Origin of the sequence: Streptomyces sp. NPDC006487, assembly GCF_042870555.1 — a bacterium.
Classification (GTDB): domain Bacteria; phylum Actinomycetota; class Actinomycetes; order Streptomycetales; family Streptomycetaceae; genus Streptomyces.
The window spans coordinates 226654-284324 of the sequence record NZ_JBIAHN010000010.1 but is presented as its reverse complement, the minus strand read 5'-3'; the positions used below and the strand labels follow the sequence as shown (position 1 = coordinate 284324).

General features: G+C 73.1%; 41 protein-coding genes and 1 pseudogene (1 of these 42 running past the window's edge). 21 read left to right on the top strand and 21 right to left on the bottom strand.

Annotated features, from left to right (window positions below):
- Nucleotides 1–164 precede the first annotated feature (164 nt).
- A complete protein-coding gene (locus tag ACFYM0_RS19545) occupies nt 165–521 on the bottom strand; it encodes a hypothetical protein (RefSeq protein ID WP_388502879.1) in 357 nt (118 codons plus the stop codon).
- Between the two features lie 169 nt (nt 522–690).
- Complete coding sequence (locus ACFYM0_RS19540; RefSeq protein WP_388502877.1) at nt 691–2856, bottom strand: ATP-dependent DNA helicase UvrD2; 2166 nt, start codon at nt 2854–2856, stop codon at nt 691–693.
- 209 nt (nt 2857–3065) lie between these two features.
- On the opposite strand from ACFYM0_RS19540, the gene ACFYM0_RS19535 reads away from it, so the two are divergent.
- Entirely contained in the window at nt 3066–3326 is a 261-nt protein-coding gene (locus ACFYM0_RS19535) for a mycoredoxin (RefSeq protein ID WP_327254846.1), read from the top strand.
- A 50-nt stretch (nt 3327–3376) separates the two neighbouring features.
- Nucleotides 3377–3463, top strand: a pseudogene (locus ACFYM0_RS19530) (aldo/keto reductase); the annotation flags it as partial.
- 192 nt (nt 3464–3655) lie between these two features.
- Here ACFYM0_RS19530 and nudC read toward each other — a convergent pair.
- The 5 genes from nudC to ACFYM0_RS19505 all read right to left on the bottom strand — a co-directional run bounded on the left by nudC (nt 3656) and on the right by ACFYM0_RS19505 (nt 14871).
- Nucleotides 3656–4609, bottom strand: coding sequence for an NAD(+) diphosphatase (gene nudC / locus ACFYM0_RS19525; RefSeq protein ID WP_388502874.1), 954 nt, complete (start codon nt 4607–4609; stop codon nt 3656–3658).
- Nucleotides 4610–4714: 105 nt separating this feature from the next.
- Nucleotides 4715–6124 carry a dipeptidase gene (locus ACFYM0_RS19520; RefSeq protein ID WP_388502872.1) on the bottom strand — a complete coding sequence of 470 codons (1410 nt, stop codon included), beginning with the start codon at nt 6122–6124 and terminating at the stop codon, nt 4715–4717.
- Between the two features lie 10 nt (nt 6125–6134).
- Complete coding sequence (locus ACFYM0_RS19515; RefSeq protein WP_388503050.1) at nt 6135–10217, bottom strand: UvrD-helicase domain-containing protein; 4083 nt, start codon at nt 10215–10217, stop codon at nt 6135–6137.
- 178 nt (nt 10218–10395) lie between these two features.
- Nucleotides 10396–14199: an ATP-dependent helicase gene (locus tag ACFYM0_RS19510; RefSeq protein ID WP_388502870.1), complete on the bottom strand. Its 3804-nt coding sequence runs from the start codon at nt 14197–14199 to the stop codon at nt 10396–10398.
- Between the two features lie 312 nt (nt 14200–14511).
- Nucleotides 14512–14871, bottom strand: a complete 360-nt coding sequence (locus tag ACFYM0_RS19505; protein ID WP_388502866.1) for an MGMT family protein — start codon at nt 14869–14871, stop codon at nt 14512–14514.
- Between the two features lie 178 nt (nt 14872–15049).
- Between ACFYM0_RS19505 and ACFYM0_RS19500 the strand changes: the two genes are divergently transcribed.
- Entirely contained in the window at nt 15050–17899 is a 2850-nt protein-coding gene (locus ACFYM0_RS19500) for a lysylphosphatidylglycerol synthase domain-containing protein (RefSeq protein ID WP_388502863.1), read from the top strand.
- Between the two features lie 42 nt (nt 17900–17941).
- The gene (locus ACFYM0_RS19495) at nt 17942–18868 is read left to right on the top strand and encodes a GNAT family N-acetyltransferase (protein ID WP_388502861.1); all 927 of its coding nucleotides are present in this window, start codon (nt 17942–17944) and stop codon (nt 18866–18868) included.
- A 27-nt stretch (nt 18869–18895) separates the two neighbouring features.
- Here the strand turns inward: ACFYM0_RS19495 and ACFYM0_RS19490 are convergent, their stop codons facing one another.
- Nucleotides 18896–19636 carry a YwiC-like family protein gene (locus tag ACFYM0_RS19490; protein ID WP_388502859.1) on the bottom strand — a complete coding sequence of 247 codons (741 nt, stop codon included), beginning with the start codon at nt 19634–19636 and terminating at the stop codon, nt 18896–18898.
- Between the two features lie 229 nt (nt 19637–19865).
- Here ACFYM0_RS19490 and ACFYM0_RS19485 point away from each other — a divergent pair, with 229 nt between their 5' ends.
- The 11 genes from ACFYM0_RS19485 to ACFYM0_RS19435 all read left to right on the top strand — a co-directional run bounded on the left by ACFYM0_RS19485 (nt 19866) and on the right by ACFYM0_RS19435 (nt 36713).
- Entirely contained in the window at nt 19866–23588 is a 3723-nt protein-coding gene (locus tag ACFYM0_RS19485) for a nitrate reductase subunit alpha (RefSeq protein ID WP_388502856.1), read from the top strand.
- A gap of 35 nt (nt 23589–23623) precedes the next feature.
- Nucleotides 23624–25144, top strand: coding sequence for a nitrate reductase subunit beta (gene narH / locus ACFYM0_RS19480; RefSeq protein WP_388502853.1), 1521 nt, complete (start codon nt 23624–23626; stop codon nt 25142–25144).
- A gap of 11 nt (nt 25145–25155) precedes the next feature.
- Nucleotides 25156–25863, top strand: a complete 708-nt coding sequence (gene narJ, locus ACFYM0_RS19475; RefSeq protein WP_388503048.1) for a nitrate reductase molybdenum cofactor assembly chaperone — start codon at nt 25156–25158, stop codon at nt 25861–25863.
- On the top strand, nt 25863–26588 hold the full coding sequence (gene narI, locus ACFYM0_RS19470) for a respiratory nitrate reductase subunit gamma (RefSeq protein WP_388502850.1): 726 nt from the start codon (nt 25863–25865) through the stop codon (nt 26586–26588). The genes narJ and narI overlap by 1 nt, the downstream gene beginning before the upstream one ends.
- A complete protein-coding gene (locus tag ACFYM0_RS19465) occupies nt 26585–27802 on the top strand; it encodes a TIGR04053 family radical SAM/SPASM domain-containing protein (RefSeq protein ID WP_388502847.1) in 1218 nt (405 codons plus the stop codon). Before narI ends, ACFYM0_RS19465 begins: the two co-directional genes overlap by 4 nt.
- A 69-nt stretch (nt 27803–27871) precedes the next feature.
- Nucleotides 27872–29251 carry a protoporphyrinogen oxidase gene (gene hemG / locus ACFYM0_RS19460; protein WP_388502844.1) on the top strand — a complete coding sequence of 460 codons (1380 nt, stop codon included), beginning with the start codon at nt 27872–27874 and terminating at the stop codon, nt 29249–29251.
- Nucleotides 29252–29435: 184 nt separating this feature from the next.
- A complete protein-coding gene (cseB, locus tag ACFYM0_RS19455) occupies nt 29436–30173 on the top strand; it encodes a two-component system response regulator CseB (RefSeq protein WP_388502840.1) in 738 nt (245 codons plus the stop codon).
- Nucleotides 30174–30178: 5 nt separating this feature from the next.
- Nucleotides 30179–31447: a sensor histidine kinase gene (locus ACFYM0_RS19450; RefSeq protein WP_388503047.1), complete on the top strand. Its 1269-nt coding sequence runs from the start codon at nt 30179–30181 to the stop codon at nt 31445–31447.
- A gap of 197 nt (nt 31448–31644) precedes the next feature.
- A complete protein-coding gene (locus tag ACFYM0_RS19445; RefSeq protein WP_388502837.1) occupies nt 31645–32427 on the top strand; it encodes an ABC transporter ATP-binding protein in 783 nt (260 codons plus the stop codon).
- Nucleotides 32428–32525: 98 nt separating this feature from the next.
- Nucleotides 32526–35054, top strand: a complete 2529-nt coding sequence (locus ACFYM0_RS19440) for an ABC transporter permease (RefSeq protein WP_388502834.1) — start codon at nt 32526–32528, stop codon at nt 35052–35054.
- A gap of 81 nt (nt 35055–35135) precedes the next feature.
- Nucleotides 35136–36713 carry an alpha/beta hydrolase gene (locus ACFYM0_RS19435; RefSeq protein WP_388502831.1) on the top strand — a complete coding sequence of 526 codons (1578 nt, stop codon included), beginning with the start codon at nt 35136–35138 and terminating at the stop codon, nt 36711–36713.
- Between the two features lie 103 nt (nt 36714–36816).
- On the opposite strand, the gene moeZ is transcribed toward ACFYM0_RS19435, so the two are convergent.
- From moeZ to ACFYM0_RS19375, 12 genes are all read right to left on the bottom strand, one after another.
- Complete coding sequence (gene moeZ / locus ACFYM0_RS19430) at nt 36817–37995, bottom strand: adenylyltransferase/sulfurtransferase MoeZ (protein ID WP_327254829.1); 1179 nt, start codon at nt 37993–37995, stop codon at nt 36817–36819.
- Nucleotides 37996–38058: 63 nt separating this feature from the next.
- Complete coding sequence (locus tag ACFYM0_RS19425; RefSeq protein ID WP_388502828.1) at nt 38059–38811, bottom strand: spherulation-specific family 4 protein; 753 nt, start codon at nt 38809–38811, stop codon at nt 38059–38061.
- Nucleotides 38799–39824: an NAD-dependent epimerase/dehydratase gene (locus tag ACFYM0_RS19420; protein WP_243335987.1), complete on the bottom strand. Its 1026-nt coding sequence runs from the start codon at nt 39822–39824 to the stop codon at nt 38799–38801. The genes ACFYM0_RS19425 and ACFYM0_RS19420 overlap by 13 nt, the downstream gene beginning before the upstream one ends.
- A gap of 108 nt (nt 39825–39932) precedes the next feature.
- The gene (locus ACFYM0_RS19415) at nt 39933–40850 is read right to left on the bottom strand and encodes a hypothetical protein (protein ID WP_388502826.1); all 918 of its coding nucleotides are present in this window, start codon (nt 40848–40850) and stop codon (nt 39933–39935) included.
- On the bottom strand, nt 40847–42721 hold the full coding sequence (locus ACFYM0_RS19410) for a DUF3492 domain-containing protein (protein WP_388503045.1): 1875 nt from the start codon (nt 42719–42721) through the stop codon (nt 40847–40849). The genes ACFYM0_RS19415 and ACFYM0_RS19410 overlap by 4 nt, the downstream gene beginning before the upstream one ends.
- 195 nt (nt 42722–42916) lie before the next feature.
- The gene (locus ACFYM0_RS19405; RefSeq protein WP_388502823.1) at nt 42917–44674 is read right to left on the bottom strand and encodes a dipeptide ABC transporter ATP-binding protein; all 1758 of its coding nucleotides are present in this window, start codon (nt 44672–44674) and stop codon (nt 42917–42919) included.
- Nucleotides 44671–45663 carry an ABC transporter permease gene (locus ACFYM0_RS19400; protein ID WP_388502821.1) on the bottom strand — a complete coding sequence of 331 codons (993 nt, stop codon included), beginning with the start codon at nt 45661–45663 and terminating at the stop codon, nt 44671–44673. Before ACFYM0_RS19400 ends, ACFYM0_RS19405 begins: the two co-directional genes overlap by 4 nt.
- Complete coding sequence (locus tag ACFYM0_RS19395) at nt 45660–46643, bottom strand: ABC transporter permease (RefSeq protein WP_388502818.1); 984 nt, start codon at nt 46641–46643, stop codon at nt 45660–45662. Before ACFYM0_RS19395 ends, ACFYM0_RS19400 begins: the two co-directional genes overlap by 4 nt.
- The gene (locus ACFYM0_RS19390) at nt 46640–48379 is read right to left on the bottom strand and encodes an ABC transporter substrate-binding protein (protein ID WP_388502815.1); all 1740 of its coding nucleotides are present in this window, start codon (nt 48377–48379) and stop codon (nt 46640–46642) included. The genes ACFYM0_RS19395 and ACFYM0_RS19390 overlap by 4 nt, the downstream gene beginning before the upstream one ends.
- 192 nt (nt 48380–48571) lie before the next feature.
- The gene (locus tag ACFYM0_RS19385; RefSeq protein ID WP_388502812.1) at nt 48572–48667 is read right to left on the bottom strand and encodes an Ms4533A family Cys-rich leader peptide; all 96 of its coding nucleotides are present in this window, start codon (nt 48665–48667) and stop codon (nt 48572–48574) included.
- A 46-nt stretch (nt 48668–48713) separates the two neighbouring features.
- Nucleotides 48714–50270, bottom strand: coding sequence for a DUF3152 domain-containing protein (locus ACFYM0_RS19380; RefSeq protein ID WP_388502809.1), 1557 nt, complete (start codon nt 50268–50270; stop codon nt 48714–48716).
- Nucleotides 50271–50273: 3 nt separating this feature from the next.
- Nucleotides 50274–51299: an alpha/beta fold hydrolase gene (locus tag ACFYM0_RS19375; RefSeq protein ID WP_388502806.1), complete on the bottom strand. Its 1026-nt coding sequence runs from the start codon at nt 51297–51299 to the stop codon at nt 50274–50276.
- A gap of 122 nt (nt 51300–51421) precedes the next feature.
- Between ACFYM0_RS19375 and ACFYM0_RS19370 the strand changes: the two genes are divergently transcribed.
- The 4 genes from ACFYM0_RS19370 (at nt 51422) to ACFYM0_RS19355 (ending at nt 53308) form a co-directional block, all read left to right on the top strand.
- Nucleotides 51422–51637 (top strand): hypothetical protein, encoded by a 216-nt coding sequence (locus ACFYM0_RS19370; RefSeq protein ID WP_388502804.1) that lies wholly within the window; start codon nt 51422–51424, stop codon nt 51635–51637.
- Between the two features lie 146 nt (nt 51638–51783).
- On the top strand, nt 51784–52422 hold the full coding sequence (locus ACFYM0_RS19365; RefSeq protein WP_214949215.1) for a TetR/AcrR family transcriptional regulator: 639 nt from the start codon (nt 51784–51786) through the stop codon (nt 52420–52422).
- Between the two features lie 184 nt (nt 52423–52606).
- The gene (locus ACFYM0_RS19360; RefSeq protein WP_243335978.1) at nt 52607–52834 is read left to right on the top strand and encodes a DUF3107 domain-containing protein; all 228 of its coding nucleotides are present in this window, start codon (nt 52607–52609) and stop codon (nt 52832–52834) included.
- A gap of 171 nt (nt 52835–53005) precedes the next feature.
- Nucleotides 53006–53308, top strand: coding sequence for a hypothetical protein (locus ACFYM0_RS19355; protein WP_388502801.1), 303 nt, complete (start codon nt 53006–53008; stop codon nt 53306–53308).
- An 85-nt stretch (nt 53309–53393) separates the two neighbouring features.
- Here ACFYM0_RS19355 and ACFYM0_RS19350 read toward each other — a convergent pair whose 3' ends face one another.
- Nucleotides 53394–54152 (bottom strand): ferritin-like fold-containing protein, encoded by a 759-nt coding sequence (locus tag ACFYM0_RS19350; protein ID WP_243335974.1) that lies wholly within the window; start codon nt 54150–54152, stop codon nt 53394–53396.
- A gap of 465 nt (nt 54153–54617) precedes the next feature.
- On the opposite strand from ACFYM0_RS19350, the gene ACFYM0_RS19345 reads away from it, so the two are divergent.
- Together ACFYM0_RS19345 and ACFYM0_RS19340 are read left to right on the top strand one after the other, a co-directional pair.
- On the top strand, nt 54618–56675 hold the full coding sequence (locus ACFYM0_RS19345) for a DEAD/DEAH box helicase (protein WP_388502800.1): 2058 nt from the start codon (nt 54618–54620) through the stop codon (nt 56673–56675).
- 106 nt (nt 56676–56781) lie between these two features.
- A protein-coding gene (locus tag ACFYM0_RS19340) for an alpha/beta fold hydrolase (RefSeq protein ID WP_388502798.1) crosses the window boundary here: on the top strand, nt 56782–57671 show its 5' portion. Its footprint extends 22 nt past the window's final position; 890 of the gene's 912 nt are visible here — the first part of the coding sequence; the start codon lies at nt 56782–56784; its stop codon lies off the right edge, out of view.

The following is a 57671-nucleotide window of genomic DNA, read 5'->3' as shown; positions in this document are numbered from 1 at the left end:
GTTTTTTCCTCGTCTTGTTCGTCTAGTCGTTCCGGCCGGTCGGCCGGGGGCGGCTGGGGTACCTCGCCCCTTCGGTCCGTCGTCCCCTGTTCGGGGACAAACAGAAGGGCCGCGGATCCCGGGTGGGGTTCCGCGGCCCTGAAGGCGCCGGTCTGATCGTCAGATCAGACTGGATCACTCCAGGGTTCGAGCCCGCGGTAGGCCCACATCAGGTGGTGCTGCTTCTTCGTCTGCTGCGTCTTGGATCCGGCACCGGCTGCGGCCGCAAAGGCATAGGCGCCATGCGCCTGGGCTTCTGCTGCCATTACTGCCACCGGTGCCTGGATCGGTCGCTCATTGCGCTCACGAATCGGCAGCGCGCTCGACGCGGCGGGCCGGACGGAGCTGTCAGCGCAGACGGCGGACAGACCGGTGACCGGCAGACCGGTACCCGTGAGGGCAAGGAGCGTGGAGGAACCGAGAGTGCAGGAAGCGGCGACCGAGCGATCGGTCATTTTGGTGGTGGTGATGAAGCTGGTCACTGGTCTCGCCTCCTCTCGGCGTCTCGGGGACTTCGGCCCGGAGGCCTGGTCCCATGCGTATTCGGATAAGTACAGCACGAATCGGGGGCTTCGGAGAAGCCACCGTTTCCGTTGCTAAGAACCTATGGGGCTTCGCTGGGCATGTGCAAACTATTTTTCCGACGAGTTTCTACGCGTCGCCAGGATCTTCCGTCCCGGGCTCCCCACCTGCACAGATGGCCAGCACGTCCGCTCCGTACCGCTCCAGCTTCCGGGCACCCACGCCGGAGATCATCGAGAGCTCTCCCTCCTGCGAGGGTGCGGCCTCCGCGATGGCCATCAGCGTCTTGTCCGTGAACACGCAGTAGCCGGGCATGCCCTGCTCCTTCGCCTGGACGGCGCGCCAGTCGCGCAGCCGCTCGTAGAGCCCTTCGTCCATGTCCGAGGGGCAGTCCTCGCAGCGCATCAGTTTCAGCTCGCCGGCGTCGGTCAGGGTCTTGCGGCAGACCCGGCACACGGCCGGTCCGCGGCGGCCCCGTTTGCGGGCACCGGGCTCGACCGGACCGCCCGGCCCGCTTCCCGGCGCCAGGGAGCCCGGCCTCAGGCCGTTCAGGAAGCGGCTGGGGCGTCGGGACCCCCGGCCGCCAGGAGTCCGGGAGAGGGCCCAGGAGAGCGTCAGGTGGTGCCGGGCGCGGGTGACGCCGACGTAGAGCAGCCGGCGCTCCTCCTCGACCTGCTCGTCCGTCTTCGCATAGGTGATCGGGATCATGCCGTCGGTCAGGCCCACGAGGAACACGGCGTCCCACTCCAGGCCCTTCGCCGCGTGCAGCGAAGCGAGGGTGACGCCCTGGACGGTCGGGGCGTGCTGGGCGGCCTTGCGTTCGTCCAGCTCGACCGTCAGGTCGGCCAGGGTCGCGGACGGCCGGCTGCGCGCGAAGTCCTCGGCGAGCCGGACCAGCGCGGCCAGCGATTCCCACTGGTCGCGGACGGCGCCGGAACCAGCGGGCGGTGCGCTGGTCCAGCCGGTGGAGCTGAGCACGGCCCGGACCTGGGATCCGAGCTCCACGACGTCGTCGAGCAGCCGGTCGTTGCCGCCGGAGCGGGCGGCTCCGCGCAGGGCGAGGATCGCCTTCTGCACCTCGGCGCGCTCGAAGAAGCGCTCGGCTCCGCGCAGCTGGTAGGGGACTCCGGCGTCGGCGAGGGCCTGCTCGTAGACCTCGGACTGGGCGTTGATGCGGTAGAGCACGGCGATCTCGCCCGCCGGGACGCCGGCCGCGACGAGGTCCCGGATCCGGTGGGCGATGCCCTCGGCCTCGGCGGGCTCGTCGGGGTACTCGGCGTAGACCGGGTCGGGGCCGGTCTCGCGCTGGGAGACCAGTTCCAGGCGGTGCTCGGCGGCGCGGCCCTTGGCCTGGGCGAGGAGCCCGTTGGCGAGGTGGACCACCTGGGGCGTGGAGCGGTAGTCGCGGACCAGCTTGACCAGGGTGGCCTGCGGGTACTTGGTGCGGAAGTTCAGCAGGTGGTCGGGGGTGGCGCCGGTGAAGGAGTAGATCGTCTGGCTGGCGTCGCCGACCACGCAGAGGGTGTCGCGCTCTCCGAGCCAGAGGTCCAGCAGCCGCTGCTGGAGCGGGCTGACGTCCTGGTACTCGTCGACGACGAAGTGCTGGTACTGGGTGCGGATCTGCTCGGCGATGTCGTGGCGGTCCTGCAGGATGCCGACCGTGAGGAGCAGCACGTCCTCGAAGTCGATCATGCCTCGGTCGCGCTTGAGCTGCTCGTACGTCCCGTAGATCTGGGCGATCTCGGCCAGGTCCCGGGGGGCCTCGCGGCCGGACTTGCGGGCGGCCGCCGGATAGTCGGCGGGCACCGTCTGGGTGACCTTCGCCCACTCGATCTCTCCGGTGACATCGCGCAGCTCGCCCCGGTCGAGGCGGATGCGGCAGCGCGCGCCCGCCTCGGCGACGAACTGGATCTTGCGCTCCAGCAGTCGCGGCACGTCGCCGCCGACCGCCTTGGGCCAGAAGTACTGGAGCTGGCGCAGGGCGGCGGAGTGGAAGGTCCGCGCCTGCACCCCGCCCGCGCCCAGCTCGCGCAGGCGGCCGCGCATCTCGCCGGCGGCCCGGTTGGTGAAGGTGACGGCCAGCACGCTCGCCGGCATCAGCTGGCCGGAACGGACCCCGTAGGCGATGCGGTGGGTGATCGCCCGGGTCTTGCCCGTGCCGGCGCCCGCGAGCACGCACACCGGCCCGCGCAGGGTCGTCGCGACCTCGCGCTGCTCCGGGTCCAGGCCCAGGAGCACCGCGTCGGCCGAATCGGCGCCGGGCGTGAAGGATGAGGAGTGCGTTGCTGATGTCACCCCGCCATGCTGCCAGGTCTCGTGGGGAGGCCGGGAAATCCGTCCACAGGCCGCCCCCGCTCGTCCGACGGGCACATGGTCGTACCGGAGCGGGGTACGGGCGCCCTCCCGCGGGCGGGCGGGAGCGGGCGGGAATGGGCGCGCGGTCCCGTACGTTCAACCACTCGGGCCAACCGGGCCGACGAGCACCCACGAATGGAGAGCGCAGCATGCAGGACGCGGGAACGGTCACGATGTACAGCACGACCTGGTGCGGCTACTGCCGTCGGCTGAAGAGCCAGATGGACCGTGAAGGCATCGCCTACACCGAGATCAACATCGAGCTCGACCCCGAGTCCGCGGCGTTCGTGGAGAAGGCGAACGGCGGCAACCAGACGGTTCCCACCGTGCTCGTCACCTCCTCCGCGGGCAGCGAGTCCGTCATGACGAACCCGAGCCTGGCCCAGGTCAAGCAGGCCCTCGCCGTCTGATGTGCTGAACACCACGCACGGAAAGCCCCCGCCCAGGCGGGGGCTTCTGCGTTGAGCTGGGCGTCACGCTGATCGGCACCGCCTGCATGTACGGCTGGGGCGCCAACGAGGAGCTGCCGGCCGAGGCCCTGCACCCGCGGAGGGCCTCCGGCTGACCGGAGCCCAGCGCGTCCGCCTCGGCCGGCTGTCCGAGCGGCCCGGCCAGGGCGAGCAGCCCTGCCAGGGTGAGCGGCCCGGCCAGGGCGAGCAGGCAGGCCAGGCCGAGCAGGCGTGAGCCACCAAGGCCCCCGCCGGAGCGGGGGCCTTCGCCGGTATGCGGATGGGCCGGGTCAGGCGGTCGTGACCGGCTTGGGGAGCGGCTTGCCGTACCAGAGCTCGACCAGGCGGGCCGCGATGGAGATGCCCGCCGGCGGGAGGACCTCGCCGGACTCGATCGCCGTGCGCAGGTCGTCGCGGGAGAACCAGCGGGCCTCCTGGATCTCGTCGCCGTCGACCTCGATGTCGAAGGTCACGGCGCGCGCCGTGAAGCCCAGCATCAGGCTGTACGGGAACGGCCAGGGCTGGCTGGCGACGTAGTCGACCTCGCCGACCTTGACGCCCGCCTCCTCCCACACCTCGCGGATCACCGACTGCTCGATCGACTCGCCCGGCTCCACGAACCCCGCGAGGGTGGAGAAGCGGCCCTCGGGCCAGTGCACCTGGCGGCCCAGCAGCGCGCGGTCCTGGTCGTCGGTGACCAGCATGATCACGGCCGGGTCGGTCCGCGGGTAGTGCTCGGCCCCGCAGCCCGGGCAGCGGCGGATGTGCCCGGCCGCGGCGACCACCGTGCGCTCGCCGCAGCGGGAGCAGAAACGGTGCATGCGCTGCCAGTTCTCCAGCGCCACCGCGTGCACCATCAGCCCGGCGTCCCGCGCGGAGAGCAGCATTCCGGCCTCGCGCAGACCGGCCGGGCGGGCCGACTGGTCCATGCGGCCGGGCAGCGAGTCCTTCTGCAGCGCGAAGTACCGTACGCCGTCCTCGTCGGTCCCCAGGAAGTACCGGTGGGTCTCGGTGACCGGGGCCTCGAAGGCCGGGGTCATGACGATCGCGGTGCCGCCGTCGGGGGCGTCGTCGATCAGGACCTGGCCGCCCGAGACGACGAAGACACGGGTGCTGGGGTGGCTCCACGCCGCGGCGAGCCACGCCTCGTCGAGGCGGTGGTGCGCGGCGCGGTCGATTCCGCTGGGCGCGGCCAGCGAGATCGGGCGCTCGGACTCGGTATGGGTGCTCACAGGTACTTCCAACTCCCCCGGTGGCGGGACACAGGCAGGCTCAGCAGGACGGACGGGTGTGCGGTGGCGTGTGCGGCGTGTAAGGCGCCTGCGGCGCCGGTGGTGTCTGTGGTGTCGTCAAGCGGACGCCGGCTTCCAGTGGGCGGCCAGGTCGCCCCAGAGGTAGGCGGCCGTCTCGACCCCCTTGGCGAGCAGGTCGAGCTCGACCTTCTCGTTCGGCGAGTGCCAGCCGTCGGAGGGCACCGAGATCCCGAGGAAGAGGACGGGGGCGTTCAGCACGTCCTGGAGGTCGGCCGCCGGCCCCGAGCCGCCTTCGCGGGTGAAGCGGACCTTCTCGCCGAATGCCCTGCTCATGGCGCGTACGACCGACTGCAGCGCCGGGTGGTCCAGCGGGGTCAGGCACGGCCTGGTCGGAGCGCCGAAGGTGACGGCGTGCCGGATCCCGGCCGGGACGCGCTCCGCGACCCAGGCCGTCACGGCCGTCTCGACCTCGTACGGGTCCTGCCCGGAGACCAGGCGGAACGACAGCTTCAGGTGCGCCGAGGCGGGCACGATGGTCTTGCCGCCGGGCCCCTGGTAGCCGCCGCCGATGCCGTTGACCTCTGCGGTCGGGCGGGCCCAGACGCGCTCCAGCGTGGAGTAGCCGGCCTCGCCCGAGGCCGCGTACGACTTGGCCGTACGGAGCCACTCGCTCTCGTCGAAGGGGAGCTCGGCGATCAGCGCCCGCTCCGCGTCGGTGAGCTCGGCGATGTTGTCGTAGAAGCCGGGGATCGTGACCCGTTCGTCCGCGTCGTGCAGGGCCGCGACGAGGCGGGCGGCGACGGTGGCCGGGTTCGGCACGGCGCCGCCGAAGGCACCCGAGTGGATGTCCTGGTCGGGGCCGAAGAAGTCGATCTCGCAGTCGGCGACGCCGCGCATGCCGGTACAGACGGTGGGCGTGGTCTCGGACCACATGCCGGTGTCGGAGACGATCACGACGTCGGCGGCGAGGCGGGCCGCCTCGCGCTCCACGAGGGCGCGGAAGTGCGGGGAACCGGACTCTTCCTCGCCCTCGATGATCAGCTTGAGGTGCACGGCGGGGGCGGACGCGCCGGTCGCGGCGAGGTGGGCCCGGACGCCGAGGGTGTGGAAGAAGACCTGTCCCTTGTCGTCGGCGGCGCCGCGCCCGTACATCCGGCCGTCCTTGACGACCGGCTCGAACGGGTCGGTGTGCCAGCCGTCGGCGAGGGCCGCGGGCTGCACGTCGTGGTGCCCGTACACGAGGACGGTGGGGGCGGCGGGGTCCTGGCTCGGCCATTCCGCGAAGACGGCGGGGGCGCCGGCCGTCTGCCAGACCTCGGCGACCGGGAAACCGGTCTCCTTGAGCTTCGCGGCCAGCCAGTCGGCGCTGCGCCGTACGTCGTCCGCGTGCTCGGGCTGGGCCGAGACGGAGGGGATGCGGAGCCAGTCGGCGAGGTCGTCGAGGAAGGCCGCGCGGTGGGTTTCGATGTACGTGCGGACGACGCTGTCCGCCGGGGTGTCGCTCATGGCCACGAGCCTAGCCGTCCGTTCGATGGTCGCTTTCCGTGTCCGTTTTGCCTTGGAGGATCTGCTCAAGACGAGCGCGGTCGGGAAGGTTCCGGGGGCGGATCACGCGGCCGCTGCGGACGTGCAGGAACACTGCCGTGACCTGGGAGAGGGGGGTGTTCGTGGCCTCCGCCCAGGCCAGGCGGTAGACGGCCAGCTGGAGGGGGTCGGCCTCGGTGGTGCGGCCGGTCTTCCAGTCGACGATCTCGTAGCCGTCTTCCGCGGTGCGGTAGACGGCGTCGATCCGGCCGCGGATCACCCGGCCGGCGAGGGTCAGCTGGACCGGGACCTCCATGCGGTACGGGGTCCGGTCGGCGTACGGGCTCCGCTCGAAGGCCGCCTTGAGGGAGTCGAGGTCGGCCTCGTCGGCGATGTCCTGGTCGGAGGCGTCCCCGGCTGCCGCCCCGGGCAGGTCGGTGAGCGGGTCGAGGACGTCGAGGTGCGGCAGCGGGAGCTCCTCGAAGCGGGACTCCACCCAGGCGTGGAACCGGGTGCCCTGGCGGGCGGCCGGCTGCGGGGGCTTGGGCATGGGACGGGCGAGGTCGCGTACGAAGCCCTGCTCGTCGGAGGCGAGGCGGAGCAGCTGGCTCGCGGAGAGCGCGGGTGGGAGCTCCACGTCGCGGACGACCTCGCGGGCTCGGCGGAGTTCGCCCTCCAGGGCGTCGAGGTCGCGGTCCCAGGAGGCGATGGCTCTTGCGTCCTCGGGCGTGAGGGGGCCGGGGTTGGGGCCGGCCTCCGACCACGGGTCGTCGGTGCGGCCTGGCTCCGCCGGGCGGCGTCGGGGCTGGGCCGCGGCCCAGTCGCCGTCCCCGGCCTCTGCCTCCGGCCACAGGTCGTCGGCGGGCGCGGCCGGGCGCGGCCGGGCTTCGGCCTCCGGCCACAGGTCCTCGGGGGCGGGCGCGGGCGCGGCGGAGCGCGGGCGGGGCTTGGGCTCGGCCCAGTTGCCGTCCTCCGGCCACAGGTCGTCCGGGGTCGGGGGGGCTTCTTCTTCCCCCACCCCGCCCCTTCCCGAAACCGGGGCTGCGCCCCGGACCCCCTGCGGGGTCCCGCCTGCGGCGGCGGGCACGGCCCTGCCCCGGCCCGCCCCGGCCTGCGGCCGGGCGGCCTCCGCGGCGGTCGGTTCGTCAGCCGGGTCAGGCCACGGGGCGTCCGCCATTGCGGCCCCGTCGGCCGGGTCCGGCCACGGGCGCGTCGTACCCGCAGGCCCGTCGGCCGGGTCCGGCCAAGGGCGGGTCGTGGGCTCCGGTCCGTCGGCCGGGTCCGGCCAGGGGGCCGGGGGCTCCGGTTCGTCGGCCGGGTCCGGCCAGGGGGCCGGGGGCTCCTCGTCGTAGGCGGGGTCTTCGCAATGCGGGGGCCAGAGGTAGGGGTCCTCCGGGGAGGCCTGGTGGTTCTGGGAAGCCCGGTACTCAGGGTCATCCGGGGTCCCCTGGTAGCCCGCTGCGCCCCGGTGGCCCGGAGTTCCCGGGTAGCCCGCGGCGCTCGGGGCGTGCCGGCGCGTGGGGTGGAGGTAGGACTCGACCAGGGTGGCTGCCCGGCGGCGGAGGGTGAGGGAGGTGGGGTCCAGGGGGAGGGGCCAGGAGTGGTCTGGGGTGGAGTCCGTGGCGAGGGCCGGGTTTTCCGCGTCCGGGGCGGGGGTGTCGGCCCAGGCTTCGATCTCGCCGTGGCCTGCGGCGCAGTGTGCGTACAGGGCGGAGAGGAAGGAGGACGGGCCGCGCGGCTTCTTCTGGGTCGGGCCCCACCAGTGGCCCGAGGCCAGCAGGAGAGAGCGCGGGCGGGTGAAGGTGACGTAGCCGAGGCGGAGCTCCTCGACGGCCTTGTGGGACTTGAGGGCCGACTTGAAGGCGCGCAGGCCCGGCGAGGTCCATTCCGGTGTGGGCGGGAGGGTCGGCGCGTCCCCGCGCAGGGCGTACGGGAGGACCTTCGCGTACGAGGTCCAGGCCTCGGGGGCCTTCTCCTTCGGGAAGGAGCCGGCGGAGAGGTCGGGGACCACCACCACGTCCCATTCCAGGCCCTTGGACTTGTGGGCCGTGAGGACCTTGACGGTGTTCTCTCCGCCGGGGAGGGCGTGGTCCAGGCCCTTTTCGTACTGGGCAGCCGTGCGCAGGAAGCCGAGGAAGGCGAGGAGGGAGGCCTCGCCGTCGAGGGAGGCGAAGCCGGCCGCCACGTCCATGAAGCTCGACAGGGTCTCCCGGCGGCGGGCCGCCAGCGCGTGCGGGGACGAGGCCAGCTCCACGTCGAGGCCGGTCGTCGACAGGACGCGGTGCAGGACGTCCATCAGGGGGTCCGAGAGGGAACGGCGCAGGTCTCGCAGTTCCTGGGCCAGGTGCGCGAAGCGGACCCGGGCGGCGGCGGAGAAGGGCAGCTGGTCGGGGGCGGACTGGCCCGCTCCGTCCAGGAAGGTTTCCAGGGCGTCGGCCAGCGAGACGATCTCCGCCGGGTCCACGCCCTCCACCGCCGCCGCGAGGCGGTCGTCGTCGGAGGAGGAGGGGGCGGAGCGGGCGATCAGGGCGCGGGCGCGCCGGCCCAGGAGCGCCAGGTCGCGGGCGCCGATCCGCCAGCGCGGCCCGATGAGCAGCCGGACGAGCGCGGCGTTGGCTCCCGGGTCCTGGAGGACCTCGCAGACGGCGACGAGGTCCGCGACCTCCGGGAGGTGGAGCAGGCCGGACAGGCCGACCACTTCGACCGGGACGTCCCGCTCGACGAGGACCGCCTGGATCCGTGCGAAGTCCCCGCCCGAGCGGCACAGTACGGCGATCTCGCGCGGCTCGGTTCCCGTACGGACCAGGTGGGCGATGGAGTCGCCGATCCAGTCGAGCTCCTGGGCGTGGGTCTCCAGCAGCGCGCACCGGACGGAGCCGTCGCGCTCCGCACCCGGTGCGGGGCGCAGGGCCTCGACTCCCTCGTGCATGGCGCGCAGCGGGGCGGCGAGCTCGTTGGCCAGGTCCAGGAGGCGGCCGCCGCTGCGCCGGTTCTCGCTGAGGGAGAAGCGGGTGGCGGGACTGCCGTCGGCGTACGGGAAGTGCTCGGGGAAGTCGTCCAGGTTGGCCACGGAGGCCCCGCGCCAGCCGTAGATGGCCTGGCAGGGGTCGCCGACGGCCGTCACCGCGTGCCCTGTCCCTTCCCCTGGGACTCCGTCCCGGGGAGACCCCTTGCCGAACAGCCCGGACAGCAGGAGTCGCTGGGCGACCGAGGTGTCCTGGTACTCGTCGAGGAGGACGACGCGGAACTCCTCGCGCAGCAGGGCGCCGACCTCGGGCCGGGTGGTGGCGAGCTGCGCGGAGAGGGCTATCTGGTCGCCGAAATCGAGGAGGTCGCGGGAGCGTTTGGCGGCGCGGTAGCGGGACACGAGCTCGAGGAGTTCGAGGCGGCCGCGGACCGCCTCGGGCACCTTGCGCAGGTCCTCGTTGCTCAGCTTCACATCCGCGAGGGCGGAGAGCAGCTCCGTGTCGTACGCGCGCAGTCGCTCCGGCGGTACGAGGTGCTCGGAGAGCTCCCCGTCGAGCGCGAGCAGGTCGCTGACCAGGTCGGGAACGGATTTGGTGAGGGACGGGTAGGGCCCGGGGGCCTCGCGCAGGACGCGGGCGGCGAGCTGGAAGCGGGTGGCGTCGGCGAGCAGCCGGGCGCTGGGCTCCAGGCCGATGCGCAGGCCGTGGTCCTTGAGGAGCTGTCCGGCGAAGGCGTGGTACGTGGAGATGCGCGGCTCGCCGCCCGCGGAGTCGGCCTCGGCCGGGGAGGGGTCCGGATCGGTGATTCCGGCTCGCGCGAGGGCGGTCCGTACCCGCTCGGCCAGCTCGCCGGCGGCCTTGTTGGTGAAGGTCAGGCCGAGGACCTGCTCGGGTGCGACCGCGCCGGTGCCGACCAGCCAGACCACGCGGGCGGCCATGACGGTGGTCTTGCCGGAGCCGGCGCCGGCCACGATGACCTGCGGGGCGGGCGGGGCGGTGACGCATGCCATCTGTTCGGGCGTGAAGGGGATCCCCAGGAGCTCCTTGAGCTGCTCGGGATCGGTCAGGGCCGGTGCCTGCGGCGCTCTCGCGGGCGGGGAGAGCGGCAGGGACGGCGGGACGGACGGACGCGCGGACACGTGAAAAGGCTAGCCGCCCCCTCTGACAGTCCCGCCCGCCCGACCCGGCGACGGGCCGGTGCCGGGCTGCGGTGCCGGGCTGTGGTGCCGGGCTGCTCCGGCCGGGGTGCCGGCTGCCTCCGGGCCGGCGCCCGCCCCGCCGCGCGGCCTACTCCACCGTCTGGCGGCCCTCCGGGCGGGCGCTGCACGAGGCGCGGAAGGAACAGTGGTCGCAGTGCTTGCCGAGGGCGGGCGCGAAGCGCTCGTCGAGGACCCGGCCGGCCGCGGTGGCGAGCAGGTCGCCGACCCATTCGCCGGGGGCGCCGCCCTCGAGGGCCTGCTGCGCCTGGATCTTGGGCACGGTGTCGCCTCCGTCGCGCTGGGCGGCGCCCTGGCGCAGCTGTACGAGTTCGGCGCCGCCCGGTGCGGGGCGCAGTCCGTCGAAGACCTCGTCGACGGCGCCCTCGCGCACGGCGAGCTGGTACACGGCGAGCTGCGGGTGGCGTTCGACCTCCCTGGCGGTCGGCGCGGACTTGCCGGTCTTGAAGTCGACGACGTACGCCCGGCCCTGCGCGTCCGCCTCGACCCGGTCCATGGAGCCGCGCACCCGGACGGCGTACTCCCCCGCTTCGAGGGTGACGTCGAAGTCGTGCTCGGTGGCCACGGCCGCCCGGCCGCCGCGGTCGGTGGTGTGCCAGCGCAGGAAGCGTTCCAGGGCGGCGCGGGCGTTGTCCTTCTCCTGGCGGGACTTCCAGGGGGCGTCGAAGGCGAGAGAGTCCCAGACGGAGTCGAGCCGTTCCATGAGGACGGCGAGGTCGGCGGGGGTGCGGCCGGAGGCGACCTCGTCGGCGAGGACGTGGACGACGTTGCCGAAGCCCTGGGCGGCGGTGGAGGGGGCGTCGGCCTTGACCTCGCGGCCCAGGAACCACTGGAGGGAGCAGGTGTTGGCGAGCTGCTCCAGGGCGGAGCCGGACAGGGCGACGGGGTGGTCCCGGTCGCGGAGCGGGACGCTGCTGCGGGTGGGCTCGTACAGCCCCCACCAGCGCTGCGGGTGCGCGGCGGGGACGAGCGGGCGGTCCTCGTCGTCGGTGAGGACGGCGAGCCGGGCGAGGCGCCGGGCGGCGGCGTCGCGCAGGGCGGGCGAGGCGTCGGGGTCGACGGTGGTGGCGCGGAGTTCCGCGACGAGCGCGGGGACGGCGAGGGGGCGGCGGGGGCGGCCGGTGACGTCCTTGACGGGGACGCCGAGCTCGGTGAGGAGGCGGGAGGGCTGGTCGCCGTCCTCGGCGGGGGCCTTGACCGCGGTGACGACGAGGCGGTCGCGGGCGCGGGTGGCGGCGACGTAGAAGAGGCGGCGCTCCTCGGCGAGGAGCGCGCCGGGGGTGAGGGGTTCGGCGAGGCCGTCGCGGCCGATGCGGTCGGCTTCGAGGAGGGAGCCGCGGCGGCGCAGGTCGGGCCAGAGCCCTTCCTGGACGCCCGCGACGACGACGAGGCCCCACTCCAGGCCCTTGGAGCGGTGTGCCGTCATCAGACGGACGGCTTCGCGGCGGGTGGCGCGGGGGGTGAGGGTGTCTCCGGCGATGTCCTCGGCCTCGAGCTGCTCGAGGAAGTTGAGGGCGCCGCGGCCGCCGGTACGTTCCTCCGCGCGGGCGGCGGTGTCGAAGAGCGCGCAGACGGCGTCGAGGTCGCGGTCGGCGTTGCGGCCGGCGGGGCCGCCGCGACGGGCGCTGCGTTCCAGGCGCTGCGGCCAGGGGGTGCCGTCCCAGAGGGTCCACAGGACCTCCTCGGCGGTCCCGCCGCCGGCGAGGAGCTCGCGGGCCTTGCGCAGCAGCAGGCCGAGGCGCTGCGCTCCGCGGGCGTAGGCGGGGTCGTGGGCGACGAGCCGCTCCGGCTCCGCGAGGGCGCGGGCGAGGAGGACGTCGGAGGGCGCGGGGGTGCGGACGCCGGCGGCCCGCTCCTCGTCGCGCAGGGCGCGGCCGAGGCGGCGGAGGTCGGCGGCGTCCATCCCGCCGAGCGGCGAGGACAGCAGCACGAGCGCGGCCTCGACCCCGATCCACGCTTCGCCTGCGGCGGGCTCGCCGGATCCGGATCCGGGCCCGGCCTCGGTGCCGGGCAGGCCGGTGCCGCCTTCGGCGGCGGGTGAGGTGTCCCGCCCACCCGCCCCGGCCGCACGGGCAAGCCCGCCCTCGCCCCCGGAAGCGGCCCCGACTCCGTCGGGAAGCTCACCCTCCGGCACGGCCGGGACGTCGGCGGAGCCGGACGGAACGGTGCCGACCGTGGCGGCGGAGACGGACCCAACAGTGCCGCCCACCGCGGCGAGGGAAGGGCCCCGCCCATCCGCCCCAGAGCTGCCGGCCGGCTCGCCCGCACCGCCCACCACCTCGGGAAGCTCACCCTCCGGCACGGCCGGGACGTCGGCGGAGCCGGACGGAACGGTGCCGCTCGCGGCAGCGGACGGAACGGTGGCGCCCGCGGCAGCGGACGGGGCGGTGGCGGGTGTCGGGGTGAGGGGGGGCTCTTGTTCCGGCTCGCTCGTGGCGGCGGCAGCGGATCCGGCTTCGTCGGGGAGCTCGGCCGGGGATGCCGGGGCCTCGGCGGCGTCAGGGGTGGGCGGGGTCGGCGCGGTGTGCGATTCGGCGAGGGTGCGGAGGGCCGTGAGGAGGGGGGCTATGGCCGGCTCGTGGCGGAGGGGGGCGTCCGTGCCGTCGGTTTCGGCAGGGACTCCCGCCGCGATCAGGGCGCGGCGCATCTGCGGCAGGGTGCGGCCGCCCGCGCGGACCAGGACGGCCATGTCCTGCCACGGGACGCCCTCCTCCAGGTGGGCCCGGCGCAGGATGTCGGCGATGTTGTCCAGTTCCGCGCCGGCCGTCGGGTAGGTGAACACCTCGACCCGGCCGCCCTCCCGGGTCGACGCGAGCGCGCGGTGGGCCCGTACCGCCGCCGAGGGCAGGCGCGGCACCTGCATGCGGGTGGTCAGCTGGCGGGTGGCCGTCAGCAGGACCGAAGACGAGCGGCGGGAGGTCGTCAGGGCGCGGACCTGTGCTCCGGGGAAGGAGCTCTCGAAGTCCAGGATGTTGTTGATGTCCGCGCCGCGGAAGGCGTAGATCGACTGGTCGGGGTCGCCGAAGGCGGTCAGCCGCCCGGCGGGTCCGGCCAGTGCGCGCAGCAGGCGCAGCTGCGAGGCGTCCGTGTCCTGGTACTCGTCCACGTAGATCACGTCGTAGGCGGACGAGAGGGACGGGGTCCGCTCCGCCAGGAGTACCGCGCGGTGGAGGAGTTCCGCGTAGTCCAGGGTGCCCTGGAGGTCCAGGACGTCCAGGTACTCGGCGAGGAAGGCCGCCGCCGCCTTCCAGTCGGGGCGGCCGATGCGGGACGCGAAGTCGGACAGGGCCGTCGGGCCCAGGCCCAGCTCGCGGGCGCGGGCGAGCACCGCGCGGACCTCGTCCGCGAAGCCCCGCGTGGTCAGCGCGGCCCGCAGGTCGTCGGGCCAGCGGATCGAGCGGATCCGGCGCTGGCCTTCGAGGAGGGTACGGACCATGACGTCCTGCTCCGGGCCGGAGAGGAGGCGCAGCGGGTCCGCGAAGAGTTCGGCGTCCTGGTGGGCGCGGACCAGTCCGTAACAGAAGGAGTGGAAGGTGGTGGCCTGCGGGGCGCGCGCCCCGCCGAGCCGCAGGGCGGTCCGGTCGCGCAGTTCCACCGCGGCCTTGCGGCTGAAGGTGAGGATCAGGACGCGGGCGGGGTCGGTCCCGGACTCCACGCGGGCCGCGACCGTCTCGACCAGGGTGGTCGTCTTTCCGGTGCCCGGTCCGGCCAGCACGAGCAGCGGGCCGCCGGTGTGCTCAACCACCGCCCGCTGCGCTGCGTCCAGCACAGGGGGATCCACCCGCTCCGCACCGGTACGCACCAGGCGGTACGCGTCCGGGGTCCGCGTACGCCGCCGCTCGGTGCGGTGGCCGTCGGAGGAAGAGGTGTTCACGTGGGGTGCCGGTCCTGGTGGGTCTGCCGTTGCGGCGGTCGCTGCCGCAGCGGTTGCTGCTGCTGTGGTGACGGCCCGGGCGGTGGCCGTGACCGAAGCCCTGGCCGAAGCGGTGGCCGAAGCCGAAGCCGAAGAGGCAACGCTACGGCAAGGCGCGCGGCGGGCGCAGTTTCCCCGGGAGTCCCGTCCTCAGGTCCGGCCCCGAGCCCGGCCCCGTGCCCGGCCTCACTGCCATCCGGTCCCCCGCGTCCCCCGTACGGGGCTTCGCACGTCCCTTCGACCACCCCTCCGGACCGCACATGGCCGAAGCTGTCACATGTGACCTTCGTCCCGCGCCGTGTCCCCGTCGTGGTCCCCGTCGTGCCCGTCCCAGCGTGCCCGCCGCATGTCGAGCCGCGGTTCGCCGTCGCCGGTGAGCCGCAGCGGGGTGGCCTCGGCCCGGTAGTTCTCCAGCGCCCGCCGCTCGCTGCCGGGCAGCGGACGGCCGTCCGCCCGCACCACGCGCCACCAGGGCACGGCTCCGCCGTACAGGGCCATGACCCGGCCCACTTGGCGGGGCCCGCCCTCGCCGAGCCACTCCGCGATGTCGCCGTACGTCATCACCCGGCCGGGCGGAATCCGCTCGGCCGCCTCCAGCACCCGCTCCGCGTACGCGGGCAGCTCTTCGCTCATTCGGCCCATGGTGCCGCACCGGGCCCACAGGGGAGCGGCAAGCGCGTGGAAGCCGGTGTTCCGGACCGGCTCGCACCCTGCTGCCCCCCGCGGCCGTCGGTCCATGCCACCATCTTCCGGGCGGTGACGCGTGATACGTGATCAAGAAGAGACGGAAGTGACGGGAAAGGAGCAGGGTGTGAGTCCTCCGGACGGCGCGGCGGCGAACGACGGCGCGCGCCCAGACGAAGGCCCGCCACAGGGCCGCGAGGACCCGCAGGCGGACCTGCCGGCGACTCCCTCTCAGGCCCAGCCCCAGGCCCAGACCCGGGCCCCGGCCAAGGCCTCCAAGGCCCAGGCGGCGGTTCCGCCTCCGGCCCCGGCTCCGGGCCCGGCCCCCGAGGACGCCGAGACCCCGCACGGCCACACCCCGACGGCCGCCGACCAGGTCGAGGTCGACGAGCCGCTGCTCGCCGCCCGGGTGCACCGCCCCTCCGACCTCGTACGCCTCCTCGTCGGGATCCTCGGCATCGCCGTCGTCCTCGCCATCGCCGCCTTCGCCCACGGCACCACCGCGGGGCTGGAAGCCGACATCAGCAACGGCACGGGCCAGGCGCCCGACGTGCTGATCAAGGTCGCCGGGCTGGTGTCCAGCATCGCCGTGCTCCTCGTCCCGGTGGCCTTCGCCATCGAGAGGCTGATCAAACGCGACGGACTGCGCATCGCCGACGGCGTGCTCGCCGCCGTCCTCGCGCACGGGGTCACCCTCGCCACCGACCTCTGGGTCTCCCAGGCCGCGCCCACGACCATCCAAGAAGCCCTCACCCGTCCCACCATGGCCGACGGGGCCCTCACCGATCCGGTGCACGGCTACCTCGCGCCCGTGATCGCGTACATGACGGCCGTCGGGATGACCCGGCGTCCGCGCTGGCGCGTCGCCCTGTGGGTGGTCCTGCTGCTGGACGCCTTCGCGATGCTGGTCGGCGGCTACACCACCCCCTTCTCGATCATCCTGACCGTGCTGATCGGCTGGAGCGTCGCGTACGGAACCCTGTACGCGGTCGGCTCGCCGAACGTCCGCCCCACCGGGCAGAACCTCCTCGCGGGACTGCGCCGGGTCGGCTTCCAGCCGGTCAGCGCGATGCGCGCCGAGTCCCCGGAAGGCGGCGACAGCACCGAGGTCAGCGACCGCGGGCGGCGCTACCACGTCACCCTGGAGGACGGCCCGCCCCTGGACGTCACCGTCGTGGACCGGGAGCAGCAGGCCCAGGGCTTCTACTACCGGGTCTGGCGCCGCCTGACGCTGCGCGGGATCACCACCCGGCGCAGTCTGCAGTCCCTGCGCCAGGCGCTGGAGCAGGAGGCCCTGCTCGCGTACGCGGCCATCGCCGCCGGGGCCAACGCGCCCAAGCTCATCGCCACCTCCGAGCTGGGTCCGGACGCCGTGATGCTCGTCTACGAGCACCTGGGCGGCCGGAGCCTGGACCAGCTGGCCGACGAGGAGATCACCGACGAGCTGAGCCGCAACGCCTGGCAGCAGGTACGGGCCCTGCAGTCCCGGCGGATCGCGCACCGGCGGCTGACCGGGGACGCGCTCGTGGTGGATCGTTCCGGCAGCGGCAGCGGCACCGGCACCGCCGGCGGCGCCGCGGCGGGCACCATCACCCTGACCGACCTGCGCGGCGGCGAGATCGCGGCCGGCGACCTCGTGCTGCGCATGGACATCGCGCAGCTGCTCACCACCCTCGGCCTGCGGGTCGGCGCCGAGCGCTCGGTCGCCTCGGCGGTGTCGGTGCTCGGCCCGGACGCGGTGGCCGACTGCCTGCCGCTGCTCCAGCCGATCGCGCTGAGCCGCTCCACGCGGGCGACGCTGCGCAAGCTGGCGCGGGAGCGGGCGGACCGCGAGCGGGAAGCCGTACTGGAGTCCTCGCGGGCGGCGAAGGCCTTGCGCGAGGCGGGTTCCGCCTCGCCCGCCACCCGCTCCGCCGTCGAGAAGAAGGCCGAGAAGAAGGCCCTGGACGACGCGCTCGACGGGGCCCGCGAGGAGGATCTGCTGAGCCAGATCCGCCAGCAGGTGCTGCTGATCCGCCCGCAGGCGCCGGTGGAACCGGCCCGGCTGGAGCGGATCCGGCCGCGCACGCTGGTGTCGTTCATCGCGGGCGCGTTCGGCGCGTACTTCCTGGTCACCCAGATCGCGCACGTCGACTTCGCCACCACGATCGGCGATGCGCAGTGGGGCTGGGTCGGGGTGGCGCTCGCCTTCTCGGCGCTCACCTATTTCGCGGCGGCGATGAGCCTGCTGGGCTTCGTACCCGAGCGGGTGCCGTTCCTGCGGACCGTACTGGCCCAGGTAGCCGGATCCTTCGTGAAGCTGGTGGCTCCGGCCGCGGTCGGCGGTGTCGCGCTGAACACCCGCTTCCTCCAGCGGGCGGGCATCCGTCCCGGACTCGCCGTAGCCAGCGTGGGCGCCTCGCAGCTCTTCGGGCTGGCGAGCCACATCCTGCTGCTGCTGTCCTTCGGCTATCTGACGGGGACCGAGAAGACGCCCGAGATGACCCCGTCGAGGACGGTCATCGCCGGTCTGCTGACCGTGGCCGTGCTGGTGCTCGTGGTGACGGCCGTGCCCTTCCTGCGGAAGTTCGTGGCGACCCGGGTACGGGCCCTGTTCGCCGGAGTGGTCCCGCGCATGCTGGACGTGCTCCAGCGGCCGCAGAAACTCCTGACCGGCATCGGCGGGATGCTGCTGCTGACGGGCTGCTTCGTGATGTGCCTGGACGCCTCGATCCGCGCCTTCGGCGGCGGCGAGGCCATCAGCTACGCGAGCATCGCGGTGGTCTTCCTGGCCGGCAACGCCCTGGGCTCGGCCGCTCCGACACCGGGCGGCATCGGAGCGGTGGAGGGCGCGCTGACGCTGGGCCTGGTCGCGGCGGGGCTGGACGGCCAGGTGGCCTTCTCGGCGGTGCTGCTGTTCCGCGTGGTGACGTTCTGGCTTCCGGTGCTGCCGGGCTGGATCTCCTTCAACTTCCTGACGCGCAAGGAAGCGATCTAAACCCCCTGGAGCCCCGTCGGCCGCCCTGCCTAGGGTGGCCGGATGAACGGGACGAGCGGGAGCAGCGGAACCAGCGGAACCAGCGGGAGCAGCGGCATACGGGTCGCGGCCGATCCGGCCGAGTGGCGGGGCGGCTTCGAGCAACGGGTGCTCGCCGGGTACCGGGCCGCGGGATGCTCGGAGCCCCTTTCCCGCGCCCTGCTGGAGCGGGCGCTGAAGGGCGTCGACGGCTGGACGGTGGCCACGGACGGCGCCGGGTGGATCGCGGTCGGGGTGTCCGAGGACAACGGGGCTCCCGTGGGCCGGATCCACGACCTGACGGCGGCGCCGGGGCCGGCCGCAACGGCGGCCCGTACGTGGGCCGAGCGGTGGTGCGCCGAGCGGGGCGCGGGGCGGGTGGAGGTCCGGCTCACCGGCGCCGCCGACAGCTCGCACGCGGTCTTCGCCCACTACCCCGTGCGGGGCCAGAACCGCCTGCGGGCCGCCGCCGAGCGCCCCGCCCTGCCGCCGGGCCTCACCGTCCGGCCGCTCACCGCGGAGGAGTACCCCGGCTGGTACGCGGGCGAGGAGGCGGCGTACGTGGCGGACATCGTCCGCGCCGGGGCCCTGAACCCGGAGCAGGCCAAGGCCAAGTCCGACGAGGACTTCGCCCGCCACCTCCCGCAGGGCCACGCGACCCCCGGGCACGCCTTCTACGCGCTGGAGGCCGACGGGCAGGTGGTCGGCACGGGCTGGGTGAACCACGGCTACTTGCCGGGCGTCACCTTCGGCTTCTCGCTGGAGGTGTACGAGGAGCACCGCGGCAAGGGCTTCGGCCGCGCCGCGATGTCCGTCGGCGAGTGGGCCGTCCGGCAGGGCGGCGACGAGGCACTGATGTTCAACGTGTTCGGCGGCAACGAGGTGGCGATGAGCCTGTACGACCGCACGGGCTTCGCCGTCCTGGACGAGTTCCGCTCGCTGCCCCTCTGAAGCGGCCCCGACCGCGACCCCGCACCCTCAGAAGATCAGCAGCAGCGAAGCCAGCAGCGCCGCCGAACCCACGGTTTCGACGGCGCCGACCACCGCCACCTTGAGCCCGCGGCCGGGGAGCGCCGCGGCCCGGGCCAGGTAGGCCGCGAAGGGGAGGGCCAGCCACGGGGAGAGGCAGGCCGCCAGGACGGTGGCCACCGCGTGGTAGGCCACCGAACCCCGGTAGTACGTACGGGAGTTCCGCTCCCTGATCATCGTCTTCACGTACGGGACCGTGCCCGCGAAGTACAGCAGGCAGGCGGCGGCCGGCGCCCAGGGCAGGCCGCCCCCGCCCAGCCGCGCCGCCACCAGCAGCATCCCGCAGGCCGGGACCACCGCCGCCAGTCCGTTGCCCAGGGCCCGCTCGCGGTTCCGCAGCGCGAACCAGGAGTTCACGGCCACGAAGGGCGCCGCTGCCGCGCCCGCGAGCAGCAGCCGGGGGTGGAGCACCGCGAGCGGGATCCCCGCCAGGGCGGTCGCCGCGCCGAGGACCAGCGCCGGGCGGACGTGGCGCCGCGCCGCCTCGGGGCGCCGGGCGGCGACCCGTCGCAGGCGCAGCCACTGCTGGGCGTGGAAGACCGCCGCGTAACCGAGGAGCCAGGCCGCCAGGAGCAGGAGGTGCTGCCATCCGGGCCGCGGTGAGAGGAACGTGCCCGCGAGGAAGGGCACGGTGAGCATCGCCCACGCCCCGTGCTGGTCCGGGATCCAGGAGGCCTTCTTCGGCGGCACGCTCCCCGTCCTTCCCTAATTGGTATTCGGGCACGTAATTTTCCACCCCCGCAACGGAGTTGGCTCCTTCCAGCGTGACATCCACTCGACCTGTGAAAGACCGGAATTAGGTCACGCCCCTACGGGACCTTTGTCATCGGATTCGCCTCCGCGCCGGGCGTAGCGTCGTGTCTGGGTCATCTTGCCCGGACCCCACGCACCGCCTTTTATTCCGGCCTGGAGGGTCGCCTTGCACGAGCGCCACATACGCGACGGATACCAGGACGCCGCCGAATCGCTGATCAAGGCGGGCAGTTTCTTCAGGACCGCCGAGGTCTCGGACGACCTGCGGACCGTCCACCACACCGGCGGCCGCGCCGCGGAGGCCTTCTACCGCGACCGGTGGAGCCACGACAAGGTCGTGTACTCCACCCACGGCGTGAACTGCACCGGCTCCTGCCGGTGGAAGGTCTACGTCAAGGACGGGATCATCACCTGGGAGACCCAGTCCACCGACTACCCCTCGGTGGGCCCCGACAGCCCCGAGTACGAGCCCCGCGGATGCCCGCGCGGCGCCTCGTTCTCCTGGTACTCCTACTCCCCCACCCGGGTGCGCTACCCGTACGTGCGCGGCGCCCTGCTGGAGATGTACCGCGAGGCCAAGGCGCGCCTCGGCGACCCGGTCGAGGCCTGGGCCGACGTCCAGTCCGACCCGGTGCGCCGGCGTACGTACCAGCGGGCGCGCGGCAAGGGCGGGCTGGTGCGGGCGACGTGGGAGGAGGCGACGGAGATCGTCGCGGCCGCGCACGTGCACACGATCAAGGAGCACGGTCCGGACCGGGTCGCCGGCTTCTCGCCGATTCCGGCGATGTCGATGGCCTCGCACGCGGCCGGTGCCCGTTTCCACTCGCTCATCGGTGCGCCGATGCTGTCCTTCTACGACTGGTACGCCGACCTTCCGGTCGCCTCACCGCAGGTCTTCGGGGACCAGACGGACGTCCCGGAGTCGGGCGACTGGTGGGACGCCGCGTACCTGATGATGTGGGGCTCGAACGTCCCCGTCACGCGTACCCCGGACGCCCACTGGATGGCCGAGGCCCGCTATCGCGGCCAGAAGGTCGTCACCGTCTCCCCCGACTACGCGGACAACACCAAATTCGCCGACGAATGGATGCACCCGCACCCCGGTACGGACGGTGCGCTGGCCCTCGCGATGGGCCATGTCATCCTCAAGGAATTCTTCGTCGACAAGCAGACGCCCTTCTTCACGGACTACGTCCGGCAATACACGGACCTGCCTTTCCTGGTGTCCCTCAAGGAGACCGAACAGGGTCTGGTTCCGGGGAAGTTCGTCACCGCCGCCGATCTCGGTGAAACGGGTCTTCCGGACGCGGGCGAGAACGCGCAGTGGAAGACCGTCCTGATCGACGCCACGACCGGCGAGATCGTCGTCCCGAACGGCACGCTCGGTCACCGCTGGGGCAAGAACGAGAAGCCCGAGTGGAACCTCGAACTCGGCGACACCGTCCCGCGCCTGACCCTCCACGGCACCGCCGACGAGAGCGTGGAGATCACCCTCCCCCGCTTCGAGGACGACGAACAGGGCGTGGACCAGGACGGGAAGGCGCGCGGCACGATCCGCCGCGGTGTGCCCGTACGGCGCCTCGCGACCGCCGACGGGGACCGGCTGGTCACGACCGTCTTCGACCTGATGCTCGCCCAGTACGGGGTCGGCCGCGAGGGCCTGCCCGGCGTGTGGCCCACGGGCTACGAGGACGCGAGCGCCCCGGGCACCCCCGGCTGGCAGGAGTCGCTGACCTCGGTCCCCGCGGCCCAGGCGGCGCGCGTGGCACGGGAGTTCGCGCAGACCGCCGAGCAGTCCCGGGGCCGCTGCATGATCCTGATGGGCGCGGGCACCAACCACTGGTTCCACTCCGAGACCATCTACCGCTCCTTCCTGGCCCTGCTCACCCTCACCGGCTGCCAGGGCCGCAACGGTGGCGGCTGGGGCCACTACGTCGGCCAGGAGAAGTGCCGTCCGGTCACCGGCTGGGCGACGCTGGCCGCCGCCTCCGACTGGTCGCGCCCGCCGCGCCAGATGATCGGCGCGGCCTGGTTCTACCTGCACACCGACCAGTGGCGCTACGACACCCTGCCCGCGGAGGCGCTCGCCTCCCCGCTCGCTTCCGGCGCCTTCGAGGGCATGACGGGCTCGGACTGCCTGGCGGCGAGCACCCGGATGGGCTGGATGCCCTCGTACCCGACCTTCGACCGCAACCCGCTGGAGCTGGGCGAGGCCGAGGACCCGGTCGCGTCCGCCGTCGAGCAGCTCAAGAGCGGCGAGCTCGGCTTCGCCGGCGAGGACCCGGACGCCCCGGGCAACTGGCCGCGCGTGCTCAACGTGTGGCGGGCCAACCTGCTGGGCTCCAGCTCCAAGGGCAACGAGTACTTCCTCAAGCACCTCCTGGGCACCCACTCCAACCTGCCCGAGGACGGGCCGCGCTGCACGCCCAGGGACGTGACGTACCGGGAGGAGGACGTGGAGGGCAAGCTCGACCTGCTCATGTCCATGGACTTCCGGATGACGTCCACGACGCTGCTGTCCGACGTGGTGTTCCCGGCGGCCACCTGGTACGAGAAGCACGACCTGTCCTCCACGGACATGCACCCCTTCCTGCACGCCTTCACCCCGGCCGTGGACCCGCCGTGGCAGGCCCGCTCCGACTACGACGCCTTCAAGGGGCTGGCGGAGCGCTTCGGCGAGCTGGCCAAGAGCCACCTGGGCGTGCGCAAGGACCTGGTCGCCACCGCCCTGCAGCACGACACCCCGGGCGGTGAGATGGCGCAGCCCGGCGGGGTCGCGCTGGACTGGTCGAAGGGCGAGTGCGAGCCCGTACCGGGCCGGACCATGTACAACCTGGTGGTCGTGGAGCGGGACTACGGGGCGGTCGGCGACAAGTTCGCCGCGCTCGGCCCGCTCGTCGACACGCTGGGCGTGACCACGAAGGCGGTCACCTTCGACGTGGCCGAGGAGGTGGCCTACCTGGGCGCGAAGAACGGCACGGTCCGCGGCGGCGTCGCCGACGGCCGCCCGCGCCTGGAGACCGCGCAGCAGGCCTGCGAGGCGATCCTCTCGCTCTCCGGCACCAGCAACGGCCGCCTCGCCACACAGGGGTTCGAGACCCTGGAGAAGAAGGTCGGCACCCCGATGGCCCATCTGGCCGCGGAGGCCGAGGGCAAGCGGATCACCTTCGCCGACACCCAGGCCCGCCCGGTCCCGGTGATCACCTCGCCGGAGTGGTCGGGCTCCGAGTCCGGCGGGCGCCGGTACACGGCCTTCACGATCAACACCGAGCACCTCAAGCCCTGGCACACCCTCACCGGCCGCCAGCACTTCTTCATCGACCACGACTGGCTGCACGAGGTCGGGGAGTCCCTCCCCGTCTACAAGCCGCCGCTGAACATGCACACCCTGTACGGGGAGCCCGAGCTCGGCACGGTCGACGAGAAGGCGAAGTCGGTGGCCGTCCGCTACCTGACCCCGCACAACAAGTGGGCCATCCACAGCCAGTACCAGGACAACCTCTACATGATGACCCTGGGCCGCGGCGGCCAGACGGTCTGGATGTCCCCGCAGGACGCCGAGGCGATCGGCGTCGCGGACAACGACTGGATCGAAGCGGTCAACCGCAACGGCGTGATCACCGCCCGCGCGATCGTCTCCCACAAGATGCCGCCCGGCACGGTCTACATGAACCACGCACAGGAGCGCACGGTCGGCGTCCCCAAGACGGAGAAGACCGGCCGCCGCGGCGGCATCCACAACTCGCTGACCCGGGTGATGCTCAAGCCCACCCACCTCATCGGCGGTTACGCCCAGCTGACCTGGGCCTTCAACTACCTCGGCCCGACCGGCAACCAGCGCGACGAGGTGACGGTCATCCGCCGCCGCGACCAGAAGGTGGAGTTCTAATCGTGCCCCGGAGCGAAGCGCCCATCGGACGCGTCATGGCCCAAGTAGCCATGGTCATGAACCTCGACAAGTGCATCGGGTGCCACACCTGCTCGGTCACCTGCAAGCAGGCGTGGACCAACCGGCAGGGTACCGAGTACGTCTGGTTCAACAACGTCGAGACCCTCCCCGGCCAGGGTTACCCGCGCCGCTGGGAGGACCAGGAGAAGTGGAAGGGCGGCTGGGAGCGCACCCGCTCCGGCAAGCTCCGCCTCAAGGCGGGCGGCCGGCTCGCCAAGCTGGGCAAGATCTTCGCGAACCCGGACCTGCCGGAGATCGACGACTACTACCAGCCCTGGACGTACGAGTACAAGAACCTCACCGAGGCCCCGGCGGGCGACGACATGCCCACCGCCCGGCCCGTCTCCCAGCTCACCGGCGAGCCCATCGACAAGATCGAGTGGGGTCCGAACTGGGACGACAACCTCGGCGGCGCGCCCACGCACGCCCCTCAGGACCCGATCATCGAGAAGATCCGCGACGAGGTCGGCGAGAAGATCCGCTTCGAGTTCGAGCAGAGCTTCATGTTCTACCTCCCGCGGATCTGCGAGCACTGCCTCAACCCGGCGTGCGTCTCCTCCTGCCCCTCCGGCGCGATGTACAAGCGCGAGGAGGACGGCATCGTCCTGGTCGACCAGGACCAGTGCCGCGGCTGGCGGATGTGCGTGACCGGATGCCCGTACAAGAAGGTGTACTTCAACCACCGGACCGGCAAGGCCGAGAAGTGCACCTTCTGCTTCCCGCGCATCGAGGTCGGCATGCCGACCGTGTGCTCGGAGACCTGCGTGGGCCGGATGCGCTACCTCGGCGTGATGCTCTACGACGCCGACAAGGTGGCCGGGGCCGCAGCCGTCGAGGACGAGCACGATCTGTACCCCTCCCAGGTGGAGTGCTTCCTGGACCCCGCTGACCCGGCCGTGATCGCCGCCGCCCGCGCGGCCGGCATCACCGACGAGTGGCTCGACGCGGCCCACAACTCCCCGGTCTACGACCTGATCGCCACCTACCAGGTCGCCCTCCCGCTCCACCCGGAGTACCGGACGATGCCGATGGTCTGGTACGTCCCGCCGCTCTCCCCCGTCGTCGAGGCGGTCGCCGCCACCGGCAGCGACGGCGAGGACGCCGGGAACCTCTTCGGTGCCATCGAGGCCATGCGCATCCCCGTCGAGTACCTCGCGGAGGTCCTGACCGCCGGCGACACCGTGCCCGTGGAGGCGGTGCTGCGCCGGATGGCCGCGATGCGCGCCTACATGCGCCGGGTCAACCTGGGCGAGGAGCGTGACGAGTCGATCGCGCGGGCCGTCGGGCTGTCCGGGCAGGAGATGGAGGACATGTTCCGGCTCCTCGCCATCGCCAAGATCGAGGACCGCTTCGTGATCCCCAGCGCCGCACGGGCCGAGGCCGACGCGCTGGCCGACTCCCACCCGCTGGGCGGCGCCGACCAGGGCTGCCCGGTCAGCGCGCTGCCCGAACCCCGGGTGATGCTCAACCTCGGTACCACCAGGAGGAGTTCGTGAGACAGGACCGGATGACCGGCGATGCGCTGGTGCGGCTGGTCGCCGGCTGCGTACTGCAGTACCCCGGCGACTACTTCCACGACGAACTCCCGCGGCTCCGTGCGGCCCTCGCCGGGGCGCCCGCCGAACCGGCCCGACTCCTCGGGGCGTTCCTCGACGAAGCCGAGGGGCAGACCCCGATCGAGCTGTGCTCCCAGTACACCTCGACCTTCGACACCCGCAACCGGCGCTGCCTCTACCTCACCTGGTGGGTCGACGGGGACACCCGCCGGCGCGGGCTGTCCCTGGTCCGGCTGAAGCGGATCTACCGGGACTTCGGGCTGGAGTTCGCGGGCGAGGAGCTGCCCGACTTCCTGCCGGTGGCCCTGGAGTTCGCCGCCCGCGAGGAGGAGGCCGGCACCGAGCTGCTCCAGGAGCACCGGGCCGGGCTGGAGCTGCTGCGCCTGGCGCTCACCGAGTCCGGTTCCCCGTACGCCCGGATCCTGGAGGCCGTCTGCGCGACGCTGCCCGGACCCTCCCCCGAGACCAAGGCGGAGGCGAAGGCCCTCGCCAGGAACGGGCCGCCGCAGGAACTGGTGGGCGCGGGCTCGGCGCTGGAGCCCTTCGGGCCGGGCCTCGACATGCCCGTCGACTTCCCGTCCTCGGCCCCGACCGACCTCCCCTGGCCCACGGCGGCCTACTCGACCGCTGCCGCCGCCTCCGAAAGGATGCCCGCCTGATGGACCTCCTCCTGTGGGGCGTATTCCCGTACGTCTCGATCGCCCTGCTGATCGCGGGCACCATCTGGCGGGCCCGGTTCGACAAGTTCGGCTGGACCACGCACTCCTCGCAGCTGCACGAATCGCGGCTGCTGCGCATCGGCTCGCCGCTCTTCCACTTCGGCATGCTCTTCGTGATCCTGGGCCACGTCGTCGGTCTGCTCATCCCGAAGAGCTGGACCGACGCGGTGGGCGTCAGCGACCACACGTACCACCTGATCGCGCTCGCCACCGGCACGGTCGCGGGCGTCGCGGCGGCCGCCGGCATCGGGATCCTGGTCTACCGCCGCTTCAAGGTGCCGGCCGTGCGCCGGGCGACACTGCGCAGCGACCACGTGATGTACGCGTGCCTGCTCGGCGCGATGCTCCTCGGGCTGACGGCCACGATGCTCAACTCGGCCGGGATGATGGACGGCTACAACTACCGCGACGGCATCTCGCTGTGGTTCCGCAGCCTGTTCACCTTCACCCCGGACTACCACCTGATGGCGGGCGCCCCGCTCGCCTTCAAGATCCACATCCTGTTCGGCTTCACGCTGTTCGCGCTGATCCCGTACTCGCGCCTGGTGCACATGTTCTCCGTGCCGCTGAAGTACCTGTTCCGGCCGTACGTGGTCTACCGCAAGCGGGACCCGAAGCAGCTCGCCAACCGCCCGAGCAAGCGCGGCTGGGAGCGGGTTTCGTGACCCCGCGCCCCGCGCACACCACCCGGCCCTCCCCCACCGTCGTCCGGCAGCCCCGCCACGCGGTCTCCGACCGGCCCTTCATCGTCATCTGGGAGGCCACCCGGGCCTGCCCGCTGGCCTGTCTGCACTGCAGGGCCGAGGCGCAGACCCTGCGCCACCCCGAGGAGCTCGACGGGTCGGACGCCCGCCGGGTGATGGACCAGATCGCCGCCTTCGGCAAGCCGAGCCCGCTCTTCGTGATCACCGGCGGGGACCCCTTCCAGCGCACCGACCTCACCGACCTGGTCGCGTACGGGACCTCGCTCGGCCTGCGGGTCGCGGTGTCCCCCTCGGGCACGCCGACACTGACCCGGGAGAACCTCGTGGCGGTCCGGGAAGCGGGGGCCGTCGCGCTCTCGCTCTCCCTGGACGGCTCCACCGCCGGGCGCCACGACGCCTTCCGGGGCGTGCCCGGGGTCTACGACTGGACGCTGGAGGGCTGGCGGGCCGCCCGGGAGCTCGGCCTCAAGGTGCAGATCAACACCACGGTCACCCGCGACAGCCTGGAGGACCTGGCCGACATCGCGGCGCTGGTCAGGCGCGAGGGCGCGATGCTGTGGTCGGGCTTCGTCCTGGTCCCGACCGGGCGCGGGGAACAGCTGGACTCCCTGACCGCCGCCGAGATCGAGGACGTCCTGCACTTCCTGTACGACTGCGGGGCGGTGATGGCCACCAAGACGACGGAGGGCCACCACTTCCGGCGGGTCGCGCTACAGCGCACCGTCCTGGACGCGCGCGGCGAGCGGCCCGTCCTGGGCGCACTGTACGAGCGGCTCTCGGCCCGCGCCCACGAGCTCGGGGTCTTCGACGGGGAGCGGCGGGCCGTGCGCAGGCCGCCGATGGACGTCTCCTCGGGCCGCGGCTTCGTCTTCATCTCGCACACGGGCGAGGTGCACCCCAGCGGCTTCCTGCCGCTCTCGGCGGGCAACGTGAAGAACCACCCGCTGACCGAGATCTACCGGGGATCGGCGCTCTTCACCAAGCTCCGCGACCCCTCGCTGCTGCGCGGCAAGTGCGGGGCGTGCGAGTTCAAGACGGTGTGCGGGGGGTCGCGCTCCCGGGCGTACGGCTTCACGCGCGACGTGCTCGAAGCGGACCCGTACTGCGCGTACGAGCCCGGCAGCTTCCCCTATCAGGAGGAACTCAGGGCTCTGGCCGAAAGCATGAGGCGCTGACCCACCCGGTTCCCATACGTTTCATATGGGAACATATCGACCACGGCCTCGAGGCCACGGGAGAACAACATGCGTTCAGTGATCGTCATCGGTGGCGGGATCAGCGGTCTGGCCGCCGCGTGGCAGTTGCGCGGCCAGGCCGATGTGACCGTCCTGGAGAGCCACGCCAAGGTCGGCGGGAAGCTCCGGACCGGCACCATCGCCGGCATCACCGTCGACGAGGGCGCCGAATCCCTCATGGCCCTGCGCCCGGAGGCCGTGGAACTGGCCGCCGCCGTCGGACTCGGCGAGGCCCTCTGCGACCCCGCGAAGGCCGCCACCACCATCTGGACCAACGGCGCCCTGCGCCCGCTGCCCGCCGGACACGTGATGGGCGTCCCCACCGACCCCTCCGCGCTGGCCGGCACCGGCCTGCTCTCCCCCGAGGGCCTGCGGCGCGTCGCCGCCGAGGAGACCCTCCCGGCCACCCCGCTCACCGAGGACTGCTCGGTCACCGAGTACCTGGGCGGCCGCTTCGGCCAGGAGGCCGTGGACCGGCTCATCGAACCCATGCTGGGCGGCGTCTACGCCGGCCTCGCCGACCGGCTCTCGCTGCGCGCGGCCATGCCCCGGATCGCGGCCCTCGCGGAACAGGGCACCCCGCTCCTCCCCGCCCTGCGCCGGATGCGCGCCGCCGGCGCCCCCCGCTCGGGGGCCGTGGCCGTCCAGGGCGTCGTCGGCGGCACCGGCCGCTTCCCGGCAGCCGTCGCGGAAGCCTGCGGAGCCCGCATCCTCACCGGGACGACGGCCCGCTCGCTCCAGCGGGTCGCCGACGGCCGCTGGCGCGTCCAGGCGATGACCGGCGACGGCGCGCTGACGATGGAGGCCGACGCGGTGATCCTCGCCCTGCCCGCCTTCGCGGCGGCGGAGCTGCTGCGCCCGCACTCCCCGATCGCCGAGGACGAGCTCTCCTCGATCCCGCACGCCTCGACGGCCGTCATCACCATGGCCTTCTCCCGCGCCCAGGCCCACTTCCTCCCCGAAGGCAACGGCTTCCTGGTCCCGCCGGTCGACGGCCACACCCTCAAGGCCGCCTCCTTCCTCTCCAACAAGTGGTCCTGGCTGCACGACGCGGCTCCCGAGACCTTCGTGCTCCGCGCCTCCATCGGACGCATCGGCGAGGACGAGCTGCTCGGCCGCCCCGACCGCCACCTGGTCCGCTCGGCCATCGCCGAGCTCCACCACGCGGTGGGCCCCATGGGCGAACCCCTGGCCACCCGCGTCACCCGCTGGGACCGCGGCCTGCCCCAGTACGGTGTCGGGCACCGCGAGCGCGTCGCCCGCATCCGCGAGGCCGCCGGCAAGCTCCCGGGCATCGCCCTGTGCGGAGCGGCGTACGAGGGCGTGGGCGTCGCCGCCTGCGTCGCGACGGGGCGCGCGGCCGCGAAGCAGGTCCTGGCCCAGCCGTAGGGCCCAGCCGTAGGGCGCAGCGTTCGTATCGGGCGGGTATCGGCGGACGCTCGGCTTTTCATCTCATCGGCCCGCGGGGCCGCGGCTACGGAACGTACGGCCGCTGCGGCCCTATCGTCTTCATCGGTGCCGTTCGACCCGTCCGCACCCGTCCGCACCCGTCAGCCGCACAGGAGTCGTCCCCGTGTCCTCCCCCACCCCGGCTCCCGCCGCCCCGCGACCCGTTCGCGTGCTGCTGGTGGAGGACGACGAGCTGATGCGCCGCTCGTTCACCGTCTCCCTGGAGCGCTACGGGTACACGGTGCGGGCCGCCGCCGACGGGCTCACGGGACTGGAATCCTTCCGCGACGAGGACTTCGACCTGCTGATCCTCGACGTGATGCTGCCCGGCCTCGACGGGATCGGCCTGTGCCGCAAGGTCCGCGAGACCAGCCTGGTCCCCGTCCTGATGATGTCGGCCCGCGGCGACGGGCTGGACATCGTCGCCGGCCTGGAGGCCGGGGCGGACGACTACGTGGTCAAGCCCGTGGACACCAACGTGCTCGTGGCCCGCATCCGCTCGCTGCTGCGGCGCGCCACCTACGCCCCCGCCCCGGCGGAGGCGGCCACGGAGCAAGAACCCGGACCGTCCGAGGGGGAACTGCTGACCTTCGGGGACCTGACCATCCACACCGGCGGCCTCGACGTGGCCGTCGGCGGAACCCCGGTGGCGCTCACCCCGACCGAGCTGAAACTGCTGCTGGAGTTCGCCGGCCACCCCGGCGTCGTGCTGGAGCGGCACACCCTGCTGCGCAACGTCTGGGACTACGGCTGGGACGGGGACAGCCGGGTCGTCGACCTGTGCGTGCAGCGGCTGCGCGGCAAGCTCGGCCGGGACCGGATCGAAACGGTCCGCGGCTTCGGCTACAAGCTCAGGCGTTGAGGGCCGTGGCCGCGTTCCACCACCCCGTGCCGGGCCGCCGCGTTCCCCTGCGCTGGAAGATCGCCGCCCTGGCCGCCGCCACGGCCTGCCTGGTCGCGATGGCGGTGGGTGTCCTCGTTCACCTCTGGACCGCATCGGACATCCGCTCCCGGGCCGAGATGCGGGCCTTCAACACCGTCTACACGGCCATGGACACCTACCGGCGCACCGGCACCCTCATCGAGGGCGCCGAGCTCGATCCGCCCGAGATGCCCTCCGCCCTGCGGAACCCGGGCGACGACGACCGGCATACGGCCTACGACGGGCACGTGGCGGGCAACACCGGACCGAGCTTCTGGGCCGCACAGCGCGTGGGCGGTCCCGGCAGCCCGGTGCTGACGTACCGCGTCGGCATGAACACGGAGTTCCACGAGCTGCGCCGGCTCGACCTGACCATGGCGGTGGCCTCGCTGCTCGCCCTCGCCGCGGCCACCCCCCTCGCGGTCTACGGCGCCGGCCTGCTCGGCCGCCGGCTGAGCCGGGTTTCCGAGACCGCGAGCCGGATCTCCGCCGGAGACCTGGACGCCCGCACCGGAACCACCGAGGGCCGCGACGAGGTGGACGACATCGCCGCCACCGTCGACCTGATGGCCGACAGCCTCGGCCGGAAGCTGCGCGACGAACGCCGGTTCACCGCGGACGTGGCCCACGAACTGCGCACCCCCGTCGGTGGCCTGCTGGCCGCCGCCGACCTGCTGCCGCCCGGGGAGACGGAGGACCTGCTCCGGGCCCGGGTGCGCGACCTGCGCGGGCTGGTCGAGGACCTCCTGGAGATCTCCCGGCTGGACGCGGGCGCCGAACTCCCGGTCCGCGACCGGGTTCCGCTCGGCGCGGTCGTCTCCGAGGCCGTGACGCGCACCGGCCTGGTCACCGAGGTCGAGGTCTCCCCGTCGGCCGGGAGCGTGGAGACCGACCCGCGCCGCCTCGAACGGATCGTCGGCAACCTCGTCGTCAACGCCCACCGGCACGGGGAAACACCGGTACGGGTCACCGTGGAGGGCTCCACGGTCGTCGTACGGGACCACGGCCCCGGCTTCCCCGCCGACCTGCTGAGCCACGGCCCGCGCCGCTTCCACACCGGCCGGGCCGAGCGCGGTACGGGCCACGGCCTGGGGCTGACCATCGCCGTGGGCCAGGCCCGGGTGCTCGGCGCCGAACTCCGTTTCGCCAACGCCCCGGACGGCGGCGCCGTCGCCACGCTTCGCCTGGGTTCATCCGGCCCCGCCGGCGTTTGAGGCGCGGGGTCCGGGGCGGAGCCCCCGGGGAACGGGCGAAGGGCGGGTAGGGGACCTCGCCCCGCGCGGAGTCAGCCGCCCGCCCGCTACCGGACCGATACACACCGGAGCGGCCCCCGATACCCGGCGGCCCGGGCCCCGATACGTCCCCCGGACACCCTTCGAAGTGCAGCTTCCCGCGCCGAAGAGGAGTCCCCGTGACCGCCGCCCCCCTTGCCCCGCACCCGCACCACGCTCCGACCGGCATCGCGGCCGCCGCCACCGGCCTCTCGAAGGTCTACGGCAGCGGTGACACCCTGGTCGTCGCCCTGGACGGGGTCGACATCGCCTTCCGCGAGGGCGAGTTCACCGCGATCATGGGCCCCTCCGGCTGCGGCAAGTCCACCCTGATGCACTGCGTCGCCGGGCTCGACTCCTTCTCCTCCGGCTCCGTCCGCATCGGCACCACCGAGCTGGGCTCCCTGAACGACGAGCAGCTGACCCGGCTGCGCCGCGACCGGATCGGCTTCATCTTCCAGGCGTTCAACCTGCTGCCGACGCTGAGCGCGCTGGAGAACATCACCCTGCCGCTGACCATCGCCGGCCGGAAGCCCGACCGGCAGTGGCTGGACCACGTGGTGGCGATGACCGGCCTCGCCGATCGCCTGGGCCACCGCCCCGGACAGCTCTCCGGCGGCCAGCAGCAGCGCGTGGCGGTGGCCCGGGCCCTGGTCTCGCGCCCCGCGATCATCTTCGGCGACGAGCCCACCGGAAACCTCGACTCCCGCGCCGGGGCCGAGGTCCTGGGCTTCCTGCGCGACTCGGTGCGCCAGCTGGGCCAGACCGTGGTCATGGTCACCCACGACCCGGTCGCCGCCGCCTACGCCGACCGCGTGGTCTTCCTCTCCGACGGACGGCTGGTTGACGAGATGGCGCAGCCCACCGCGGACCGGGTCCTGGACCGGATGAAGGCGTTCGACGCCCGCTCCCGCACGAGCTGACCACGAGCTGACCCGTACGAGCCGACCCGTACACGCTCCCGCACCGAACCAGCCGCCCGCCCGCTCCCCCGGGCCCGCCTCCCAGGATCCGCATCCCCATGTTCCGTACCGCCCTGCGCAACGTGTTCGCGCACAAGGCCCGCCTGCTGATGACCGCGTTCGCCGTCATGCTCGGGGTCACCTTCGTCACCGGCAGCCTCGTCTACGGGGACAGCCTGAAGCAGGCCGCCACCGACCGGGCGAGCGCCGGCTACGACCGCATCTCCCTCAACGTCTCGCCCAATGCCCTGCCCGGCGGCCCGCCGGCCACCCTCGACGCACACACCGCGGCCGCCCTGGCCGAGGTCCCCGGCGTCGCCGCCGCCGCGGGCCGGGTCGACGGCTTCGCCGCCGTTGCCGACCCCGCGGGCCGGCTGCTGGGCAGCGCCGACTTCCGCAAGGGCGGCAACTTCGCCCCGGGCAAGGACGGATCGGACCCCGCCTACCGGTTCACCCAGGGCTCCGGCCCGGTCGGCGGCCAAGCGATCGGCCTCGACGAGGCCAGCGCCGCCAAGGGCGGCTACCGCGTCGGCGACTCCGTCCGCGTCGGTACGGGCACCGGCGCGGCCTCGTACACCCTCAGCGGCGTCTTCCGCACCGACGCCTCCAAGCTCTCCCCCGGCGGCAGCCTGGTGCTGTTCTCCGATGCCGCCGCCCAGAAGCTGTTCCTCCAGCCCGGCCGGTACACGGACATCGAGATCACGGCCACGCCCGGCACCGACGTGACGCAGCTCCTCACCCGGGTCGAAGCGGTGATCCCCAAGGACTCCACCGCGGTCACCGGCGCCCAGCTCGCCCGGCTCCAGGCGAACACGGCCTCCAGCGACAGCGACACCATGAGCCAGATCATGCTGGGCTTCGCCGCGGTCGCCCTGTTCGTGGCCACCTTCCTCATCTCCAACACCTTCACCATGCTGGTCTCCCGGCGCACCAGGGAACTGGCCCTGATGCGGGCCGTCGGCGCCACCCGCAAGCAGGTCCGGCGGATCCTGCTCACCGAGTCCGTCCTCGTCGGCCTGATCGCCTCCGTGGCCGGCATCCTGGCCGGCACCGGGGTCGCCGCCCTGCTCCAGGCCCTCTTCTCCGCCGCCGACAGCCCGGCCGCCCCGCCGGCCCTCCTCCCCTCCACCGTGATCATCGCGCTGGTGGTCGGCACCGCCCTGCCCGTGATCGCCGCCTGGGTGCCGGTCCGCCGGGCCATGGCCATCCCGCCCGTCGCCGCACTCGGCGCCGCCGAGCCCGCCGCGCCCGCACGGGCCGGCTCGCTGCGCACCGGGATCGGCGCCGCACTGCTGCTCACCGGCGCGGCGACCACCCTGTACGGCGCCCTCACCACCGGCGAGGACGCCCGGACCGTCATCGGCCTCGGCGCGGCCCTCACCCTGACCGGTGCGATCGCCCTCATCCCGCTCCTGTCCCGGCCGTTCACCGCCCTGCTCCGGCCGCTGCTGGTCCGCGTGAGCCCGGTGCAGGGCGAGCTCGCCGCCCGCAACACCGTGCGCGATCCCCGTCGTACGGGCGCCACGGCCGCCGCGCTCGCCATCGCCCTCGCGCTCGCCTCGGGCCTGTCGGTCCTCGGTGCCTCCGCCACCCGGTACCTCGACGGCGCGACCACCCGCGACATCACCGGCGACTATCTGGTGCAGGCCCCCTCGGGCGGGCAGCGGATGACCCCCGCCACCGCCGAGCCCCTCAAGAAGCTGTCCGGGGTCACCTACAGCCCGCTCGACCAGTCCACCGAGTATCGGATCGGCGGGGTCTCCTCCGTCCTGACCGGCGTCGACCCCGCCGCCATCGGCCGCCTCCTGCGCTACGAAGTGACCGCGGGCTCCCTCGACAGCCTCGCCCAGGGCAAGGTCGCCGTCGCCGACTACAAGGCCCGGGCCAACGGCTGGACGGTGGGCCAGAGCCTCCCCGTGAAGCGTCTGGACAAGCAGGGCGAGGTCACCATCGGCGCGATCTACCACGCGGACGAACAGAGCAAGGTGCTGCCCAGCATCACCGCACCCGACTCCCTGGTCGCCCGCTTCGACTCGACCCCGCACACCGACTCGATCGTCGTGGCCACCGCGGGCGGACCCGGCCGCGCCCAGCTCGCGAGCGTCGTCAAGGCGCTCGGCGACAACCCCGCCCTGTCCGTCCTCGACAAGGAGGCCATCCGGGCGGAGGACACCAGCGGCATCGGCGACCAGCTCAACATCTTCTACGCCCTGCTCAGCATGGCCCTGGTGATCGCCGCCCTGGGCATCGCCAACACCCTCGCGATGTCCGTGCTCGAACGCCGCAAGGAGATCGGCACGCTCCGCGCCCTCGGCCTGGACCGTGCCGGAGTGACCCGGATGATCCGCATGGAGGCCCTGCTCGTCGGCGCCCTCGGCGCGGCCGTCGGCACGGTCATGGGCATCTTCACGGGCTGGGCCCTCGGCAACACCCTCCAGGAGAGCGTCGCCGGATACGCCCTGGTCATCCCCTGGGGACAGCTGACCCTCGGGGTGCTGCTCGCCATGGCCGGCGCCCTGCTCGCCTCCCTCTGGCCGGCCCGCCGGGCCGCTGCTGTCGACATCCCCGCCGCCACGGCCGCCCAGTGACCGGTCGCGCGCGCCCCGCCCCCGTGACCCGGATGGGTCAGCGCGGGGGCGGGGTGCGCGTGGCGCGCACAGGATGAAGGCATGCCGACACACGCCCTCCGGGTGGCCGCTGCCGCCACCGCTGCCGCCGCACTGCTCGCCACCAGTGCCTGTTCCGATGGTGGGGGCGAGAAGAAGAGGGGCAAGGACGGCGCCGCTCAGGGCATCAAGAAACCCAAGTGGGGGGAGTGCGAGGCCCCCACCCCCGCCGAGGGCGTCGGGCAGGTGCCCGGCAAGGACTGGCAGTGCGCCGTCCTGGACGTGCCCCTCGACTACGCCGAGCCGGAAGGGGAGACCATCCCGCTGGCCCTGATCCGGGCGAAGGCCCGCGACAAGGACAAGCGGATCGGCTCGCTCGTCTTCAACTTCGGTGGCCCGGGCGGCTCCGGCATCAGCTCCCTGCCCGGCGCCGCGAAGGAGTACGCGGCCCTGCGCGAGCGCTACGACCTGGTCAGCTTCGACCCGCGCGGGGTGGGCCGCAGCGCGCCCGTGCTGTGCGAGGACGACAAGCAGCTGGACGCGTACTACGCCGCCGACTCCAGCCCCTCGACGCCGGAGGAGGAGAAGCACTTCCTCGCCACCTCCAAGAAGTACAAGGAAGGCTGCGAGGCGAAGTCCGGCAAGGTGCTGCCCCACGTGGGCACCGAGAACGCGGCCCGTGACCTGGACCGGATCCGCCAGGCCCTCGGCGACGAGAAGCTGTACTACTTCGGCATCTCCTACGGCACCGAGCTCGGCGGGGTCTACGCCCACCTCTTGCCCAAGAACGTCGGCCGGGCCGTCTTCGACGCCGTGGTCGATCCGACGAAGAACTCCGAGCAGGGCGCCCTCGGCCAGGCCAAGGGCTTCCAGCTCGCGCTCGGCAACTTCGCCCAGGACTGCGTGAACCGCGGCGACTCCTGCGCCCTGCAGGGCAGCACCGCCAAGGAGATCGAGGCGAACATCATCAAGCTCCAGAAGCAGCTCGCGGCCAAGCCCATCCCCGGCTCCGGCGACCGGCTGCTCACGGATGACGCCGCGACCAACGGCATCGCCTTCGCCCTGTACTCCAAGGAGGCCTGGCCGCTGCTGGAACAGGGCCTGGACGAGGCCGAGGGCGGCCAGGGGCAGCTCCTGCTCGCCATGTCGGACGCCCTCAACGGCCGCGACCCGAAGGGCACTTACAGCAACATCGGGTCAGCCAACACCGCCATCAGCTGCGCCGACTCCAAGGACCGCTACACCCTGGCGCAGACCAAGGCGAAGCTGCCCGAGTTCCGCGCCGCCTCGCCCGTCTTCGGGGACTTCCTCGGCTGGGCCATGATGGGCTGCACCGACTGGCCCGTCGCCGGCGTCTGGAGCACCCCGGACGTCTCCGCCCCCGGCTCGGCGCCCATCCTGGTGATCGGCAACACCGGTGACCCTGCGACCCCGTACGAGGGCGCCCGCAAGATGGTGGAGCGGCTCGGCCCCGGCGTCGGCGTGGAGCTCACCTTCAAGGGCGAGGGGCACGGCGCCTACAACAGCGGCGACCCCTGCGTGCAGCAGGCCGTCGACGCCTACCTGCTCGACGGGAAGGTGCCCGGCGCGGGCACCGTCTGCACGGCGTCGAAGTCCCCGGCGCCGACCTCGCCCGCCTAGGCCGTCTCTTTCGGATCTTGCCTGGCCCGCGGGAAAGGGCCCCGGAACACGCCGGAGGGGCCGCACCCCGCGCGAGCGGGATACGGCCCCTCCGGGCGACTGCTCAGTAGACCGGCTTCTCGGGCTCGATCTGGTGGACCCAGCCGATGACGCCGCCGCCGACGTGGACCGCGTCCGCGAAGCCCGCGGACTTCAGGACCGCGAGGACTTCCGCACTGCGGACACCCGTCTTGCAGTGCAAGACGATGCGCTTGTCCTGCGGCAGGTCCGCGAGGGCGGTGCCCATCAGGAACTCGCCCTTGGGGATCAGCTTCGCGCCGGGGATCGAGACGATCTCGTACTCGTTGATCTCTCGGACGTCGATGATCTCGATCGGCTCGTCGTTGTCGATCCACTCCTTGAGCTGCTTGGGAGTGATCGTCGAGCCGAGCGCGGCCTCCTGGGCCTCCTCCGACACGACGCCACAGAAGGCCTCGTAGTCGATGAGCTCGGTGACGGTCGCGTTCGGACCGCAGACGGCGCAGTCGGGGTCCTTGCGGACCTTGACCTGGCGGTACTGCATCTCCAGGGCGTCGTAGATCATCAGGCGGCCGACCAGCGACTCGCCGACGCCGGTGAGGACCTTGATGGCCTCGGTGACCTGGATGGACCCGATGGACGCGCAGAGCACGCCCAGCACGCCGCCCTCGGCGCAGCTCGGGACCATGCCCGGCGGGGGCGGCTCCGGGTAGAGGCAGCGGTAGCACGGGCCGTGCTCGGACCAGAAGACCGAGGCCTGGCCGTCGAAGCGGTAGATCGAGCCCCACACGTACGGCTTGTTCAGCAGCACGCAGGCGTCGTTCACGAGGTAGCGCGTGGCGAAGTTGTCCGTGCCGTCGACGATGAGGTCGTACTGGCTGAAGATCTCCATCACGTTGTCGGCTTCGAGCCGCTCTTCGTGGAGGACCACGTTCACGTACGGGTTGATGCCCAGCACGCTGTCGCGGGCCGACTCGGCCTTGGAACGGCCGATGTCCGCCTGACTGTGGATGATCTGGCGCTGCAGGTTCGACTCGTCGACCTCGTCGAACTCCACGATGCCCAGCGTGCCGACGCCGGCCGCGGCCAGGTACATGAGGGCGGGCGAGCCGAGGCCGCCCGCGCCCACGGCCAGCACCTTGGCGTTCTTCAGGCGCTTCTGGCCGTCCATCCCCACGTCGGGGATGATCAGGTGGCGGGAGTACCGACGGACCTCGTCAACGGTGAGCTCAGCAGCTGGCTCTACCAGGGGTGGCAGCGACACGGGGACTCCGTAGATGATTAAGTCTTAACGGTGGTTCTTCCCGTAACACTGCCACGCCCTCCTTCATTCCGAGACACCCGGTCCGATCCGCGAGACGATTTCGTCCCAATACCCGGGCATCGACGCCCAGGGATCCAGCGGAGCGGCCCCGCGCCGGTCGGTGAACCAGATGGTTCCCGCGCCCTGCCAGCGGGCGATCCGGAGCGCTTCCTCCAGGTGCGTGCGCGGCACTCCGTACACGAGGTGGCAGAACGTCTCCGGCGGGTGGTCGGCCGTCCACTCCGCCACCTGAGACCAGCGGTAGTCGGCCCAGCTTCCGGCGAAGGTGACCAGCTGGTCTGCGGTTTCCGTGTACCCCTCGCAGGGGTGGGTGCCGTGTCCGAGGACGATCCGCAGCCCGTCGCCGAGTCCCCGCAGGGTGTCCACGACCCGGCGTACGGAGGCCAGCTCCGCCTTCCCGGCCGGGGCGTCCGCGAGGTAGAAGCCGTCGGCTCCGTACCAGTCGCGGAAGCGGTGGGCGTCGGAGACGAGCTCCCCGAACGACCGCTCCCCGTCTCGCATCGCGAGATGCCCGAGGATCGCGCCGCCCGCGCCGCGGAGCTTCGCTGCCGCCTCCGTGCAGTGCGGGTCGGGCCGGCCGCCCGGCCCGTCCGTGACGTTGAGGACGGCCCAGTGCAGCGGCGTGCCGGGCCGGGTCAGCTCGGCCCACTCCACCGGGGCCAGCAGCGGATGCGCGTACCCGGGGACGCCCAGCCCGAGCCGGCCCACCTCGGTGGCTGCCCGGCCGGCGGTCGGCGGGGTCGTCAGATGCGGCACGCCGCCTCCATCCAGATGTCCGCCAGGGATTCCTCCAGGTTGATCCGCGGCCGCCAGCCGAGCCGGTCGCGGGCGGTACGGACGTCCGCCTGCTGCCAGGCTCCGCAGCCGTCCGGGTAGGGGTACGGGGGCTGGGCCGTCGCGGCGGCGAGCTGCTCGGCCGTGGCCTCGGAGCGCGGAGAGCCGATGGCTGCGAGCCCGGCGGGCCGGCCGGGGTGCCCGTGCGCCTGCGGGTGCTGGGCGTGCTGTCCGTGCTGCGGTACGTCGATCTCGTGCAGCGAGCCTCCGTACCCGGCGACCCGCGCCAGTACGGCGGCCGCGTCGCGCAGCCGGACCGCCCGGCCGGTGCCGATGTTGACGACGCCCTGGGCCGCCGACAGCGAGGCGGCGTGCACCGCCCGCGCCACGTCGCGTACGTCGACGAAGTCGCGCTGGACGCCGAGCCCGCTGAGCTTGAGCTCGCCGTCCCCGGACTGCATCGCGCGCCGCATGGCCTCGGCGAGCCGGCCGAGGGGGGATCCGGCGGGGGTGCCGGGTCCGACGGGCGAGAAGACCCGCAGGACGACGGCGTCCAGCCCGGAGCCGAGGACGAGCTCGGTGGCGGCCAGTTTGCTGACTCCGTACGGCCCTCCGGGTCTGGGCACGGCGTCCTCGGCCGTGGAGGACCCGGGCTGGCTGGGCCCGTACTCGGCGGCGCAGCCGAGCTGGACGAGCCGGGCGCCGCAGCCGCTGCGGCGCAGCGATTCGCAGATGGTGGCGACGGCGACGGTGTTGTGCCGGGTGAGCTCGCGGGCGCCGCCCCGGGTGGCTCCCGCGCAGTTGATGACGACGCCCGGGTGGACGGCGTCGAGGAACCGGGTGAGCGCGCCGGGGCTGCCGGTGGCGAGGTCGAAGCGGACGTCGGCGTCGTCGCCGCGGCCGAGCGCGGTGAGCTGGACGGCGGGGTCGGCGAGCAGTCGGTCCGCGACGTAGCGTCCGAGGTATCCGTTGGCTCCGATCAGCAACACCCTCATCGCGCGGCCCCTTGGTTGGTTGGCTGGCCGGTCATGTCCTGTGTCTCCTTGCTGGATGGGTGGATCGGGGTGGGGGGTACGGCGCTTCGGTGTCTGCTTCCGAAGGTTTCAGGGCCGCTGCGCGTGTGCGGAGGCCCGCGACAGCGCGAGGACGGCGGGTACGAGGACTCCCGCCGCGGCGGCGAACGGCGCCGCCGGGACCGGGAGGAGGGCGAGTACGAGGGCCGGGGCCGCCGCGAGTGCTCCGCGGGGGGTTCCGTGGCGGAGCAGCAGCCGGGTCAGGAAGAGGAGCAGCGCGAGCGGTACGGCCACCGCGGGAGAGGTCCCGGTCAGTGCGGCCGCCCCCGCGGCGGCAGCGGCGTACAGCGCGAGCGTCCCGAGGAGCAGGGGTCTGACCCCGTCGGCGAAGTCCTCCAGGGCCCGGCTCCCGGCGAGGCGGCGCCGGGCGCGGGCCGCGAAGACGGCGCCGGCCAGGTGCCCGGGGGCGACGGCCAGGGCCAGGGCGGTCCCGAGCGGGGTGCCGTGGCGGTGGACGGCCCAGCCGAGGGCGGCGGCGGCCAGCAGGTACACGGCGGCGGGGAAGCGTCCCGCGGCGGCCCGGCCCGGCCGTCCGAGCCCGGCGACGGTGACGAGCACGGCGAGGGCTCCGGCCCAGGGCACCCCGGCGGCGCTCGCGCCGAGGGCGAGGGCCCCGGGGAGCAGCGCGTAGCCGAAGCCGCGTACCGCCTTGGCGCGGACCGGGATCCCGGCCGGCGGGGCGGGTGTGGTGCCGTCGCGGGGGGTCCGGGCGTAGAGCTCCTCCGCGAGGGAGAAGACGTCCCGGTGGCGGAAGCGGGCGGCGGTGCGGTCGGTGATGCCGTGCGCCTCCAGCCCGGCGGCGATCTCCAGCGGGTCCACGGCGTGCTCGCAGAGCTCCCGGTGGCGGTGGAGCAGCGCCTTGACGGGATCCCCGCCTGCGCGGGCCCTGCGGGGCGGGGGCGGAGGCGGGTCCATGGGGGGGATGGCTTCGTCCAGGGGCACGGTCATGCGGACGCCTCCGAACCGGCGGCGTCCGCGGCCCGCGCGGCGGGCACCATGACGCGGTCCGCGACCGGTGCCGTACCCGCGCCCTCGGCGTCGCCCGTGTGCGGGGCCTGGTCGGCGGACCGGCCCGGGTCGGGTACCTCGGTCGCGTCGGCCTCCGCGCCGGCGGCGGGCCGCGCCTCACCCGGAGGCGGGCCGGCGGCTTCTCCGCGGGCCGATGTGTCGGCCGGGCCGGTGGCCGGAACCTCGGAAGGGGCGGACGGGGTCATGGGACCGAGGTGGGGCGCGGCCCAGGTGGGGGTGGCCCAGTGGCCCGGTACGCGGGCCTCGGGCGGCTGCTCGAAGGGCACGCCGGTGCCGTCGGGGCGGGCCGGTCCGCGGGCGAGCAGCCGCAGGTAGGACTCCTGGAAGGCGGCGACGTTCTGCTCGACGGTGAAGAGTTCGAGGGCCCGCGCCCGGGCGGCCGAGCCGAGCCGCTGGGCCCGCTCGGGGTCCCGCAGCAGCGAGACGCAGGCCTCGGCGAGCGCGCGCGGGTTGCGCGGCGGCACGACGAGCCCGGTTCCGCCGATCACCTCGACGACGGCGCCGACGTCGGTGGACACGGTGGCCCGGCCGCAGAACATGGCCTCGGCCAGGGTGATGGGGAAGCCCTCGATGACGGAGGAGAGCACCACCACCCGCCCGGAGCCGTACGCGTCGGCCGGGGACGGCGCGTCGGGTCCGCCGATCTCCTCGAAGGTGACCGGGTTCTCGCCGACGGCGTGCGCGTCGGCGGCCTCGTCGGGGAAGAGCTGCGCGGCCAGCGAGCGGCAGTCGGCCAGGTAGCCGTGCCCGACCGCCTGGTTGCCGGATCCGCCCGCCGTCGCGAAGATCCGCAGCCGCGCGAGCGGTTCGGCCCTGCGCACCTCGGCGAAGGCGTGCAGCAGGGCGATCAGGTCCTTGGCGGGGTCCACCCGGCCGACCCAGACGAGGGTGTGCGGGTCCCCGCACGCCGGGGCCTCGCCGACCGCGGCGAATCGGTCCGCCTCCATCCCGGGGTAGACCGTGCGCAGCCGCTCGCGGGAGGCCCCGCATCGTTCCTGCCAGCGCCGGGCGTGCGCGTTGCCGGGGGTGAGCAGGTCGGCCTGGGCGTAGATCTCGCCGGCCAGCCGGGTGTGGAAGGCCGCGAGCAGGGCCCGTACGGCCGGCCGTTCGTCCCGCGCGGAGGTCGCGGAGTGGGCTAGGTAGTGGGCCCGGAGCTGGACCCCGTACTCGGTGACCAGGAGCGGCACTCCGAAGAAGCGTTTGGCCAGGAGCCCGGGCAGCGCCGCGACGCCGCCCGCGGCGGCGTGGCAGACGTCGACCTCGCTGAGCTCCTCGTACCAGTCCAGGGACAACGGCCGCAGCATCCGCTCCAGTTCGTCCACGAACTCCAGCAGGTCGGCGACCTGTGCCCGCTGCACTTCCCTGCTCGCCTCCGGGGCGCGGCAGGCGGACTCCACGGCCCGTACGGCCGTCTCGGAGCGCAGTGCCGCGTACAGCCCGCCCTGTTCCGAGGCGAGAGCGGCCAGCCCGTACAGCCCGTCCGCGAACCGTGCGGGGTCGGCTCCGCAGATTCCGCGGACCAGTTCCGTGAAGGCGGCGGCGAAACGGCGGCGTTCGCGTCGCCGGTAGCTGCGTCCGTCGTCGGCCGGCGCCCACAGCGGGGCGGTGCGCACCCGAGTGACGTGGGAGGGCAGCGGCACCCGGCCGCGCTCCTCCTGCTCGGCGCTGCGGCTCAGGGCGTAGAGCTCGAACTCGTGCTGGGGAAGCCCGCGCACGAGCCGGTCGCACCACAGCCTCGCTTCCCCCGTCGCATACGGATAACCACCTTCCGTGAGCAGTCCGATCCGCACGAGTGGCACCCCCGATCTCCCGTTTCAGGCGGTCTCCGTCGGTCCGGCGACCCGCCGGATACGAACTCAAGCGGATATGCCGAAGGCGCGACGGACGGTTGTCCGTCGCGCCACCGGAAGGGGTGAAGAGTCGTAACTTTCCCGTACGGTTCGCGTTCGAGCGCGCTAAGTACGTTGGGGAATAAGGAAATCGGTCTACGAGGCCCCCGCGAGCACTCCCCCGGAACGGCGCCGGCCGAGCCTGCGGGCCGCGGCCACGGCGGGGTCGAGGGACGGGACGGCGGCGAGCAGCTCGCGGGTGTAGGCGTGCGCCGGCCGGTCGTAGACCTCGTCGACGGGGCCCTCCTCCACGATCACCCCGCCCCGCATGACGGCGACCCGGTCGCTGACCTGACGCACCACCGCGAGATCGTGCGCGATGAAGACCAGCGCGATCCCGAGCTCCCGCTGGAGCTCGGCCAGCAGGGCGGTGACCTGCGCCTGCGTGGTCACGTCGAGCGCCGAGACGGGCTCGTCGCAGACGATCAGCCGGGGCCGGGGCGCGAGGGCCCGGGCGATCCCGACGCGCTGGCGCTGGCCGCCGCTGAACTCGTGCGGGTACCGGTCGTAGTGCGCCTCTTCCAGGCCCACCCGGACGAGCAGTTCACCGACCCGCGCCCGGATCGCCCGTTGGTCTCCCTCCCCCGCCGCCCGGAGCGGGTCCGCGATGGACTCGCCGATCGAACGGCGCGGGTTGAGCGAGGACACCGGGTCCTGGAAGACCATCTGCACCCCGGGCACCAGGCCGGCGCTCTCCACCCCGTCCCGCCGGATCTGCCCGGAACCGGGCTCCAGCAGCCCGACGAGCATCCGCCCGAGGGTGCTCTTGCCGCTGCCGCTCTCCCCGACGATCCCCAGCGTCTCCCCGCCCCGCACGGAGACGGACACCCCGCCCACGGCCTCCACCCGCCGCTTCCCCCGCCCGAACTCCTTCCGCAGGGAGAACGCCTCGACGACGGGCACGGAATCCGGCTCGGCCAAACCCGGCCCAACCAAACCCGGCTCGGCCGAACCCGGCTCGGCCGAACCCGGCTCGGCCGAATCCAGCCCAGCCGGCGTTTGAGGCGCGGGTACGGGCAGCGCCCGTACGGCCCCCGGCCAGGGCACCCGCACGGCGTCGAGCCGCGGCACCGCCGCCAGCAGCGCCCCGGTGTACGGATCGGCCGGCGCCGACAGCACGGAGCCGACCGCCCCCCGTTCCACCACCACCCCGTCCCGCATCACCAGCACGTCGTCCACGTTCTCCGCCGCCACCCCCACGTCGTGCGTGACGAGCAGCAGCCCGAGCCCCCGCTCCTCCCGCAGCCCGTGCAGCAGGTCGAGGATCTGCGCCTGGACGGTGACGTCGAGCGCCGTGGTCGGCTCGTCCGCGATCAGCAGCTTCGGCTCGCACGCCAGCGCCATCGCGATCAGGGCCCGTTGCCGCATGCCCCCGCTGAACTCGTGGGGCCGCGCCCGGGAGCGGCGTACCGCGTCGGGTATGCCCACCCTGTCGAGCACCTCCACAGCCCGGGCCCGGGCCGCGCGCCGCGAGGCGGAGACGTGCACCCGGTACACCTCGGCGATCTGGTCGCCGATGGCGTAGTACGGGTCCAGGGAGCTCAGCGGGTCCTGGAAGACCATCGCGGCGACGGCCCCGCGCAGCTCCCGGAGCTGGGCCGGGGAGGCCGCGCCCACGTCGGTGCCGCCGACCCGGACGGTGCCGCCTAGCCTCGCCCCGGTCCCGTGGTGCAGCCCCAGCAGGGCTGTGGCGACGGTGGACTTGCCGCTTCCGGACTCCCCCACGATGCCCAGCGCGCGGCCGGGCTCCAGGGTGAAGGACACCCCGTCCACAGCCCGTACGTACTCCCCCGGCCGGCCGACCGGGAACTCGACGGTGAGGCCGGTGACGTCCACCAGCGGTGCGTGCGTCATGCCAGAACCACCCTTCGGTCCGCGACGGCGTACAGCACGTCGGCGACGACACCCGCGAGCACGACGGCCGCGCCGATGGCGAGGACCACGCCCACCACCACGGGCAGGTCCACGACGCGGACGCCGTCGATGAGGGTCTTGCCGAGCCCGGGGATCCCGAACAGCGACTCGGTCAGCACGGCGCCGCCGATCATCGTGCCGAAGTCCACGGCACTGAGCGCGATCACCGGTGCGACCGCCCCGCGCACGGCGTGCCGGGTCACGACGGCCCGCTCCCCCACCCCGTAGGCGCGGAAGGTGCGGATGTGGTCTTCGGCGAGCGTCTCCAGCGTGGAACTGCGGCTCAGCCGGGCGTACTTGGCGCTCTCGAAGAAGCCGAGGGTCACCCAGGGAAGCAGCATGTTCCACGCCCACTGCTCGGGGTCGTCGCCGAGCGGTACGTACGTGGGGAAGGGCAGCCACTGCAGGTACGCGCAGACGGCCATGAGCAGCAGCAGCCCGAGGATGAAGACGGGGGTTCCGGTGGCGGCGAGCGTGAGCACGGTCAGCGCCCGCTCGGTGAGACCGCCCCGGCGCAGTGCGGACAGCAGTCCGGTGCCGACGCCGATGACGAGCCAGATCACCAGCGCGCCCAGGGCCAGCGACAGGGTGGCGGGGAGCCGCTCCAGCAGCAGCTCGGTGACCTGCCCGTCGTTCTGGTACGAGAATCCCAGGCAGGGCGCGTCGCAGTGCAGGACGAGTCCGGCGCCGCCGGAGTAGTCCCGGCCCACGAGCAGCCCCTGCAGGAAGTGCAGGTACTGCGTGACCACCGACGCGTTGAGCCCGAGCTGCTCGCGCACCTGGGCGATCTGCGCCGGGTTGCAGCGCTCCCCGCAGGCGAGGCGGGCGGGGTCGCCGGGGACGAGGTAGAAGAGGCCGTAGATCACGACGGACAGGGCGAGCAGCACGATCAGTGCGCCGCCGGTCCGCTTGAGCACGAAGCGGATCACGCCTTGCGCTCCTTTCTGGTGCCGACCCGCAGCCGCGAGTCCTCGCGCGGGTCGAGGGCCGTGCGCAGGGCGTCGCCGAGCACGGTGAAGGCGAACACGGTGACGAAGAGCAGCCCGGCGGGGAGCAGGACGTAGGCGGGGTCGGCGCGGAACCAGGTCTGGGCGCTGGAGAGCATCTGCCCCCACGAGGGGGTGGGCGGCTTCACGCCGACGCCGAGGAAGGACAGCGAGGCCTCGGCCACGATCGCGGTGGGCACCTTGATCGCGGCGAGGGTGATGACGGGCGCGGCCAGGGAGGGCAGCAGCTCCCGGCGGGCGATGCGCAGCGTGCCGTTGCCCGAGAGCCGGGCGGCGTCCACGAAGTCCAGCTCCTTGAGGGAGAGGGTCTGGGCGCGCACCATGCGGGCGACGCCGCCCCAGTCGAGCAGTCCGATGACCAGGATCAGCAGCAGCGTGCGCGGGAAGCCGGGCGGGACGACGGCGGTGAGGGCGATGGCGATCACCAGCATGGGCAGGGCGATCATCACGTCGGTGAAGCGGCTGACGACCTGCCCGGCGAACCGGCCGCCGAGTGCGGCGGCGAGCCCGACGGCCACCCCGACGAGGACCTGGACGACGGTGGCGCCGAGCGCGACGAGCAGCGAGATCCGGGCCCCGTAGAGCAGCCGGACGAACAGGTCGCGGCCGGTGCCCGGTTCGACGCCGAGCCAGTGCTCGCCGGAGATCCCGCCGAAGGAGCCGAGCGGGACGCCCCCGCGGGCGGAGTCGACGAGCTCGTCGTGGTAGGCGTTCGGGTCCTGGCCGGTGAGGTGGGCGAACAGCGGTGCGGTGAGGGCGAGGAGGACGAGGAGCGCGAGGACGGCGGCCGCCGCCACGGCCGAGGGCCGGGCGCGCAGCCGCCGCAGTATCTGCCGCCCGGGGCCCGGGCCCGGGGCGGCTGCCCCGGGCCCGGCCGCCGGCCGGCCGGCGAGGAGGGTCACTTGACGGAGACCTGCGAGATGTCGAGGACGCCGGTCCAGTCGCTGATGACGACGTTCTTGACGTCCTTGCCGACGAGCCGCTTGTAGACCGGGTGGAAGAGCGGTACGTCGAGCGCCTGCTCGCCGATCTTCTTGTCGAGGGCGCCCCAGCGCTTGCCGGCCGCCGCGAGGTCGGTCAGCTTGGCGATCTCGTCGATCTCGGCGTTGATCGCAGGGTCGTTGAGCTGCGCGTGGTTGTAGTTGGTGCCGTTGGTGACGATCTGCCGGCCGTCGTAGATCGGCGCGAGGAAGGGTGCGCCGGACGGCCAGTCGGCGCCCCAGCGGGAGAGGAAGAAGCCGGGGGTGTTCTTGACGTCCCAGCGCTTCTCGTTGAAGGCGTTGTTCTCCAGCCCCTCCAGCTTGACGGTGATCCCGGCGGCGGCGAGCGCCTGCTGCACGGCGGTGGCCACCTCGGGGCTGGTCTGCCGGTTCTGGGCGTTGGAGTGGGTGAGGGTGATGGTCAGCCCGTCCTTGAAGCCCGCTTCGGCCAGCAGTTCCTTGGCCTTGGCCGGGTCTCCGGTCTTGCCGGCCGGGAAGTGGTCGTACTTGGTGAAGCCGAAGGCCTCCTGCTCGGGCAGGAAGGTGGTGGCGGGCTCGGCGAGGGCGGAGCCGCCGGCCGCGTTGATCACACTGGTGCGGTTGACCGCGTAGGAGATGGCCTGGCGGACCTTCGGGTTGTCGAAGGGGGCGACCTTCGGGTTGAAGGCCAGGTAGTTGACGTAGCCGAAGTGCCCGGTGCCGACCCGGCCCTCCAGCTCCTTGTTGGCGCCGATCTGCGCGAGTTCCGCCGGGCCGAGGTTCGTGTCGGTGGTGACGGCGGCCGCGTCGGCGCCGGAGCTGGTGGACAGGCGCTGGTTGATGACCGCCGCGTCGAGCCCGGAGCGGACGTCGATCGTGTCCGGGTAGGCCTTGCGCTCCCCGTCGGTCTTCTCGTCCCAGTTCTCGTTGCGCTCGAGGGTGAGGTGTTCGCCGTCGTTCTCGTTCTTGACGACCTTGTACGGGCCCGAGGAGACCGGGTGCTCCTCGTACTTGACCCCGGTGTCCTTGGCCTTGGGGACGGGCGCGAACTGCGTCTGCGTGGCGAGGAAGGGGAACTCCCCCTCGGGCTTGCGGAGTTTGAAGACGATCGTCTTCGCGTCGGGCACGACGATCGAGTCGAGCCCCTTGCCGCCGTCCTTGTACGGGCCCTCGTACGACTCCCCGCCGACCAGCCAGTCGCGCAGGTACGGGGCTCCGCCCGACAGCTCGGCGGCGAAGGACCGCTCGATGCCGTACTTGATGTCGGCGGTGGTGATCGGCGAGCCGTCCTCGTACTTCAGCCCGTCCTTGAGCGTGTACGTCCACTCCGTGGCGTCGGCGTTGGGCTTGCCCAGGTCGGTGGCCAGGTCGGGCACGACCTTGGCGCCGGCCGGGCCCGCCTCGCGGTTGCGGGTGGTGAGCGTGCGGAAGACGAGCGAGGGGACGTTGCCGCCGCCGGAGGTGTACAGGCGGGCCGGGTCGAAGTCGCTCTGCGGCTCGTTGTTGAGGACGGTCAGGATGCCGCCCTTCTGCGGGGCTGCGCCGGAGGCGCCCGGCTTGTCACCGGCGGAGGCCTTGTCCGCGCTGTCCTCGGGACCGCAGGCGGCGGCGCCCCCGGCCAGAACGAAGCTGACGGCGACCGCGGCCACGCGGCGCGATATGAGGGACTGACGGGCCATGGGAAAAGGGACCTCTCGGCGTGAAGGGAGATGCGGAAAAGGCCACGCGAGGGGCAGCGGTCCACGTCGGCGCGGTCGGCGGCATGCCGACGGCGGGGACGGAAAACGTCAGGAAGCCGCACCTGCGGGCTGGTGGGCCCCGGGCGCGGCGGAACAACGGAGAAAAGAGGAAGTCGCGCGCTCAGGGAGGCGTCAGCGACAGAGGATGTCGGCCACGCTGTGCGCGGTCACACCAAGCAGCGCCAGCTCAATGGCGGCGCTCGCGGTGATGGTGTGCAGGTGCGACATGCGGAGAACAATGACCGACCATCGGACAGCTTGTCAACGCGGATGATCAACTCCCAGGATACACCCAGGGGTTGGGTTTGCACTTGATGTTGTTGATGTCCAGGGACTTCGTCTGCTGCTGCATGATCGGAGCGAGCGCGCCCGGTGTCTGGCAGCTCACATGGCCGTGGCCGAGCCGGTGGCCGACCTCGTGGTTGATCAGCATCTGGCGGTAGGCGAACATCTGGTCCGCGCCGTACGTCGCCGAACCCTGCGACCAGCGGTACGCGTTGATCATCACGCGATCGGTCGACGCGGAGTCGCAGGAGACGTTGTCGATGGTGGTGTCGAGTCCGGACTTCTTGCACCAGACACCGGTCGTCCCGGGGCTGGCGAGCGTGATCACGAAATCGGCCTCGCCGCCCGGCACCCGCTCGAAGGTCTTCGTACCGCCGTGACCCCAGCTGCGGTCGTCGTTCAGCGTGCGGTGCACGGCCTCGGCGAACAGCTGCGGATCCAGGCCGAGCCCCTGCTCCACGTCGACGCGGTAGCGCACCACCTGCCCCTTGCCCGGCGCCTTCGCCACCCCGGGCACGGTGTCGAAGACGCCGGAGCCCTTCAGCTTCTCGTCGATCGGGAACTGCTGTGCCATCTTCTGGTCGTACGTGAGCTCCGGCGCGGCCTTGAGCGCCGCGGAGGCGTCCGGGGTGGGCCGGTCGTCGGAGCGGGAGGCCGCGGAGTTGCCCTGGGCGGTGTGGCTGTTGCCCTCGTCGGAGGCGCGCACGGTGTTCTTGGCGCTGTCGCTCTCGGAGGCCGCCTGGCCCGCGACGACGACGGCGAGCGCGACGGTGACGGCCGCCGCGGCCATCCCGGCGTACGTACGCCCCTTCGCGCCGCGCCCGGCCGCGGGCGGCGCCCCCTGCGCCTCTTCGGCGGGGGTGGCGACCGGCGTGCGCGGCGCGGGGATCCGGCGGCGCGACCCGGTGGCGGTGAAGGCGTCCTCGGCGACGAGGTCCCGGGCGGCGGGGACGGCGCCGTAGGAGCCCGTGGTGGTGAAGGCGTCCTCGTGGACCGGGATCCGGCGGTGGGAGCCCGTCGCGGTGAAGGCGTCGTCGGCGACCGGGACCGCACGGTGTGCACCCGTCGCGGTGAAGGCGTCCCCGGCGACGGGAATCCGGCGGTGGGAGCCCGTCGCGGTCATCGGCGAGTCGAGGGTGACCTGCGGGAAACCGACCGCGGGGGTACCGAAGGCCGGGGCGTCGTAGACCGGGGCATCGTGCACCGGAGTGTCGTACACCTGGGTGCCGTAGACCTGGGCAGGTGCGCCCGTGGCGGCCGCCGGCCGGGTGCGGGGGGCCCCGCGCCAGTCCCCGTAGGCCGCGCCGGTGCCCGCGGCGGCGCCCCAGGCCCCGCCGGGCTCGTGCTGTTCGGGATGGCCGCCGCGCGCGCCGGACACCGGCTCGTGGCGCGGCGGGGCCGCGTACCCGCGCGGGGCGACGGCCGGTTCGGCCCACCCCGCCTGGGACGGGGCGGCGGTCCGGACACCGGCCCGTTCGGCCGGCTGAGGATGCTCTGAGCCGGGGCCCGGAGCTTTGGCGGGCTCCTTGCGACTATGTCGTCCCACGTCTCAGCCCTTGCCGTCCTCGTCGGTATTCACGTTCTCCACGGTGTGCACGGTCTCCCCGTCGCCGGTGGCGTCCAGCAGCTCCCGGAAGGCGGCCGCGACCACCTCGGGGTACTCCATCATCGCCACGTGCCCCGCCTCCGGCAGGGACAGCAGCCGCGAACCCCGGAAGGCCGCGGCGGCCTTGCGCGCCATACGGTACGAGACGAGCTGGTCCCGGCCACCGTAGACCAGCAGGGTCGGCGCGAGCACCCGCTGCGCCTGGCGCCACAGTCCGTGCTGGCCACCGAGGGTGTAGGCGTCGACGATGCCGCGCGAGGAACGGGTCATCGCGTCCCAGAAGTACGGCAGTGCGAGCCGCCGTTCCATTTCCTCGACGGCCGCCTCGAACGCTTCGGGCGTCACCCGCGAGGGGTCCCCGTAGCAAAGGTCCGTCACCCCCCGGGTGCGCCGCTCGGCGCTCAGACCGCGGGTGAGCCTGCCGAAGAGTCCCGCCACTCCGGGCACGGCGAGCAGCGCGGTCGGCACGGCCGACTTCTGCACGCGCAGTTCGGGCAGGGCCGGGGAGACCAGCGTCAGCGTGCGCACCAGGTCGGGCCGGACGGCCGCGACCCGGGTGGAGACGGCGCCGCCGAGGGAGTTCCCGAACAGGTGCACCGGTCCGCGCCCGGCGGCGTCGAGGTGGCGGATGACGACGCGCGCGAGCCCGGTCACCGAGTAGTCCCGGTCGGCGGGCGGCGGCGACCAGCCGAAGCCGGGCAGGTCCACGGCCTCGCCCTCGACGGAATCGGCCAGCCGCGCCATCAGCGCGGACCAGTTCTGCGAGGACCCGCCGAGCCCGTGGACGAAGAGCGCGGGCGGCAGACCGGCCCGGACCGCCGGGCGGTACCGCACCTGCATTTCCAGCCCGGGCAGCCGGTCGGTGCGCAGCTGCTCCCCTTCGGCCACTCGCACGGCTCCCACCTGGGAAGACTCGTTGGAAGACGAGGGGTCGGCGGACCGCACACCCGGCAGCTCGGTCGAAGACATGGGGCAATGTTACGAGACGATCACGCGCCGCCTCTTGTGTTCGCCGTCACAGATGCTTGCGGCACCGCCTAGCGGGGTATGCGCGATCCTCCTAGGCTCGTAAGTGGAAAGGGGTGCGCTCCATGACTGTCGACCCTGCGGAACCGGACACCTTCCAGTCAGAGCAGCCGGAAACCCTCGACGTGGAAGCCCCCGAGGCGGACGCGGCGGAGCAGAACGCGGAGTTGAATCCGATCGAGGACGATCCGCTGACCCCCGTGGGCCAGCGCGAAGCCTCCGACGGGGACGCCGCCGAGCAGACCCGGGTGGTGGCCCTGGACGAGGACGATTACCGCTGAGCAAGCGCTGACCAGCATCTCCGGTGGGTAACCGGCGGTCCGTACCGCGAGAAAACTCGGCTTGAACCCTCCAGATTCGGTTACCGAAAAGTACGATGGCCGCGCGGCGCAAGGCGCACTGTGTACTAGAGAAAGTGGGAGGCGGCGTGACAGCCATCGAGCAGACCGAGGCAGCGCGTCCGCGGGGCACGCGACTTCCGCGCCGGGCCCGGCGCAACCAACTTCTGGGCGCCGCCCAGGAGGTCTTCGTCGCGCAGGGTTACCACGCTGCGGCCATGGACGACATCGCGGAGCGCGCCGGAGTCAGCAAGCCGGTGCTCTACCAGCACTTCCCCGGAAAACTCGACCTCTACCTGGCGCTGCTCGACCAGCACTGCGAGGCCCTGCTGCTCGCCGTGCGCACCGCTCTGGCGTCGACCAACGACAACAAGATGCGCGTCGCCGCGACCATGGACGCCTATTTCGCGTACGTCGAGGACGAGGGCGGCGCCTTCCGCCTCGTCTTCGAGTCGGACCTGACGAACGAGCCGGCGGTGCGCGAGCGCGTGGACCGCGTCTCGCTGCAGTGCGCCGAGGCCATCTCGGACGTCATCGCCGAGGACACCGGCCTGTCGAAGGACGAGTCGATGCTGCTGGCCGTGGGCCTGGGCGGGGTCTCGCAGGTCGTGGCCCGGTACTGGCTGTCGAGCGAGAGCCCGGTCGCCCGTGACACCGCGGTGGGTCTGCTGACCTCCCTCGCCTGGCGCGGAATCGCCGGCTTCCCGCTGCACCCGACGGACGTCTGACCGGCGGCCGACCGGGGCCGGGCCGGGTTTCCGGGCCGGCCCCGGCGGTCCCCGCCGGTCTGACCGGCGGCTGTTCGCTGCGAGCGTTTTCGCCGCGCGGCGGACACGTCCTCTCTCCGGGCTAATGTGGACCGGGTAACGGCGCGGCAGATCGCGCGAACCGGACCGTCGGAGGGACAAGGCCGTGGAGGTCAAGATCGGCGTGCAGCACGCACCCCGGGAGATCGTGCTCGAGAGCGACCTGAGTGCCGAGGAGCTGGAGAGCATCGTCACCGCCGCCCTGTCCGGCTCGGCGCCGCTGCTGAGCCTCACGGACATCAAGGGCCGCAAGGTCCTGGTGCCGTCCGAGCGCCTGTCGTACGTCGACCTGGGCGAGCCCAGCGCGCGCAAGGTCGGCTTCGGCGCACTCTGAGCCGAACGCTCCCCGCACGGCGGAGCACCCAGAAGTACCGAGAACGGCCCGGTGGACGACTCCGCCGGGCCGTTTCCGTTTCCTCCGCCTCGGGTAGGACCGCTGTAAGCGACACGCTCCCGGTACGCCCCGGTACGTCCGACCTACGTCCGCCGTTCGAGAGGAACCCCCATGCTGCTGATCGAGGCGCTCGGCTCCGCTCTCCTGGGCCTCGCCCTGGCCGGGACGGCCGTCCGTGCGCTCGGCCCGCGGCTGCCCTCTCCGCGGGCGGTGCTGGTGAGCGGAGTGGCGGGCGCCCTCTTCGGGGCCTATCTGACGCACACCGCGCTGGGTCCCGGGCACAACACCCTGTTCGCGACCCTCATCGGCGGCGCGCTGGTCTCGGCGGTGGTCCTGTCCCTGCTGCTCCGGCCCGCCGGCCGGACTGCGAGGCCGTCCCACCGGACTCCGTTTTCGATTCCGACGCGGGGCTAGACGACCCCACTGACCCAAGACGCCGGCCCCCGCGCGGAAGGTTCCGCGCGGGGGCCGGCGTCTTGGGTCAGTCCCGGGTCCCGGACTAGGCCGCGAGGCCCAGGGCCGCCATGCGCTTGGTGTGCGCCTTGGTGATCCGGGTGAACATCTCGCCGACGGCCGCGAGGTCGAAGCCGGCCGCCATGCCGTCGACGCCGCCGACGAGCATCGTGGAGAGCGCGTCGCGCTCGGCGACCACGCGCTGCGCCTGCGACAGGGCCTCGCCCATCAGCCTGCGGGCCCACAGGGCGAGCCGGCCGCCACAGCGGGGGTCGGCCTCGATGGCGGCGCGCACCTTCTCGACGGCGAAACCGCCGTGGCCGGTGTCGTCGAGCACGCTCACGACGAGCCCGCGGGTGTCCGTGTCGAGGTGGGTGGCCACCTCGCGGTAGAAGTCACTGGCGATGGAGTCGCCGACGTAGGCCTTGACCAGGCCTTCCAGCCAGTCCGACGGGGCGGTCTGGCGGTGGAAGTCGTCGACGCCCTTCGCGAAGGGCTCCATCGCGGCGGTGGCGTCCTCGTCGATCGCGGTGAGCCGGTCACGCAGGCGCTCGAAGTGGTGGAACTCGGCGGAGGCCATCTTCGCGAGCTCGGCCTTGTCCCCGAGGGTGGGCGCGAGCTTCGCGTCCTCCGCGAGGCGTTCGAAGGCCGCGAGTTCGCCGTACGCGAGCGCCCCGAGCAGATCCACCACGGCGGCCCGGTACTGCGGCGAGGCGGAGGCCGTGGCCCAGTCCTGGGCGGCGATGCCGGCTGCCTCGGAGGGGGCGCTTTCGTCGGCGGGCGATGCGTTTTCAACGGTCGACATGCTCCGCACAATAGCTCGCCGAAAGGCACCATGAACCACCTGCTCAGTCCACGTAAACGCGCCTACCTGGTGAATTCACCCGACACAGCTGCGAGATTCCGGGGTACAGTGGTAATGCGCCTGCCGAACACTCGGCGGGCCATCCGAATGAGGATGCCCGGTCGGTGGCCCGATCGGCTCCACCCGACCGCCCTCGGCGTGATGCGTACGTTCATACGTACCGCCTCCCACGAGGGGCCCCCTCAGCGGCATAAAGCGCCTGAGCGATGGCTCGTGGTCCCGCGCAGCTTCGTACGTACGTAGTAGTACTGCAAGCCCGGCACGGTACGACCCCCTTCGCCGCCTCGCGCCGCGTCTCACAGAAGAGGCAGCACCCTGACTACGTTCCGAGACCTCGGGATCTTTCCCGAGACGGCCGAAGCCCTTGAGGCCGTCGGCATTGTGTCCCCCTTCCCGATCCAGGAGATGACCCTCCCCGTCGCCATGTCCGGCACGGACGTCATCGGCCAGGCAAAGACCGGTACCGGCAAGACGCTCGGTTTCGGCCTCCCCCTGCTGGAGCGCGTCGTCGTCCCCGCGGACGTCGAGGCGGGCCGTTCCACGCCGGAGCAGCTCACCGACGCCCCGCAGGCCCTCGTGGTGGTTCCGACCCGCGAGCTCTGCACCCAGGTCACCAACGACCTCCTCACCGCGGGCAAGGTCCGCAACGTCCGCGTCCTCGCCATATACGGCGGCCGCGCGTACGAGCCGCAGGTCGAGGCGCTCAAGAAGGGCGTCGACGTCATCGTCGGCACCCCGGGCCGCCTGCTCGACCTGGCCGGCCAGAAGAAGCTCGACCTCTCCAAGGTCAAGGCCCTCGTCCTCGACGAGGCCGACGAAATGCTCGACCTGGGCTTCCTGCCCGACGTCGAGAGGATCATGAGCTACCTGCCGGCCAAGCGTCAGACGATGCTGTTCTCGGCGACCATGCCGGGCGCCGTCATCGGACTGGCCCGCCGGTACATGACGCAGCCGACGCACATCCGCGCCGTCTCCGAGGACGGTGAGGGCGCGACCGTCGCCAACACCACGCAGCACGTCTTCCGTGCGCACAACATGGACAAGCCGGAGCTCGTCTCCCGCATCCTGCAGGCCGAAGGCCGCGGGCTCGCCATGATCTTCTGCCGCACCAAGCGCACGGCGGCCGACATCGCCGAGCAGCTCGAGAAGCGCGGCTTCGCCTCCGGCGCCGTCCACGGCGACCTGGGCCAGGGCGCCCGCGAGCAGGCGCTGCGCGCCTTCCGCAACGGCAAGGTCGACGTGCTGGTCTGCACCGACGTCGCCGCGCGCGGTATCGATGTCGAGGGTGTCACCCACGTCATCAACTACCAGACGCCCGAGGACGAGAAGACCTTCCTGCACCGCGTGGGCCGCACCGGCCGCGCGGGCAAGAAGGGCATCGCCGTCACCCTGGTCGACTGGGACGACATCCCGCGCTGGCAGCTGATCAACAAGGCGCTGGAGCTGGACTTCCACGACCCGGTGGAGACGTACTCCACGTCCCCGCACCTGTACGAGCAGATGAACATCCCGGCCGGCACCAAGGGCGTCCTGCCGCGTGCCGAGCGCACGCGGGCCGGCCTGAAGGCCGAGAACCTGGAAGACCTGGGCGAGACCGGCGGCCGCGGTGCACGCGGCGGCCGCGACGGTGGCCGTGACAGCGGTCGCGACGGCGGTCGTGGACGCGACGCCGGACGTGACGGTGGCCGCGGCGTGGCCGCCCCGGTCGCCGAGGAGCGTCCCGCCCGCGCCCCGCGCCAGCGTCGCCGCACCCGTGGCGGCTCGGACCAGGGCGCCGAGCTGCTGACCCCGGTGACCACCGAGGCCGCCCCGGTCAGCCCGGTCGCCGCGCCCGCCGCGGCGGTCAAGGCGCAGGCGGTCCAGGCCCCCGAGGCTCCGGCCGCCGACGAGGCGCGCAAGCCGCGCCGCCGCCGGACCCGGTCGGCCGCTCCGGCCGCCACCTTCGTCGCCCCCGCCACGGCACTGGAGCCCCTGGCCCCGTTCGTCGTGGAGCCCGAGGTCGACTTCCAGATGGCTCCGCTGGTCGAGCCGGTCCGGGAGCGCCGCACCAGCGCCCCCCGGAGCAGCGCCCCGCGTGCCCGCGCGCCCCGCAAGGCCGCAGCCGCTCCGGTCGCCGCCCCGGTGGCCGAGGTCGTCGCCCAGGCCGCCGTGGTCGAGGCGCCGGTCGCTCCGGTCGTCGCCGCTGCCGCGGTCGAGGAGGCCCCGGTCAAGCCGAAGCGCACGCGGACCCGCAAGGTCGCCGCTGCCGCCCCGGCCGCCGAGGTCGTCGCCGACGCCGCCGCGCCGGTGGCCGAGGAGGCCCCGGTCAAGCCGAAGCGCACCCGCACCCGCAAGGTCGCCGCTGCCGCCCCGGAGGCTCCGGCCGCCGAGGCCGCCGCTCCGGTGGCCCCGGAGGCTCCGGTCAAGCCGAAGCGCACCCGGACCCGCAAGGCCGTCGCCGCGGTGGAGACCCCGGAGGCGTAACGCCCTGCCGATGGCCCCGGTCCCCTTTCGAGGGGGCCGGGGCCATCGGCGTACCCCGGCCCGGGCGGAGCTCCCGTACGGGCGTACGGGCCGGTAACCTCGGGCCATGAGCAAGCCGCCGACCCTCACGCTCCCGCCCGCAGCCCGTGCGTTCCGGCTGGCCACGGCCCGCGGCGAGTTCGCCGCGCACGAGGCCGTGCCCGTCGGGCCGGCCCGCGGCGCCGCCCTGCTGGTGCCCGGCTACACCGGCAGCAAGGAGGACTTCATCGGCCTCCTCGGGCCGCTGGCCGCCGCCGGGTACCGCGTCGTCGCCGTCGACGGCCGCGGCCAGCACGAGAGCGGCGGCCCGCGCACACAGGCCCCGTACGCCCTGGCGGAACTGGCGCACGACGTCCTCGCGCAGACCGCCGCCCTAAACACGGCCGGGCCGGTGCACCTGCTCGGGCATTCGCTGGGCGGGCTGATCGTCCGGGCGGCCGTGGTCCGCGATCCGGCCCCGTACGCCAGCCTCACGCTGCTGAGCAGCGGCCCGGGCGCGGTCTGCGCCGACCAGCAGGGCCGTACGAAGCTGCTCGTCTCGGCGCTGGAGGCACTGGGCGACGACATGCCGGGCATCTGGGAGGCCATGCGTGCCATGGATCCGCGCGACGCGCCCCCCGAGGAGCCGGCCCTCGCGGCCTTCCTGCGCGCCCGCTGGCTGGGAACCGTCCCCGAGCAGCTGATGGTCACCGGCCGGGCGCTGATCGAGGAGCCGGACCGGATCGACGAGCTCGCCGCCGCGGCGCCCGGACTGGCGAAGCTGGTGCTGTCCGGGGAGTCGGACCCGGTGTGGCCGGTGTCGGAGATGGACGCGATGGCGCGCCGGCTGGGCGCGGCGCGGGTGGTGATCCCGGGGACGGAACACTCTCCGAACGCCGAGGATCCGGCGGCCGTGGCAGCGGCACTGGCGGCGTTCTGGAAGGCCTCCGAGGAGTCCTCCGAGGGGCCTCTGACGTC

Excerpts from the sequence above, each read along its gene's own strand:
- ACFYM0_RS19375 (WP_388502806.1), bottom strand. The coding sequence starts at position 51,299 with ATGTCTTCGACCGAGCTGCCGGGTGTGCGGTCCGCCGACCCCTCGTCT.
- ACFYM0_RS19420 (WP_243335987.1), bottom strand. The coding sequence starts at position 39,824 with ATGAGGGTGTTGCTGATCGGAGCCAACGGATACCTCGGACGCTACGTC.
- ACFYM0_RS19405 (WP_388502823.1), bottom strand. The coding sequence starts at position 44,674 with ATGACGCACGCACCGCTGGTGGACGTCACCGGCCTCACCGTCGAGTTC.
- ACFYM0_RS19345 (WP_388502800.1), top strand. The coding sequence starts at position 54,618 with ATGACCCTCCCCGTCGCCATGTCCGGCACGGACGTCATCGGCCAGGCA.
- ACFYM0_RS19535 (WP_327254846.1), top strand. The coding sequence starts at position 3,066 with ATGCAGGACGCGGGAACGGTCACGATGTACAGCACGACCTGGTGCGGC.
- narI (WP_388502850.1), top strand. The coding sequence starts at position 25,863 with ATGGACCTCCTCCTGTGGGGCGTATTCCCGTACGTCTCGATCGCCCTG.
- ACFYM0_RS19390 (WP_388502815.1), bottom strand. The coding sequence starts at position 48,379 with ATGGCCCGTCAGTCCCTCATATCGCGCCGCGTGGCCGCGGTCGCCGTC.
- ACFYM0_RS19350 (WP_243335974.1), bottom strand. The coding sequence starts at position 54,152 with ATGTCGACCGTTGAAAACGCATCGCCCGCCGACGAAAGCGCCCCCTCC.
- ACFYM0_RS19495 (WP_388502861.1), top strand. The coding sequence starts at position 17,942 with ATGAACGGGACGAGCGGGAGCAGCGGAACCAGCGGAACCAGCGGGAGC.
- ACFYM0_RS19415 (WP_388502826.1), bottom strand. The coding sequence starts at position 40,850 with ATGACCGTGCCCCTGGACGAAGCCATCCCCCCCATGGACCCGCCTCCG.
- ACFYM0_RS19355 (WP_388502801.1), top strand. The coding sequence starts at position 53,006 with ATGCTGCTGATCGAGGCGCTCGGCTCCGCTCTCCTGGGCCTCGCCCTG.
- ACFYM0_RS19370 (WP_388502804.1), top strand. The coding sequence starts at position 51,422 with ATGACTGTCGACCCTGCGGAACCGGACACCTTCCAGTCAGAGCAGCCG.
- ACFYM0_RS19385 (WP_388502812.1), bottom strand. The coding sequence starts at position 48,667 with ATGTCGCACCTGCACACCATCACCGCGAGCGCCGCCATTGAGCTGGCG.
- ACFYM0_RS19505 (WP_388502866.1), bottom strand. The coding sequence starts at position 14,871 with ATGAGCGAAGAGCTGCCCGCGTACGCGGAGCGGGTGCTGGAGGCGGCC.
- ACFYM0_RS19435 (WP_388502831.1), top strand. The coding sequence starts at position 35,136 with ATGCCGACACACGCCCTCCGGGTGGCCGCTGCCGCCACCGCTGCCGCC.
- narJ (WP_388503048.1), top strand. The coding sequence starts at position 25,156 with ATGACCGGCGATGCGCTGGTGCGGCTGGTCGCCGGCTGCGTACTGCAG.
- hemG (WP_388502844.1), top strand. The coding sequence starts at position 27,872 with ATGCGTTCAGTGATCGTCATCGGTGGCGGGATCAGCGGTCTGGCCGCC.
- ACFYM0_RS19440 (WP_388502834.1), top strand. The coding sequence starts at position 32,526 with ATGTTCCGTACCGCCCTGCGCAACGTGTTCGCGCACAAGGCCCGCCTG.
- ACFYM0_RS19520 (WP_388502872.1), bottom strand. The coding sequence starts at position 6,124 with ATGAGCGACACCCCGGCGGACAGCGTCGTCCGCACGTACATCGAAACC.
- narH (WP_388502853.1), top strand. The coding sequence starts at position 23,624 with ATGGCCCAAGTAGCCATGGTCATGAACCTCGACAAGTGCATCGGGTGC.